This is a genomic window from Stenotrophomonas bentonitica (genome assembly GCF_013185915.1).
In the GTDB taxonomy this organism is placed as follows: domain Bacteria; phylum Pseudomonadota; class Gammaproteobacteria; order Xanthomonadales; family Xanthomonadaceae; genus Stenotrophomonas; species Stenotrophomonas bentonitica.
The window spans coordinates 1-54,589 of the sequence record NZ_JAAZUH010000002.1; the positions used below are offsets into that span (position 1 = coordinate 1).

At 65.9% G+C, this 54,589-nt stretch carries 63 protein-coding genes (1 of these 63 cut by a window edge); 49 read left to right on the forward strand and 14 right to left on the reverse strand.

The features are described 5' to 3' along the window. From HGB51_RS10895 to HGB51_RS11045, 31 genes are all read left to right on the forward strand, one after another. Positions 1-452 (forward strand): EF-Tu C-terminal domain-related protein (locus tag HGB51_RS10895; protein ID WP_246233566.1); only part of this gene is annotated, 452 nt, incomplete at its 5' end. A 335-nt stretch (positions 453-787) separates the two neighbouring features. Then, positions 788-1,099, forward strand: a complete 312-nt coding sequence (gene rpsJ / locus HGB51_RS10900; RefSeq protein WP_010341589.1) for a 30S ribosomal protein S10 — start codon at positions 788-790, stop codon at positions 1,097-1,099. Between the two features lie 11 nt (positions 1,100-1,110). Continuing rightward, positions 1,111-1,761 carry a 50S ribosomal protein L3 gene (gene rplC, locus HGB51_RS10905; protein ID WP_068849456.1) on the forward strand — a complete coding sequence of 217 codons (651 nt, stop codon included), beginning with the start codon at positions 1,111-1,113 and terminating at the stop codon, positions 1,759-1,761. A 12-nt stretch (positions 1,762-1,773) separates the two neighbouring features. After that, the gene (gene rplD, locus HGB51_RS10910) at positions 1,774-2,379 is read left to right on the forward strand and encodes a 50S ribosomal protein L4 (protein WP_070209012.1); all 606 of its coding nucleotides are present in this window, start codon (positions 1,774-1,776) and stop codon (positions 2,377-2,379) included. Next, a complete protein-coding gene (gene rplW / locus HGB51_RS10915; RefSeq protein ID WP_070209011.1) occupies positions 2,376-2,675 on the forward strand; it encodes a 50S ribosomal protein L23 in 300 nt (99 codons plus the stop codon). The genes rplD and rplW overlap by 4 nt, the downstream gene beginning before the upstream one ends. A gap of 10 nt (positions 2,676-2,685) precedes the next feature. After that, on the forward strand, positions 2,686-3,513 hold the full coding sequence (gene rplB, locus HGB51_RS10920) for a 50S ribosomal protein L2 (protein WP_070209010.1): 828 nt from the start codon (positions 2,686-2,688) through the stop codon (positions 3,511-3,513). Between the two features lie 6 nt (positions 3,514-3,519). Beyond that, the gene (gene rpsS / locus HGB51_RS10925) at positions 3,520-3,789 is read left to right on the forward strand and encodes a 30S ribosomal protein S19 (protein ID WP_070209009.1); all 270 of its coding nucleotides are present in this window, start codon (positions 3,520-3,522) and stop codon (positions 3,787-3,789) included. A gap of 12 nt (positions 3,790-3,801) precedes the next feature. Further along, positions 3,802-4,137, forward strand: a complete 336-nt coding sequence (rplV, locus tag HGB51_RS10930) for a 50S ribosomal protein L22 (protein WP_017355410.1) — start codon at positions 3,802-3,804, stop codon at positions 4,135-4,137. Between the two features lie 17 nt (positions 4,138-4,154). After that, positions 4,155-4,889: a 30S ribosomal protein S3 gene (gene rpsC / locus HGB51_RS10935; protein ID WP_068849461.1), complete on the forward strand. Its 735-nt coding sequence runs from the start codon at positions 4,155-4,157 to the stop codon at positions 4,887-4,889. A gap of 5 nt (positions 4,890-4,894) precedes the next feature. Further along, a complete protein-coding gene (rplP, locus tag HGB51_RS10940; protein WP_070209008.1) occupies positions 4,895-5,308 on the forward strand; it encodes a 50S ribosomal protein L16 in 414 nt (137 codons plus the stop codon). Next, positions 5,308-5,493 (forward strand): 50S ribosomal protein L29, encoded by a 186-nt coding sequence (gene rpmC / locus HGB51_RS10945; RefSeq protein WP_070209007.1) that lies wholly within the window; start codon positions 5,308-5,310, stop codon positions 5,491-5,493. Before rplP ends, rpmC begins: the two co-directional genes overlap by 1 nt. An 11-nt stretch (positions 5,494-5,504) precedes the next feature. Beyond that, on the forward strand, positions 5,505-5,774 hold the full coding sequence (rpsQ, locus tag HGB51_RS10950) for a 30S ribosomal protein S17 (protein ID WP_070209014.1): 270 nt from the start codon (positions 5,505-5,507) through the stop codon (positions 5,772-5,774). A gap of 13 nt (positions 5,775-5,787) precedes the next feature. Next, the gene (rplN, locus tag HGB51_RS10955) at positions 5,788-6,156 is read left to right on the forward strand and encodes a 50S ribosomal protein L14 (protein WP_010483978.1); all 369 of its coding nucleotides are present in this window, start codon (positions 5,788-5,790) and stop codon (positions 6,154-6,156) included. Positions 6,157-6,172: 16 nt separating this feature from the next. Beyond that, on the forward strand, positions 6,173-6,490 hold the full coding sequence (gene rplX, locus HGB51_RS10960) for a 50S ribosomal protein L24 (RefSeq protein WP_017355416.1): 318 nt from the start codon (positions 6,173-6,175) through the stop codon (positions 6,488-6,490). A gap of 11 nt (positions 6,491-6,501) precedes the next feature. Then, a complete protein-coding gene (gene rplE / locus HGB51_RS10965; RefSeq protein ID WP_070209013.1) occupies positions 6,502-7,044 on the forward strand; it encodes a 50S ribosomal protein L5 in 543 nt (180 codons plus the stop codon). Between the two features lie 18 nt (positions 7,045-7,062). Further along, a complete protein-coding gene (gene rpsN / locus HGB51_RS10970) occupies positions 7,063-7,368 on the forward strand; it encodes a 30S ribosomal protein S14 (protein ID WP_070209006.1) in 306 nt (101 codons plus the stop codon). Between the two features lie 237 nt (positions 7,369-7,605). After that, entirely contained in the window at positions 7,606-8,004 is a 399-nt protein-coding gene (rpsH, locus tag HGB51_RS10975; RefSeq protein ID WP_017355419.1) for a 30S ribosomal protein S8, read from the forward strand. Between the two features lie 18 nt (positions 8,005-8,022). Next, complete coding sequence (rplF, locus tag HGB51_RS10980; protein ID WP_070209005.1) at positions 8,023-8,550, forward strand: 50S ribosomal protein L6; 528 nt, start codon at positions 8,023-8,025, stop codon at positions 8,548-8,550. Positions 8,551-8,603: 53 nt separating this feature from the next. Continuing rightward, complete coding sequence (rplR, locus tag HGB51_RS10985) at positions 8,604-8,963, forward strand: 50S ribosomal protein L18 (protein ID WP_171966879.1); 360 nt, start codon at positions 8,604-8,606, stop codon at positions 8,961-8,963. Between the two features lie 159 nt (positions 8,964-9,122). Next, positions 9,123-9,665, forward strand: a complete 543-nt coding sequence (gene rpsE, locus HGB51_RS10990; protein ID WP_070209003.1) for a 30S ribosomal protein S5 — start codon at positions 9,123-9,125, stop codon at positions 9,663-9,665. Beyond that, positions 9,658-9,849 carry a 50S ribosomal protein L30 gene (rpmD, locus tag HGB51_RS10995; RefSeq protein WP_070209002.1) on the forward strand — a complete coding sequence of 64 codons (192 nt, stop codon included), beginning with the start codon at positions 9,658-9,660 and terminating at the stop codon, positions 9,847-9,849. Before rpsE ends, rpmD begins: the two co-directional genes overlap by 8 nt. A gap of 4 nt (positions 9,850-9,853) precedes the next feature. Further along, positions 9,854-10,297: a 50S ribosomal protein L15 gene (rplO, locus tag HGB51_RS11000; RefSeq protein WP_070209001.1), complete on the forward strand. Its 444-nt coding sequence runs from the start codon at positions 9,854-9,856 to the stop codon at positions 10,295-10,297. 3 nt (positions 10,298-10,300) lie between these two features. Continuing rightward, on the forward strand, positions 10,301-11,656 hold the full coding sequence (gene secY / locus HGB51_RS11005) for a preprotein translocase subunit SecY (protein WP_070209000.1): 1,356 nt from the start codon (positions 10,301-10,303) through the stop codon (positions 11,654-11,656). Between the two features lie 366 nt (positions 11,657-12,022). Then, positions 12,023-12,379, forward strand: coding sequence for a 30S ribosomal protein S13 (gene rpsM, locus HGB51_RS11010; RefSeq protein WP_017355426.1), 357 nt, complete (start codon positions 12,023-12,025; stop codon positions 12,377-12,379). A gap of 12 nt (positions 12,380-12,391) precedes the next feature. After that, on the forward strand, positions 12,392-12,781 hold the full coding sequence (gene rpsK, locus HGB51_RS11015; protein ID WP_017355427.1) for a 30S ribosomal protein S11: 390 nt from the start codon (positions 12,392-12,394) through the stop codon (positions 12,779-12,781). A 14-nt stretch (positions 12,782-12,795) separates the two neighbouring features. Then, positions 12,796-13,425, forward strand: coding sequence for a 30S ribosomal protein S4 (gene rpsD, locus HGB51_RS11020; RefSeq protein WP_070208999.1), 630 nt, complete (start codon positions 12,796-12,798; stop codon positions 13,423-13,425). A gap of 55 nt (positions 13,426-13,480) precedes the next feature. Next, positions 13,481-14,479 carry a DNA-directed RNA polymerase subunit alpha gene (locus HGB51_RS11025; protein ID WP_068849481.1) on the forward strand — a complete coding sequence of 333 codons (999 nt, stop codon included), beginning with the start codon at positions 13,481-13,483 and terminating at the stop codon, positions 14,477-14,479. A 194-nt stretch (positions 14,480-14,673) separates the two neighbouring features. Further along, on the forward strand, positions 14,674-15,057 hold the full coding sequence (gene rplQ, locus HGB51_RS11030; protein WP_070208998.1) for a 50S ribosomal protein L17: 384 nt from the start codon (positions 14,674-14,676) through the stop codon (positions 15,055-15,057). Positions 15,058-15,767: 710 nt separating this feature from the next. Beyond that, complete coding sequence (locus HGB51_RS11035; protein WP_070208997.1) at positions 15,768-16,280, forward strand: disulfide bond formation protein B; 513 nt, start codon at positions 15,768-15,770, stop codon at positions 16,278-16,280. 34 nt (positions 16,281-16,314) lie between these two features. After that, a complete protein-coding gene (locus HGB51_RS11040; RefSeq protein ID WP_070208996.1) occupies positions 16,315-17,697 on the forward strand; it encodes a class II 3-deoxy-7-phosphoheptulonate synthase in 1,383 nt (460 codons plus the stop codon). Positions 17,698-17,788: 91 nt separating this feature from the next. Further along, the gene (locus HGB51_RS11045; protein ID WP_171966833.1) at positions 17,789-18,937 is read left to right on the forward strand and encodes a mechanosensitive ion channel family protein; all 1,149 of its coding nucleotides are present in this window, start codon (positions 17,789-17,791) and stop codon (positions 18,935-18,937) included. Between the two features lie 3 nt (positions 18,938-18,940). On the opposite strand, the gene HGB51_RS11050 is transcribed toward HGB51_RS11045, so the two are convergent. Genes HGB51_RS11050 through typA form a run of 3 tightly spaced genes read right to left on the reverse strand, consistent with a single transcriptional unit; the run spans position 18,941 to position 22,935 of the window. After that, positions 18,941-20,536 (reverse strand): amidase, encoded by a 1,596-nt coding sequence (locus HGB51_RS11050; protein ID WP_070207584.1) that lies wholly within the window; start codon positions 20,534-20,536, stop codon positions 18,941-18,943. 58 nt (positions 20,537-20,594) lie between these two features. Further along, positions 20,595-21,080, reverse strand: a complete 486-nt coding sequence (locus tag HGB51_RS11055; RefSeq protein ID WP_070207583.1) for a DUF2127 domain-containing protein — start codon at positions 21,078-21,080, stop codon at positions 20,595-20,597. Positions 21,081-21,090: 10 nt separating this feature from the next. Further along, entirely contained in the window at positions 21,091-22,935 is a 1,845-nt protein-coding gene (gene typA / locus HGB51_RS11060) for a translational GTPase TypA (RefSeq protein WP_070207582.1), read from the reverse strand. A gap of 213 nt (positions 22,936-23,148) precedes the next feature. Between typA and HGB51_RS11065 the strand changes: the two genes are divergently transcribed. From HGB51_RS11065 to HGB51_RS11085, 5 genes are all read left to right on the forward strand, one after another. Further along, complete coding sequence (locus HGB51_RS11065; RefSeq protein WP_070207581.1) at positions 23,149-23,640, forward strand: peptidylprolyl isomerase; 492 nt, start codon at positions 23,149-23,151, stop codon at positions 23,638-23,640. Between the two features lie 37 nt (positions 23,641-23,677). Further along, a complete protein-coding gene (locus HGB51_RS11070; RefSeq protein WP_070207580.1) occupies positions 23,678-24,664 on the forward strand; it encodes a malate dehydrogenase in 987 nt (328 codons plus the stop codon). A 74-nt stretch (positions 24,665-24,738) separates the two neighbouring features. Further along, complete coding sequence (locus tag HGB51_RS11075; RefSeq protein WP_070207579.1) at positions 24,739-25,353, forward strand: RluA family pseudouridine synthase; 615 nt, start codon at positions 24,739-24,741, stop codon at positions 25,351-25,353. Between the two features lie 81 nt (positions 25,354-25,434). Then, on the forward strand, positions 25,435-27,312 hold the full coding sequence (prpE, locus tag HGB51_RS11080; RefSeq protein WP_070207578.1) for a propionate--CoA ligase: 1,878 nt from the start codon (positions 25,435-25,437) through the stop codon (positions 27,310-27,312). Between the two features lie 211 nt (positions 27,313-27,523). Beyond that, positions 27,524-28,018 (forward strand): hypothetical protein, encoded by a 495-nt coding sequence (locus HGB51_RS11085; RefSeq protein WP_070207577.1) that lies wholly within the window; start codon positions 27,524-27,526, stop codon positions 28,016-28,018. 47 nt (positions 28,019-28,065) lie between these two features. Here HGB51_RS11085 and HGB51_RS11090 read toward each other — a convergent pair whose 3' ends face one another. The 4 genes from HGB51_RS11090 to HGB51_RS11105 form a co-directional block, all read right to left on the reverse strand. After that, the gene (locus HGB51_RS11090) at positions 28,066-28,677 is read right to left on the reverse strand and encodes a glutathione S-transferase family protein (RefSeq protein WP_070207576.1); all 612 of its coding nucleotides are present in this window, start codon (positions 28,675-28,677) and stop codon (positions 28,066-28,068) included. 89 nt (positions 28,678-28,766) lie between these two features. Further along, complete coding sequence (locus HGB51_RS11095; RefSeq protein ID WP_070207575.1) at positions 28,767-29,225, reverse strand: cell wall hydrolase; 459 nt, start codon at positions 29,223-29,225, stop codon at positions 28,767-28,769. Positions 29,226-29,560: 335 nt separating this feature from the next. After that, on the reverse strand, positions 29,561-31,594 hold the full coding sequence (locus HGB51_RS11100; RefSeq protein ID WP_070207574.1) for an NADPH-dependent 2,4-dienoyl-CoA reductase: 2,034 nt from the start codon (positions 31,592-31,594) through the stop codon (positions 29,561-29,563). Positions 31,595-31,682: 88 nt separating this feature from the next. Beyond that, positions 31,683-32,705, reverse strand: coding sequence for a zinc-binding alcohol dehydrogenase family protein (locus HGB51_RS11105; protein WP_070207573.1), 1,023 nt, complete (start codon positions 32,703-32,705; stop codon positions 31,683-31,685). 369 nt (positions 32,706-33,074) lie between these two features. Between HGB51_RS11105 and HGB51_RS11110 the strand changes: the two genes are divergently transcribed. The 4 genes from HGB51_RS11110 to HGB51_RS11125 all read left to right on the forward strand — a co-directional run bounded on the left by HGB51_RS11110 (position 33,075) and on the right by HGB51_RS11125 (position 36,110). Continuing rightward, complete coding sequence (locus tag HGB51_RS11110; RefSeq protein ID WP_070207572.1) at positions 33,075-34,163, forward strand: OmpA family protein; 1,089 nt, start codon at positions 33,075-33,077, stop codon at positions 34,161-34,163. 179 nt (positions 34,164-34,342) lie between these two features. After that, positions 34,343-34,855 carry a hypothetical protein gene (locus HGB51_RS11115; RefSeq protein WP_070207571.1) on the forward strand — a complete coding sequence of 171 codons (513 nt, stop codon included), beginning with the start codon at positions 34,343-34,345 and terminating at the stop codon, positions 34,853-34,855. A gap of 19 nt (positions 34,856-34,874) precedes the next feature. Next, the gene (locus HGB51_RS11120; protein ID WP_070207570.1) at positions 34,875-35,717 is read left to right on the forward strand and encodes a pseudouridine synthase; all 843 of its coding nucleotides are present in this window, start codon (positions 34,875-34,877) and stop codon (positions 35,715-35,717) included. Positions 35,718-35,801: 84 nt separating this feature from the next. Next, the gene (locus HGB51_RS11125) at positions 35,802-36,110 is read left to right on the forward strand and encodes a hypothetical protein (RefSeq protein WP_070207569.1); all 309 of its coding nucleotides are present in this window, start codon (positions 35,802-35,804) and stop codon (positions 36,108-36,110) included. 40 nt (positions 36,111-36,150) lie between these two features. Here HGB51_RS11125 and kbl read toward each other — a convergent pair whose 3' ends face one another. Beyond that, on the reverse strand, positions 36,151-37,362 hold the full coding sequence (kbl, locus tag HGB51_RS11130) for a glycine C-acetyltransferase (RefSeq protein WP_070207568.1): 1,212 nt from the start codon (positions 37,360-37,362) through the stop codon (positions 36,151-36,153). A gap of 193 nt (positions 37,363-37,555) precedes the next feature. Here kbl and HGB51_RS11135 point away from each other — a divergent pair, with 193 nt between their 5' ends. Next, positions 37,556-38,257 carry a TorF family putative porin gene (locus HGB51_RS11135; protein WP_070207567.1) on the forward strand — a complete coding sequence of 234 codons (702 nt, stop codon included), beginning with the start codon at positions 37,556-37,558 and terminating at the stop codon, positions 38,255-38,257. Positions 38,258-38,311: 54 nt separating this feature from the next. Here HGB51_RS11135 and tdh read toward each other — a convergent pair whose 3' ends face one another. Beyond that, the gene (tdh, locus tag HGB51_RS11140) at positions 38,312-39,334 is read right to left on the reverse strand and encodes an L-threonine 3-dehydrogenase (RefSeq protein WP_070207587.1); all 1,023 of its coding nucleotides are present in this window, start codon (positions 39,332-39,334) and stop codon (positions 38,312-38,314) included. Positions 39,335-39,493: 159 nt separating this feature from the next. On the opposite strand from tdh, the gene HGB51_RS11145 reads away from it, so the two are divergent. From HGB51_RS11145 to HGB51_RS11175, 7 genes are all read left to right on the forward strand, one after another. Beyond that, positions 39,494-41,656 carry a S46 family peptidase gene (locus HGB51_RS11145; protein ID WP_070207566.1) on the forward strand — a complete coding sequence of 721 codons (2,163 nt, stop codon included), beginning with the start codon at positions 39,494-39,496 and terminating at the stop codon, positions 41,654-41,656. A 116-nt stretch (positions 41,657-41,772) separates the two neighbouring features. Next, positions 41,773-42,417: a histidine phosphatase family protein gene (locus HGB51_RS11150; RefSeq protein ID WP_070207565.1), complete on the forward strand. Its 645-nt coding sequence runs from the start codon at positions 41,773-41,775 to the stop codon at positions 42,415-42,417. A gap of 24 nt (positions 42,418-42,441) precedes the next feature. Beyond that, positions 42,442-43,716, forward strand: coding sequence for a bifunctional tetrahydrofolate synthase/dihydrofolate synthase (gene folC, locus HGB51_RS11155; RefSeq protein WP_070207564.1), 1,275 nt, complete (start codon positions 42,442-42,444; stop codon positions 43,714-43,716). 100 nt (positions 43,717-43,816) lie between these two features. Continuing rightward, positions 43,817-44,860 (forward strand): SPOR domain-containing protein, encoded by a 1,044-nt coding sequence (locus HGB51_RS11160; RefSeq protein WP_070207563.1) that lies wholly within the window; start codon positions 43,817-43,819, stop codon positions 44,858-44,860. A gap of 33 nt (positions 44,861-44,893) precedes the next feature. After that, positions 44,894-45,691, forward strand: a complete 798-nt coding sequence (locus HGB51_RS11165; protein ID WP_070207562.1) for a CvpA family protein — start codon at positions 44,894-44,896, stop codon at positions 45,689-45,691. Positions 45,692-45,720: 29 nt separating this feature from the next. Further along, complete coding sequence (purF, locus tag HGB51_RS11170) at positions 45,721-47,187, forward strand: amidophosphoribosyltransferase (RefSeq protein ID WP_070207561.1); 1,467 nt, start codon at positions 45,721-45,723, stop codon at positions 47,185-47,187. 72 nt (positions 47,188-47,259) lie between these two features. Beyond that, on the forward strand, positions 47,260-48,033 hold the full coding sequence (locus HGB51_RS11175; protein WP_070207586.1) for a ferritin-like domain-containing protein: 774 nt from the start codon (positions 47,260-47,262) through the stop codon (positions 48,031-48,033). Positions 48,034-48,327: 294 nt separating this feature from the next. On the opposite strand, the gene HGB51_RS11180 is transcribed toward HGB51_RS11175, so the two are convergent. Further along, positions 48,328-49,815 (reverse strand): phospholipase effector Tle1 domain-containing protein, encoded by a 1,488-nt coding sequence (locus HGB51_RS11180; RefSeq protein ID WP_070207560.1) that lies wholly within the window; start codon positions 49,813-49,815, stop codon positions 48,328-48,330. Between the two features lie 216 nt (positions 49,816-50,031). Here HGB51_RS11180 and HGB51_RS11185 point away from each other — a divergent pair, with 216 nt between their 5' ends. Continuing rightward, positions 50,032-51,288, forward strand: a complete 1,257-nt coding sequence (locus tag HGB51_RS11185; protein WP_070207559.1) for a zinc-dependent metalloprotease — start codon at positions 50,032-50,034, stop codon at positions 51,286-51,288. Positions 51,289-51,307: 19 nt separating this feature from the next. Here the strand turns inward: HGB51_RS11185 and lpxH are convergent, their stop codons facing one another. From lpxH to HGB51_RS11205, 4 genes are all read right to left on the reverse strand, one after another. Continuing rightward, entirely contained in the window at positions 51,308-52,048 is a 741-nt protein-coding gene (gene lpxH / locus HGB51_RS11190; protein WP_070207558.1) for a UDP-2,3-diacylglucosamine diphosphatase, read from the reverse strand. Between the two features lie 62 nt (positions 52,049-52,110). Then, positions 52,111-52,650: a phosphatase PAP2 family protein gene (locus HGB51_RS11195; protein ID WP_070207557.1), complete on the reverse strand. Its 540-nt coding sequence runs from the start codon at positions 52,648-52,650 to the stop codon at positions 52,111-52,113. Beyond that, positions 52,631-53,767 (reverse strand): glycosyltransferase family 4 protein, encoded by a 1,137-nt coding sequence (locus HGB51_RS11200; protein WP_070207556.1) that lies wholly within the window; start codon positions 53,765-53,767, stop codon positions 52,631-52,633. The genes HGB51_RS11195 and HGB51_RS11200 overlap by 20 nt, the downstream gene beginning before the upstream one ends. Before the next feature lie 147 nt (positions 53,768-53,914). After that, positions 53,915-54,589: the final stretch of a TonB-dependent receptor domain-containing protein gene (locus tag HGB51_RS11205; protein ID WP_070207555.1), read on the reverse strand. Its footprint extends 2,247 nt past the window's final position; the window shows 675 of its 2,922 coding nt (coding positions 2,248-2,922); its start codon lies beyond the right edge, outside the window — the gene reads right to left on this strand; it ends in the stop codon at positions 53,915-53,917.

Genomic DNA, 54,589 nt, shown 5'->3' on the forward strand with positions numbered 1-54,589 from the left:
TCGTCGGTATCCGTCCGGTCCAGAAGACCACCGTGACCGGCGTGGAAATGTTCCGCAAGCTGCTGGACCAGGGCCAGGCAGGCGACAACGCCGGTCTGCTGCTGCGCGGCACCAAGCGTGACGACGTCGAGCGTGGCCAGGTCCTGGCCAAGCCGGGTTCGATCAAGCCGCACACCACCTTCGAAGGCGAAGTGTACGTGCTGTCGAAGGACGAAGGCGGCCGTCACACCCCGTTCTTCAACGGCTACCGCCCGCAGTTCTACTTCCGTACCACCGACATCACCGGTAAGGCCAACCTGCCGGAAGGCACCGAAATGGTGATGCCGGGCGACAACGTGAAGATGGTCATCGAGCTGATCAACCCGGTCGCCATGGACGAAGGCCTGCGCTTCGCGATTCGTGAAGGTGGCCGTACCGTCGGCGCCGGCGTGGTCTCCAAGATCGTCGCGTAATCTGCTAGACTCTGCGCCCCCGATGTTGCCTGGGTAGGGCATCGGGGTCGCAACAAAACGGGAAAAGAGGCGCAGGACGCACCTCGTGTTCCCCAGACCAGGAAGGGTCGCGCCATTCAGGCAGTGTCAACAGGCCCCCTGTTGACCGCCGCCTTGCATGCGCGCTATACTTTTTGTCTGGGCAGATCGGGAGACCGGTCTGCCTCGATTTTTGAGGTCTATGGAAAGATCTTGTCGCCGTGCAGGAATGCGCGGCGTCCGCATTCAGGATATTCATGGGACAAGGCAACCCAGAGGCCTTGTCCGTCGCTCTTTTAACGAAGGAACCCACCGTCATGGCGGACCAAAAGATCCGGATTCGGCTGAAGGCGTTTGATCATCGTTTGATCGACCGTTCGGCCAGCGAGATCGTAGAAACGGCAAAGCGGACCGGCGCGCAAGTGCGTGGCCCGATCCCGCTGCCGACCAAGATCGAGCGTTACACCATTCTCGTTTCCCCGCACGTCGACAAGGACGCGCGTGACCAGTACGAGACCCGCACGCACAAGCGCGTGCTCGATATCGTTGACCCGAACGACAAGACCGTGGACGCGCTGATGAAGCTCGAACTGGCTGCCGGCGTCGACGTTCAGATCAAGCTGACCTGAGGACTACGACCATGACGAAGAAATATTCGTTGGGCTTCGTGGGCCGCAAGGCTGGCATGAGCCGCGTGTTCACCGAAGATGGCCAGGCCATCCCGGTGACCCTGATTGAAGCTACCCCGAACCGCATCGCGCAGATCAAGACCGTCGAAGCCGACGGCTACAGCGCCGTGCAGGTGACCGTCGGCGCGCGTCGCGCTGCCCTGGTCAACAAGCCGGAAGCCGGTCACTTCGCCAAGGCGAAGGTCGAAGCCGGTCGTGGCCTGTGGGAATTCCGCGTTGAAGACGCGCAGCTCGGCGATTTCGCCGTCGGCGGCGAAGTCAAGGCGGACATCTTCGAAGTTGGCCAGAAGGTCGACGTCCAGGGTGTCACCAAGGGTAAGGGCTTCCAGGGCACCATCAAGCGCTACAACTTCCGTATGGGCGATGCTACCCACGGTAACTCGCTGTCGCATCGCGCGCCGGGTTCGCTGGGTCAGCGCCAGACCCCGGGTCGTGTGTTCCCGGGCAAGAAGATGTCGGGCCACATGGGTGCCGTGCAGCAGAGCACGCAGAACCTGGAAGTTGTCAAGGTCGACGTCGAGCGCGGTCTGATCGCGATTCGTGGCGCCGTGCCTGGCGCTGCGGGTGGTGACGTGATCGTGCGTCCGGCTAGCAAGGCATAAGGAGAGATGACGATGGAACTCGTTATCACGGGTAGCAACAACAAGGTCTCGGTCTCCGATGCCGTGTTCGGTCGCGATTTCAGCGAAGATCTGGTCCACCAGGTCGTCGTTGCCTATCGCAACGCCGGTCGCGCCGGCACCAAGGCACAGAAGACGCGCTCTGAAGTGGCTGGTACCACCAAGAAGTCGAAGAAGCAGAAGGGCGGCGGTGCGCGTCATGGCGCGCTGACGGCTCCGATCTTCATCGGCGGCGGTGTCACCTTCGCGGCCAAGCCGCGCAGCTTCGAGCAGAAGGTCAACCGCAAGCAGTACCGTGCCGCCATGTGCGCGATCCTGTCCGAGCTGAACCGCCAGGGCCGTCTGACCATCGTGGAGGCCTTCGACGTCGAAGCGACCAGCACGAAGGCTCTGATCGCCAAGCTGGCCGGCCTGGAAGTGGGCAAGCGCCCGCTGATCGTCACTGAAGACGCCACCGAACACCTGTACCTGTCGGCCCGCAACATTCCCTACGTGGAAGTGCGTGACGTCCAGGGCCTGGACCCGGTGTCGCTGGTCGGTGCCGACACGGTCGTCATCACCGCTGATGCGGTCAAGAAGGTCGAGGAGTGGCTGGCATGAACAGCAACGAAAAAATCTTCAGCGTGCTGCGTGCCCCGCGTGTCTCCGAAAAGACCGCGCGCCTGCAGGAACATTCCAACCAGTATGTCTTCGAAATCTCGAACGAAGCCACCAAGGCCGATGTAAAGGCCGCGGTTGAGCAGCTGTTCGACGTCAAGGTCGAAGCGGTCAACGTGCTGAACGTGAAGGGCAAGAACAAGTCCTTCCGTAACCGCAACGGCCGTCGCGGCGATTGGCGCAAGGCATACGTGCGTCTCGCCGATGGCCAGTCCATCGATGTAACGGCCAAGGCCTGAGGTACATCCCATGCCATTGATGAAATTCAAGCCCACTTCCCCCGGCCGCCGTTCGGCCGTGCGCGTGGTTACGCCCGATCTGCACAAGGGCGCACCGCACGCAGCGTTGCTGGAGCCGAAGAGCAATTCCGGTGGTCGTAACCACCACGGTCGCATCACCGTTCGCCATGTGGGCGGTGGTCACAAGCAGCATTACCGTCTGATTGACTTCAAGCGCAACAAGGAAGGCATTCCGGCGCGCGTGGAACGCATCGAATACGATCCGAACCGCACCGCCCATATCGCCCTGCTGTGCTACGTCGACGGCGAACGCCGCTACATCATCGCACCGAAGGGCCTGAAGGCCGGTGACCAGGTGATCGCGGGTTCGGATGCGCCGATCAAGACCGGCAACACCCTGCCGCTGCGCAACATTCCGGTCGGTACCACCATCCACGGCATCGAACTGAAGCCGGGCAAGGGTGCCCAGATCGCGCGTGCCGCCGGCGCTGCCGTGCAGCTCGTCGCTCGTGAAGGCCTGTTCGCCACCCTGCGCCTGCGCTCGGGTGAAATGCGCAAGGTTCCGGTCGAGTGCCGCGCCACCATCGGTGAAGTCGGTAACGACGAGCACAACCTGGAAAAGCTGGGCAAGGCTGGCGCGAAGCGCTGGCGCGGTGTCCGCCCGACCGTTCGTGGTGCTGCCATGAACCCGGTTGACCACCCGCACGGTGGTGGTGAGGCGAAGGCCGGCCAGGGTAATCCGCATCCGGTCACCCCGTGGGGTGTCCCGACCAAGGGTTACAAGACGCGCAAGAACAAGCGCACCCAGCAGTTCATCGTCCGCGATCGTAGGGGCTAATCGACCATGGCACGTTCACTCAAGAAGGGCCCGTTCGTCGATCACCACCTCGTCAAGAAGGTGGAGTCCGCTGCGGGTAGCAAGAAGCCGATCAAAACCTGGTCGCGCCGTTCGATGATCCTGCCGGAAATGGTAGGCGTCACCATCGCCGTTCATAACGGCAAGAACCACGTTCCGGTGCTCGTCAACGAGAACATGGTCGGCCACAAGCTCGGCGAATTTGCCATCACCCGGACCTTCAAGGGTCACGGTGGTGACAAGAAGTCGGGCAAGTAAGGAGAGATGACAATGGAAGCGAAAGCAATCCTGCGCTCCGCGCGCATCTCTGCGCAGAAAGCCCGCCTGGTCGCTGACCAGGTGCGCGGCCTGCCGGCCGAGCGTGCGGTCAACCTGCTGAAGTTCTCGGACAAGAAGGCTGCCCACCTGATCAAGAAGGTGGTGGAGTCGGCTATTGCCAATGCCGAGAACAACCAGGGCGCCGACGTAGACGAGCTGAAGGTTCAGACCATCATGGTTGATGAAGGTCCGACCCTGAAGCGTTTCATGGCGCGGGCGAAAGGCCGCGGCACCCGCATCCTCAAGCGCACCAGCCACATCACTGTGGTTGTGGGCGCCGGCAAGTAAGCGGAAAGGAAAACACCATGGGTCATAAAGTTCATCCGATTGGTATCCGCCTCGGCATTTCCAAGGACTGGAACTCCAAGTGGTACGCCAACAAGGCCGAGTTCGCTGGTTATCTGGCGGCCGATCTGAAGGTGCGGGACATGCTGCGCAAGAAGCTCGCGCAGGCCGGCATCAGCAAGATCCTCATCGAGCGTCCGGCCAAGACCGCCCGCGTGACGATCCACACCGCCCGTCCGGGCGTGGTGATCGGCAAGCGTGGCGAGGACATCGAAAAGCTGCGTAAGGAAGTGAGCGAAATGATGGGCGTCCCGGCGCACATCAACGTCACCGAAGTGCGCAAGCCCGAGCTGGACGCACAGCTGGTTGCCGAGTCGATCGCGCAGCAGCTGGAGCGTCGCATCATGTTCCGCCGCGCCATGAAGCGCTCGGTCGGCAACGCGATGCGCCTCGGTGCCCTGGGCATCAAGGTCAACGTCGGTGGCCGCTTGAACGGTGCTGAAATCGCCCGTTCGGAGTGGTACCGCGAAGGCCGCGTGCCGCTGCACACGCTGCGTGCCGACATCGACTATGGCTTCGCTGAAGCCAAGACGACCTACGGCATCATCGGCATCAAGGTCTGGATCTACAAGGGCGAAGTTTTCGATTTCTCCCAGGTTGGCCAGGAAAAGCAGGACGACACCCCGTCGCGCAACGATCGTAACGATCGCGGCGACCGCGGTGACCGTCAGCGCCCGGCCCGTGAAGCGAGGTAACGACAATGTTGCAACCCAAGCGAACCAAGTACCGCAAGGTACACAAGGGCCGTAACGATGGCCTGAGCTGGAGCGCCAACGCTGTCAGCTTCGGCGAGTACGGCCTGAAGGCAACCGCCCACGGTCAGCTGACCGCGCGCCAGATCGAAGCGGCCCGCCGCTCGATCAGCCGCTACGTCAAGCGCGGTGGCAAGATGTGGATCCGAGTGTTCCCGGACAAGCCGATCACCAAGAAGCCCATCGAAGTCCGAATGGGTTCTGGTAAGGGCAACGTGGAATACTGGGTCGCCCAGATCCAGCCCGGCCGCATGATCTATGAAATTGAAGGTGTTGCAGAAGACGTGGCACGCGAGGCGTTCCGCCTGGCCGCTGCCAAGCTCTCCGTGACCACCACCTTCGTGACCCGGACGGTGATGTAATGGATATCAAACAACTTCGCGAAAAGTCGGCTGACGACCTGAAGTCCCATTTGGTTGACCTGCGTAAGGAGCAGTTCGCACTGCGCATGCAGCAGGTCACCGGGCAGCTGCCGAAGACTCACGAAACCCGCCGGGTCCGCCGCGAGATTGCTCGCGTCAAGACCCTGCTCGGCAGCACTAAGTAAGGATGGCCGCGATGAGCGACAATACTGAAAACAAGGCGCTGCGCACGGTCGAAGGCCGTGTCGTCAGCAACAAGATGGACAAGACGGTCACCGTGCTGGTGGAACGCCTGGTCAAGCACGCTCTGTACGGCAAGTACCTGAAGCGTTCGACCAAGCTGCACGCCCACGATGCCGATAACGCCTGCAACGAAGGCGATATCGTGCGCGTGACCGAGATTGCTCCGATGTCCAAGACCAAGAACTGGCGGGTGGTGGAAGTCGTCACCCGTGCAGCTCAATAAGGAGATCTGAATCATGATCCAGATGCAGAGCTACCTTGACGTCGCGGACAACTCGGGTGCCAAGCAGGTGATGTGCTTCAAGGTGCTGGGTGGTTCCAAGCGCCGTTACGCCGGCATCGGCGACATCATCAAGGTCACCGTGAAGGATGCGATCCCGCGCGGCAAGGTCAAGAAGGGTGAAGTGTATGACGCCGTCGTGGTGCGTACCCGCAAGGGTGTGCGTCGCGCCGATGGCTCGCTGATCCGTTTCGACGGCAACGCCGCGGTCCTGCTCAACAACAAGCAAGAGCCGATCGGCACCCGCATCTTCGGGCCGGTGACCCGTGAACTTCGTTCCGAGAAGTTCATGAAGATCGTCTCGCTCGCTCCCGAAGTGCTGTGAGCGACAGGAGATAATCATGGCTAACCGTATCAAGAAGGGCGACCAGGTCGTCGTCAACACCGGCAAGGACAAGGGCAAGCAGGGCGAAGTCGTCCGCGTCGACGGCGATCGTGTGATCGTCGCCAACGTGAACATCGTCAAGCGCCACACCAAGCCGAACCCGCAGGCAGGCGTTGCCGGCGGCGTGGTCGAGCGTGAAGCGTCGATCCATATCTCCAACGTGAATGTGCTCAACCCGGCTTCGGGCAAGGGCGAACGCGTTGGCTTCAAGGTGCTGGAGGATGGACGCAAACTGCGTGTGTTCCGCTCCAGCGGTGAGGCGCTCGACGCCTGAGGAATGTGAAGATGAGTTCCCGTCTCGAAAAGTTCTACCAGGAAGAAGTGGTGCCGGCGCTGATGAAGCAGTTCGGCTACACCAATCCGATGCAGGTCCCGAAGCTGGTCAAGGTCACCCTGAACATGGGTGTCGGCGAAGCGGCGACCAACAAGAAGATCCTGGAAAATGCCGTTGCCGACATGTCCAAGATCTCCGGCCAGAAGCCGATCGTGACCAAGTCCCGCGTGTCGGTGGCTTCGTTCAAGATCCGCGATGGCTGGCCGATCGGCTGCAAGACCACGCTGCGTCGTGCCAAGATGTATGAGTTCCTGGACCGCCTGATCAACATCTCGCTGCCGCGCGTGCGCGACTTCCGTGGTGTCTCCGGTCGTTCCTTCGACGGTCGCGGCAACTTCAACATGGGTGTGAAGGAGCAGATCATCTTCCCGGAAATCGACTTCGACGCTGTCGACGCGATCCGCGGCATGGATATCGCCATCACCACCACCGCCAAGACCGACGCGGAAGCGAAGGCGCTGCTCGCAGCGTTCAAGTTCCCGTTCCGTAACTGATACGTCGAGGATACCGAAATGGCAAAGACCTCCATGGTCAACCGCGACCTGAAGCGTGCGAAGCTGGCAGTGAAGTACGCCGGCAAGCGTGAAGAGCTGAAGAAGATCATCTCCAGCACGACCGCGACGTACGAAGAGAAGGAACAGGCCGTGATCAAGTTGCAGAAGCTGCCGCGCGATTCGTCGCCGAGCCGCCACCGCAACCGTTGCGAACTGTCGGGCCGTCCGCGTGGCGTGTACAGCAAGTTCGGCCTCGGCCGCAACAAGCTGCGCGAAGCCACCATGCGCGGCGACGTTCCGGGCCTGCGCAAGGCAAGCTGGTAAGGGGTCACTCCCTGGAAGAAGGTGAACTTGTTCAGGTTCACCTTCTCTCGAAAGAGCCCGACGCAAGTCGGGCTCTTTTTGTCGTATACTCCCGGTCTTGCCTCGTCAGGGGCAGGCGGTAGAGCGGGCCCCTGGTCCGCTGCTTCAGGTTCCAAAGGGTACTGGCCCATCCCAGACATTTAAAAAACAGCAAGATTTTCGCGAAAGCGGATATCGGTGCACTCAAAGGTATCGACTATGAGCATGACTGATCCCATCGCCGACCTGCTGGTACGCATCAAGAATGCGGCCGCGGTGGGCAAGCAGACGGTGAAGGCACCGTCCTCCAAGATCAAGGTTGCAATCGCAGAAGTGTTGAAGGCCGAAGGCTACATCACCGACCTGCGCGTGACCAAGACCGAGAACAACAAGGCCGAGCTTGAAATCGTCCTGAAGTATTTCGAGGGCAAGCCGGTCATCGAGACCCTGAAGCGCTTCTCGCGTTCGGGTCTGCGCCAGTACCGTGGCAAGTCCGAGCTGCCGAAGGTCCTGAACGGCCTGGGCATTTCCATCATTTCGACCTCCAAGGGCATCATGACTGATGCGCAGGCGCGCCAGTTGGGCGTCGGCGGCGAAGTCCTGTGCTTCGTGGCCTAAGGCGAGAAGGAGAAAGTTATGTCCCGCGTAGCCAAGAAGCCGGTCAACCTGCCCAAGGGCGTTGAACTGAACATCCAGCCGGAATCCATCAGCGTCAAGGGCCCGAAGGGCACCCTGGTGCTGCCGAAGGTTGCTGGCGTTGAAGTCACCATCGAAGACGGCGTTGCCACCCTGGCCGCCAACGACGCGAACCTGGTCCCGCTGACCGGTACCGTGCGCGCCATCCTGGCCAACATGGTCAAGGGCGTCACCGAAGGTTTCGAGCGCAAGCTCGAGCTGGTCGGCGTGGGTTACCGTGCTGCCATGCAGGGCAAGGACCTGAGCCTGTCGCTCGGTTTCTCGCACCCGGTCGTGTACGTGGCGCCGGAAGGCATCACCATCACCACCCCGACCCAGACCGAGATCCTGGTCCAGGGCGCGGACAAGCAGCTGGTGGGCGAAGTTGCCGCCAAGATCCGTGCGTACCGCAAGCCGGAGCCGTACAAGGGCAAGGGCGTGAAGTACTCCGACGAAGTCATCATCCGTAAGGAAGCCAAGAAGGCGTAAGGGCGAGTCCCTCTTTTTCGAGGGAAGAATCCTGTCTTCAGCTTTCAAGGAACATACACATGAACAAGAACATCGCTCGCCTGCGTCGCGCCAAGTCCACCCGCGCGCACATCCGCATCCTCGGCGTGCCGCGCCTGTCGGTGCTGCGCACCGGTCAGCACCTGTACGCACAGGTCTTCACCGCCGACGGCTCCAAGGTGCTGGCTGCTGCCAACACCACCCAGGCCGACGTCAAGGAAGGCCTGAAGAACGGCAAGAACAGCGACGCCGCCGCCAAGGTTGGCAAGCTGGTCGCCGAGCGCGCCAAGGCTGCGGGCATCGAGAAGGTCGCGTTCGACCGCTCGGGCTACCGCTACCACGGCCGCATCAAGGCACTGGCCGATGCAGCCCGCGAAGGCGGCCTGCAGTTCTAAGGGATAAGGAGGCGGGGCTGGTCCCCGCTTCCGCCTGCCTGCCGGCACGGGCTGTGCCGGGCGACGTCCTTCTTCTGCAGGGGCGCTCGATCCACCGCTCCACTTCACAGCTATAAGCGGCCCAGAGCCGTACATAATCCAATCAATCAAGGAATCAACATGGCAGAAGAACGTCAGCAGCGGGGTCGCGATCGCGACCGCAACCGCGAAGAGAAAGTCGACGACGGCATGATCGAAAAGCTGGTCGCGGTCAACCGCGTCAGCAAGACCGTCAAGGGTGGCCGCCAGTTCACCTTCACCGCACTGACCGTGGTCGGTGACGGCGCAGGCAAGGTCGGCTTCGGTTATGGCAAGGCGCGCGAAGTGCCGGTCGCCATCCAGAAGTCGATGGAGCAGGCTCGCAAGAACCTGGCCGACGTCGATCTGAACAACGGCACCCTGTGGCACCCGGTGAAGTCCGGCCACGGCGCAGCCCGCGTGTTCATGATGCCGGCCTCGGAAGGTACCGGTGTGATCGCCGGTGGTGCCATGCGCGCCGTCCTGGAAGCCGTTGGCGTCAAGAACGTGCTGGCCAAGGCCGTCGGTTCGCGCAACCCGATCAACCTGGTTCGCGCCACGTTGAAGGGTCTGTCGGAAATGCAGTCGCCGGTCCGCATCGCGGCCAAGCGCGGCAAGAAGGTGGAGGATCTCAACCATGGCTGATGACACCGCCAAGACCGTCAAGGTCCGCCTCGTCGGCGGCCTGCGTGGCACCCAGTCGCGTCACCGCCTGTCGGTGCGTGCCCTGGGCCTGAACAAGCTCAACGATGTGCGTGTACTGAAGGACAGCCCGCAGGTTCGCGGCCTGATCAACAAGGTCCACTACCTCGTCAAGGTTGAGGAATAATCCAATGACCATGCATCTCAATGAACTGAGCCCGGCACCGGGCGCGCGCAAAGAGCGCACCCGCGTGGGCCGTGGTATCGGCTCGGGCCTGGGCAAGACCTGTGGCCGCGGCCACAAGGGCTCGTTCGCCCGTAAGGGTGGCGGCAAGATCAAGGCAGGCTTCGAAGGCGGCCAGACCCCGATGCAGCGTCGTCTGCCGAAGGTCGGTTTCCGTTCGAAGATGGCCAAGGACACTGCCGAAGTGCTCTCGTACCATCTGGACCGCCTGGAAGCCGGCGAGATCGATTTTGCCGCGCTGCGCGCTGCGAAGCTGGTCCCGAGCACGGCCAAGCAGGCCAAGATCGTCATGAAGGGTGGCCTGACCAAGGCCTTCACCCTGAAGGGCATCGCTGCAACGGCCGGTGCCAAGGCCGCGATCGAAGCTGCCGGCGGCAGCGTACAGGAGTAAGACATGGCGCAAGCTGGCATTGGTAACCTGGGCGGCGGGCTCGGCAAGTTCACGGAACTTCGCCAGCGTCTGCTGTTCGTCGTCGGGGCTTTGATCGTCTACCGCATCGGCTGTTATGTGCCGGTGCCGGGCGTCAATCCCGATGCCATGCTTGCGCTCATGGAGGCGCAGGGCGGCGGTATCGTGGACATGTTCAACATGTTCTCGGGCGGCGCCCTGCACCGTTTCAGCATTTTCGCGCTGAACGTGATGCCGTACATTTCGGCGTCCATCGTGATGCAGCTGGCGGTCCACATCTTCCCGGCGCTCAAGGCGCTGCAGAAGGAAGGTGAATCCGGCCGTCGCAAGATCACCCAATATTCCCGCATCGGCGCCGTGTTGCTGGCGGTGGTGCAGGGCGGCAGCATCGCGCTGGCGCTGCAGAACCAGCTGTCCCCGACCGGTGCGCCGGTGGTGTACGCGCCGGGCATGGGCTTCGTGCTCACCGCCGTGGTCGCGCTGACCGCAGGCACCATCTTCCTGATGTGGGTCGGCGAGCAGGTCACCGAGCGCGGCATCGGCAACGGTGTGTCGCTGATCATCTTCGCCGGCATCGTGGCCGGCCTGCCGGGCGCGGTCATCCACACCTTCGACGCGTTCCGCGAGGGCAACCTGCAGTTCATCCAGCTGCTGCTGATCGCGCTGGTGGTGCTGGCCTTCACCTTCTTCGTGGTGTTCGTCGAACGCGGCCAGCGCCGCATCACGGTGAACTACGCACGTCGCCAGGGCGGCCGCAACGCGTACATGAACCAGACCTCGTTCCTGCCGCTGAAGCTGAACATGGCGGGCGTGATCCCGGCCATCTTCGCCTCCAGCATCCTGGCGTTCCCGACCACCCTGGCCATGTGGTCCGGCCAGGCCAGCTCGGCTACCTGGCTGCAGAAGGTAGCCAACGCCCTGGGTCCGGGCGAACCGCTGCACATGATCGTGTTCGCGGCGCTGATCACCGGTTTCGCGTTCTTCTATACCGCGCTGGTGTTCAACTCGCAGGAAACCGCCGACAACCTGAAGAAGTCGGGCGCGCTGATTCCGGGCATCCGTCCGGGCAAGGCCACCGCCGACTATGTCGACGCCGTGCTGACCCGCCTGACCGCGGCCGGTTCTGCGTACCTGGTGATCGTCTGCCTGCTGCCGGAAATCATGCGCACGCAGCTGAACGCCTCGTTCTACTTCGGCGGCACCTCGCTGCTGATCGTGGTGGTGGTGGTGATGGACTTCATTGCGCAGATCCAGGCGCACCTGATGTCGCACCAGTACGAGAGCCTTCTGAAGAAGGCCAACCTGAGGGGCGGCAACCGCGGCGGTTTTGCCCGCGGCTGATAAGCCTGTTACACTTTCGTCTTCCTGACGTGATGGTCCTCCGCTTCGCGGACCTGGCCACACAAACGAAGGGCGGCCCCCGCAGCGGTTCCGGGTGGGGGTGAGATCGGGTGGTTCCGCGCTGGAGTAGCGCGGGCGGCACCGGGGGGAGGGCTCGCAAGGGTCCATCCATCGAGGTCAACCTGGTCCGGCGCCGGAGCCTGGGCACACTCCCTGGGCCGGGTCCATGAAACCTTTCAGGTTTCACGGGCTTCCAAGCACACCGGAACCTTGTTAGTATTGCTGGTTCAATTTTTGATCCATCCTGCCGGATTCGCGCGCCTTCAAGGTGCGCTGTCGGCCATCACTCAGCTGGAGAACCGCGTCATGGCGCGTATTGCAGGCGTCAACCTGCCAGCCCAGAAGCATGTCTGGGTCGGGTTGCAAAGCATTTACGGCATCGGCCGTACCCGTTCGAAGAAGGTCTGCGACGCTGCAGGCGTCACTTCGACCACCAAGATCCGCGATCTGTCGGAGCCGGAAATCGAGCGTCTGCGCTCGGAAGTGGCCAAGTACATCGTGGAAGGCGATCTGCGCCGTGAAATCGGTATCGCGATCAAGCGCCTGATGGACCTGGGCTGCTACCGCGGTCTGCGTCACCGTCGCGGCCTGCCGCTGCGTGGTCAGCGCACCCGTACCAACGCCCGCACCCGCAAGGGCCCGCGCAAGGCGATCAGGAAGTAAGGGACCTAAGAAATGGCTAAGCCCGTCGCTAAGACCAAGAAGAAGATCAAGCGCGTCGTCACTGACGGCGTTGCCCACGTCCACGCTTCGTTCAACAACACCATCGTGACCATCACCGACCGCCAGGGCAACGCTCTGTCGTGGGCGACGTCCGGTGGCGCTGGCTTCCGCGGTTCGCGTAAGTCCACCCCGTTCGCTGCCCAGGTGGCTGCCGAGAAGGCCGGCCGTGCCGCGCTCGACTACGGCGTCAAGTCCCTGGAAGTCCGCATCAAGGGCCCGGGTCCGGGTCGTGAGTCGGCCGTGCGCTCGCTGAACAACGTGGGCTACAAGATCACCAACATCATCGACGTGACGCCAATCCCGCACAACGGGTGCCGTCCGCCGAAGAAGCGTCGCGTCTAAAGGAGCGATAAGAAATGGCTCGTTATATCGGTCCTACCTGTAAGCTCGCCCGCCGCGAAGGCGCCGACCTTTCCCTCAAGAGCCCGGCCCGTGCGCTGGACTCCAAGTGCAAGCTGGAGCAGAAGCCCGGCCAGCACGGCGCGACCGCCCGCAAGGGCAAGCTGTCCGACTACGCCACCCAGCTGCGTGAAAAGCAGAAGGTCAAGCGTATCTACGGTCTGCTGGAGCGTCAGTTCCGCAACTACTACAAGAAGGCCTCGACCAAGAAGGGCAACACCGGCGAGAACCTCCTGCAGCTGCTGGAAACCCGCCTGGACAACGTTGTCTACCGCATGGGCTTCGCAGTGACCCGTCCGGCTGCCCGTCAGCTGGTCTCGCACCGCGGTGTCACCGTGAACGGCAAGTCGGTCAACCTGGCTTCGTACCAGGTCAAGGCTGGCGACGCTGTTGCCCTGTCCGAGAAGGCTGCCAAGCAGCTGCGCGTGCAGGAAGCCCTGACTGTGTCCAGCACGCATGACCTGCGTCCGTCGTGGATCGAAGTCGATGCAGGCAAGTTCGCCGGCATCTTCAAGGCCGTGCCGGATCGTTCGGACCTGCCTGCGGATATCAACGAAGCGCTGATCGTCGAGTTGTATTCGAAGTAATTCACATTGGAGAGCCCCCGGCGACGGCCGGGGGTTCACTAGGAGAACCCGCAACATGACGGTTACCGCCAACCAGGTTCTGCGTCCTCGCGGTCCGCAGATCGAACGCCTTACCGACACCCGCGCCAAGGTCGTTATCGAACCCTTGGAGCGTGGTTACGGGCATACGCTGGGCAACGCCCTGCGTCGCGTGCTGCTGTCGTCCATCCCGGGCTTCGCCATCACGGAAGTCGAGATCGACGGCGTCCTGCACGAGTACACCACCCTCGAAGGCCTGCAGGAGGACGTGCTTGAAGTCCTGCTCAACCTGAAGGACGTGGCGATCCGTATGCACACTGGTGACAGCGCCACGCTGTCGCTGTCCAAGCAGGGTCCGGGTGTCGTGACCGCTGCCGATATCAAGGTCGACCACAACGTCGAGATCCTCAACACGGATCATGTCATCTGCCACCTGACCAAGGACACGGCAGTCAACATGCGCCTGAAGATCGAGCGTGGTTTCGGCTACCAGCCGGCCGCCGCGCGTCGTCGTCCGGACGAAGAAACCCGTGCCATCGGTCGTCTGGTCCTGGACGCGTCGTTCTCGCCGGTCCGTCGCGTCGCCTATTCGGTGGAAGCGGCCCGCGTCGAACAGCGTACCGATCTGGACAAGCTGGTGCTGGACATCGAAACCAACGGCACGATCGATGCCGAGGAAGCCGTGCGCACCGCCGCCGACATCCTCAGCGATCAGCTGTCGGTGTTCGGTGACTTCACCCACCGCGACCGCGGTGCGGCCAAGCCGGCCAACAACGGCGTGGATCCGGTGCTGCTGCGCCCGATCGACGACCTGGAACTGACCGTGCGTTCGGCGAACTGCCTGAAGGCCGAGAGCATCTACTACATCGGCGATCTGATCCAGAAGACCGAAGTGGAGCTGCTCAAGACCCCGAACCTCGGCAAGAAGTCGCTGACCGAGATCAAGGAAGTCCTCGCCCAGCGTGGTCTTTCGCTCGGCATGAAGCTGGAGAACTGGCCGCCGGCCGGTGTCGCCCAGCACGGCATGCTCGGCTGATCGAGTGTCACAGTTTTACCCCGCACCTTCGGGTGCGGGGGCTTTACCCGCAGCATCTCGCACCGACAGGCACCAGCCTGCGGTGACGGCCGGCCAGGAGGGCCGGCACCGGACCATCCGCAGTCCAAGCAGCAACGCCGGGAAGGCGACAGCGAAACCCAACCGATCCAACATTCTTTGAAGGAATACCCGTCATGCGTCACATGAAATCCGGCCGCAAGTTCAGCCGTACCAGCGCCCACCGCGAAGCGATGTTCAAGAACATGGCCGCGTCGCTGTTCAAGCACGAGCTGATCAAGACCACCCTGCCGAAGGCCAAGGAACTGCGCCGCGTCGCCGAGCCGCTGATCACCCTGGCCAAGGTCGACTCCGTCGCCAACCGCCGTCTGGCCTTCGCCCGTCTGCGTGACAACGAAGCCGTTGGCAACCTGTTCACCACCCTGGGCCCGCGCTACGCGAACCGTCCGGGCGGCTACCTGCGACTGCTGAAGTGCGGTTTCCGCGCCGGCGACAACGCGCCGATGGCCTACGTGGAACTGGTTGACCGCCCGGCCGTTGCCGAAGCCGTCGAAGAATAATCTTCGACTGGCGGTACCCCAGGAATCATCGAGAAACCCGGCCTTGTGCCGGGTTTTTTGTTGGGTGCCTTCTTTGACGTCTAACGTCAACGTCAAAGGCACTGGTGATTTGCTGGTCACTGTGGGGCCCCGACCAGTACGGGTTTGCGGGGGACGCCGTAAACCCATCCATGGGGGCTAAGTCGCGGCATCCATGCCGCTCATTCCCCCGCAAACCCGCACCGGCCGGGGCCCAGAAAGTTGGTCGGTGAGCAGGTGGCCCATCGGCCGGGCGTGGGAGGTCGCAATCGTTTGGATGCCGGGCTGCGCCCGTCGCCTCTCCGTTGTGGAGCCGGGCTCTGCCCGGCTGCTCTTCCCCAACGAAGTAGTGCCGGGCGTGCCCGGCGTGCCTCAGATCGCGACCTCCCACGCCCAGCCATTGGGCCCCATGCGCACCGACGCAACTTCGGGGCCACGTCGGGGATGGGTTTGCGGGGGAATGAGCCGCATGGATGCGGCGACTTAGCCCCCATGGATGGGTTTACGGCGTCCCCCGCAAACCCATCCCCGGCGTGGCCGGGCAGTGGAGCCTTCAGCCCTGCAGCTGTTCGCCCAGATACAAACAGAACAGTGCAGTCGGCAACTGAAGCCGACATACGGCAATACGCCACAGGCCAAGCCATTCACCACCCTGTTAATCTTGGCACCTGGACATTTCACGAGTATCTGCAATGAATCCATTGCGCTGGAATTACCGCGCCCAGTTCCTGCTGGGGTTCCTGGTCTGCGCCGCCCTGCTGGGCTATGCCATCTGGTTGCAGTTGAAGATGGGCCTGGAACCGTGCCCGCTCTGCATCTTCCAGCGCATCGCGTTTGCCGCGCTCGGCCTGCTGTTCCTGATCGGGGCCCTGCATGGCCCGCGTGACCGGCCTGGGCGGATCACCTATGGCGTGCTGGCCTTCATTGCCGCTGCCGTGGGCATCGGCATTGCCGGACGCCATGTGTACGTGCAGATGCTGCCCCAGGACATGGGCTCCAGCTGTGGGCCGCCGCTGTCGTTCCTGAGCGAAACGATGGGCCCGTTCGAAGTGTTCCGCACCGTGCTGACCGGTACCGGTAACTGCGGCAACATCGACTGGACCTTCCTCGGCCTGACCATGCCCATGTGGAGCCTGGTCTGGTTCACCCTGCTGGGTTTGTGGGCGCTGGTGGTCAGCTTCCGCCGCGTTGCCCGCCGCCACTGATTGTTTTTACCCCCTCGATTGACTGGATACTGCGATGACTGCCTCCGACCGCGCCACCCCGAACGCTTCCGTGCCGACCGACTGGTCGCCCGAGAGCTGGCGCGGCCGGCCCGCGCTGCAGATGCCGACCTATCCTGATCCGGTCGCGCTCGAGGCCTCCCTGCATGAGCTCAAGCGCCTGCCGCCGCTGGTGACCTCGTGGGAGATCCTCTCGCTCAAGCAGCAGCTCGCCGAAGCCCAGGAAGGCAAGCGGTTCCTCCTGCAGGGTGGCGACTGCGCCGAGAACTTCAGCGACTGCGAATCCACCACCATCTCCAACCGGCTCAAAGTCCTGCTGCAGATGAGCCTGGTGATGGTGCACGGCATGCGCAAGCCGGTCATCCGCGTCGGTCGTTTCGCCGGCCAGTACGCCAAGCCGCGCTCGGCCGACACCGAGACCCGCGATGGCGTCACCCTGCCGAGCTACCGTGGTGATGTGATCAACGCACCCGAGTTCACCGAAGCCGCGCGCCTGCCCGATCCGCGCCGCATGCTGCAGGCCCACGCGCACTCGGCCATGACCATGAACTTCGTGCGCGCCCTGATCGATGGCGGCTTCGCCGACCTGCACCATCCCGAATACTGGAACCTCGACTGGGTACGGCACTCCCCGCTGGCCACCGACTACCAGAAGATGGTCTCCTCGATCGGCGACGCCGTGCATTTCATGGAGACCCTCTCCGGTGCCCAGGTGTACAACCTCAACCGGATCGACTTCTACACCTCGCACGAAGCCCTGCTGCTGCCCTACGAACAGGCGCTGACCCGCCAGGTGCCGCGCCAGCACGGCTGGCTCAATCTCAGCACCCACTACCCCTGGATCGGCATGCGCACCGCCGCGCTCGATGGCGCCCACGTCGAGTACCTGCGGGGCGTGCGCAACCCGATTGCGATCAAGGTCGGTCCGTCCGTGCAGCCCGACCAGCTGCTGCGCCTGATCGACGTGCTCAACCCCGAGGATGAACCCGGCCGCCTCAGCTTCATCCATCGCATGGGCGCCGCGCAGATCGCCGAGAAGCTGCCGCCGTTGCTGGAGGCCGTCAAGCGCGATGGGCGTCGCGTGCTGTGGGTGTGTGATGCCATGCACGGCAATACCGAAAGCACCAGCAACGGCTTCAAGACCCGTCGCTTCGACAACGTGCGCAGCGAAGTCGAACTGTCCTTCGACCTGCATGCCGCAGCGGGTACCCGCCTCGGTGGCGTGCACCTCGAGCTGACCGGCGAGGATGTCACCGAGTGCACCGGCGGCGCGCGCGAATTGACCGAGCGCGACCTGGAGCGTGCGTACCGTTCTTCGGTGGATCCGCGCCTGAACTACGAACAGTCGCTGGAAATTGCGATGGCGATCGTGCGCAAGCAGGGCGGCGCGACGGCGTAAACCCCACGGACACGCGTGGCGTGTCCCTACATTACGATCATGCTGGTTCTGTCACCGTAGATCCCGTATTTGAATCAATGCGGGAGCACGCATGCGAGTGGATTGGCAGGAAGCGGCCGCCTATCTATGGCCGATCGGGATCGCCCTGGCGATCGGCATCACCGGCTGGTGGCTGCTGATGCTGTTGACCCGTCGGCTCAAGGGCCGTGACTACCGGCGTGCGCGCATCGCGCGGGTGATCAGCAGACCGCTCGCCTTCGCGCTGCCGATGCTGGTGCTGATTCCGGCACTGGAAGCCACCCCGCTGGACGGGCGCTGGCTCGATCAGTCCCTGCGCCTGCTGCACATCGGCCTTACCGCCTGCGTCATCTGGCTGCTGGTGCGCGCCGTGGCCGCGGGCGAACAGGCGATCCTGCGCGACAATCCGATGGAGGTCGCCGACAACCTGGAAGCGCGTCGCATCCAGACCCAGACCCGCGTGCTCAGCCGCGTGCTGATGGGCGCGATCATCCTGGTCGGCGCCTCGATGGTGCTGCTCACCTTCCCGATGGTGCGCCAGATCGGTACCGCACTGCTGGCCTCGGCCGGCATCATCGGCCTGGTCGCTGGCATCGCGGCCAAGCCCGTGTTCGGCAACCTCATCGCCGGCCTGCAGATCGCCCTGACCCAGCCGATCCGGCTGGATGACGTGGTGATCGTCGAAGGCGAGTGGGGCCGGGTCGAAGAGATCGGCAGCAGCTACGTGGTCGTCCGCATCTGGGACGAACGGCGCATGGTGGTGCCGCTGACCTGGTTCATCGAGAACCCCTTCCAGAACTGGACCCGGCGCAGCGCCGACCTGCTCGGCACCGCGTTCCTGTGGCTTGACTACCGCGCACCGATCGTGGCGATCCGCGCCGAGCTGGAGCGCATCTGCAAGGGGGAGCCGCTCTGGGATGGCCGCGTGTGCGTCACCCAGGTCACCGAAACCAGCGAACACACCCTGCAGGTCCGCCTGCTGGTCAGTGCGCGCAACTCCGGCGACGCCTTCGACCTGCGCTGCATCGTGCGCGAACGCATGCTCGATTTCCTCGCCCGCGAGCACCCGCAGGCACTGCCGCGCACCCGCGCCGAGCTGCTTGAACGCCCCGATCCGCCCGCCCGCACCCCGCGCTCGCAACCGGCCGACGACGTACGCTCGCCCGGCGCCGAAGACGGCCCGCCGGCGGTGGTGCCGGTGGACGAGCCAACCGTGGGGTAACGGTTATCGCGGGGTGTCGTTGCCGAAGGTTGGCGGCTTCCGCGCCCGCGTGCGCTGCTCGTAGTCGTACGCCAGCTCGATCAGCTTCGGCTCGCTCCACGCGGTGCCCATGAACAGCAGCCCCAGCGGCAGCCCGTTCACGTGTGCCATCGGCACGCTCAGGCTGGGATAGCCCGCCACGGCGGCGGCGCTGTAGTTGCCGCCGGGAAACGCGTCTGTCTCGCCGGTGCGGATCGGCCATGCCGTGCCCGTGGTCGGCGCCACCAGCGCGTCCAGGCGGTCGGCCTTGAGCGCCGCGTCGATCCCCTCGGGGCCGGCCAGGCGGCGCGCCTGGGTGCGCGCGGCGATGTAGGCGGGGCTGCCCAGTCCGTCGGCCTGCGCGGCGCGCTCCATCAGGTCCTGGCCGAACAGCACCAGTTCCTTGTCGGCGTGTTCGCGGTTGTAGGCAATGATCCCGTCCAGGTCGCGGACCGGCGCCTGGTGGCGGGTCAGGTAGCGCTGCATGCCCGCCTTGAACTCGTGCAGCAGCACCATCTGTTCGGCCTCTTCCCACTGGCCCTGGGTCGGCAGCTGCACCGGCACCACCACCGCGCCGGCGTCGCGCAGGACGCCCACTGCGTGCTGCAGGGCCGGGGCAACCCCGGGCAGCTGGTCCAGCGGGCCGTGCAGCACGCCGATGCGGGCGCCGCGCAGGCCGTCCGGGGTCAATCGCGCGGTGTAGTCGTACACCGCCCGGCCGGGCATGGTCGCGGTCGCCGGGTCGGCGTCGTCGCGGCCGGCCATCGCGGTCAGCAGGGCGGCCGCGTCGGCCACGCTGCGGGTGATCGGGCCGGCGGTGTCCTGGCTGAAGGAGATCGGCACGATCCCGTCGCGGCTGACCAGGCCGACCGTCGGCTTCAGTCCAACCACCCCGTTCATCGCTGCCGGGCAGACGATGCTGCCGTCGGTTTCGGTGCCCACCGCGGCGGCGGCCAGGTTGGCGGAGACCGCCACCGCGCTGCCGCTGCTCGAACCGCAGGGCGTGTAGCCGAGCCGGTAGGGGTTGCGGGTCTGCCCACCGCGCGCGCTCCAGCCGGAGATCGACGCGCTGGACCGGAAGTTGGCCCACTCGCTGAGGTTGGTCTTGCCCAGGATCAGCGCGCCGGCCGCGCGCAGTCGGGTGACCAGGAAGGCGTCGTCCGGGCGGAACCCGGTCAACGCCAGCGAGCCGGCACTGGTCGCCATCGGGCGCGCGCCGATGTTGTCCTTGAGCAGCAGCGGAATGCCGTGCAGCGGCCCGCGCAGCTGTCCGCGGCGGCGTTCGGCATCCAGCGCGGCCGCTTCCTTCAGCGCATCGGGGTTGAGCTCCAGCACTGCATTGAGGCGCGGTCCGGCGCGGTCCAGCTGGGCGATCCGCTCCAGGTAGGCGCGGGTCAGGGTGACGCTGTCCAGCTCGCCGGCGGCCATCGCGGCTTGCAGCTGGGTGATGTCGGTTTCCGCGTAGGCGAACGGCGTGTCCGCCGGCGCGGCCGCATGCGCCTGGTTGAACAGATGCGCAGGCGAGGGCGTACAGCCCGCAGAGGCCAGGGCCAGGATCAAGGCAGTGAGTGGCAGGCGCATCCGTGTATCCCCGGTACCCGTGCTCAGGCTAACCAGCGCATGCCGCGCTTGGCAACTCTCAGGCCGGCGGATGGGCCGGACCATGGCGCTTGCGGATGTCGCGGGCGAGCACGCCGACCACGATGAGGTTGATCACCAGCACCGTCCACGAGGCCCAGCCCGGGTGGCGGATGATCGCGAAAATGTCGAACGGCAGGTAGATGCCGGCGGTGACGCAGCCCAGCCAGGAGGCCCAGGCCTTGGCGCGCCAGAGGCCCCATGCCTCGAAAAGATGCAGGATGCCGTAGGCGACCATGGCGGCAGCGGCCAGGTGCACGGCATCGGGGCTGATCATGTTGAGCAGCGAGGGCAGGGTGCCGTGATCCGGGTCCAGGCTGAAACGCCGGATCAGGGCATTGACCCCATCGCGCAGTGGCTGTGGGCCGAGTACTTCCAGCCCGGTGGCAGCCAGCAGCGCCAGGACCGCCTTGCTGGCTTCCAGCAAGGCGATCAGGTGAAGCCCCGGATGCTTGTGAGGATCCGGGTTGTAGGCGGTGTCGGTCACGAGGGTCCGATCAGCCGCGCGAGGCCTTCTTGCGGTCGCTTTCGGTCAGGAACTTCTTGCGCAGGCGGATCTCCTTCGGGGTGATCTCGACCAGCTCGTCGTCCTCGATGAAGTCCAGGGCCTGTTCCAGCGAGTACTTGATCGCCGGCGACAGCTGGATCGCATCGTCCTTGCCCGAAGCGCGCATGTTGGTCAGCGGCTTGGTCTTGATCGCGTTGACGGTCAGGTCGTTGTCCTTGGAGTGGATACCGACCAGCTGGCCTTCATACACGTTGTCGCCTTCGGCAGCGAAGAGCTTGCCGCGTTCCTGCAGCGGGCCAAGCGAGTACGCCGGGGTGGCGCCCGGGGCATTGGCGATCATCACGCCGTTGATGCGCTTGGCGATCGCGCCCTGTTCCTTCGGACCGTAATGGTCGAACACGTGGAACAGCAGGCCCGAACCCTGGGTCAGGGTCTTGAACTCGTTCTGGAAACCGATCAGGCCACGGGCCGGGATCTGGTATTCCAGGCGCACGCGGCCCTTGCCGTCCGGCTCCATGTTCTTCAGCGCGCCCTTGCGGGTGCCCAGCTTCTCCATGACGCCGCCCTGGTGCTGCTCTTCGATGTCCACCACCAGCTGCTCGATCGGCTCCATGGCCTGGCCGTCGATCTGCTTGATGATCACTTCCGGGCGCGACACGGCCAGTTCATAGCCTTCGCGACGCATGTTCTCGATCAGCACCGACAGGTGCAGTTCGCCACGGCCGGAGACCAGGAACTTGTCGGCGTCTTCCAGCTGTTCCACCTTCAGGGCCACGTTGTGGACCTGTTCGCGGTCCAGGCGGTCCTTGATCTGGCGGCTGGTCAGGAACTTGCCACCGGACAGGTCCTTGTTGCCGGCGAACGGCGAGTTGTTGACCTGGAAGGTCATCGAGATGGTCGGTTCATCCACGGTCAGCGCCGGCAGCGCTTCCGGGGTTTCCGGGTGGCACAGGGTGTCGGAGATGGTCAGCTCCGGAATACCGGAGATGGCGACGATGTCGCCGGCTTCGGCGGTGTCCTGCTCGATGCGCTCCAGGCCCAGGAAGCCCAGCACCTGCGCGACCTTGCCGTTGCGCTTCTTGCCTTCACGGTCGATCACCGCGACCTGCATGTTCTTCTTCAGGGTGCCGCGCTGGATGCGGCCGATGCCGATCACGCCCACGAAGTTGTTGTAGTCCAGCTGGCTGATGCGCATCTGGAACGGACCTTCCGGGTCCACTTCCGGCTTCGGCGCGTGCTGCATGATCGCTTCGTAAAGCGGGGTCATGTCGCCGTCGCGCACGCTGTCTTCCAGGCCGGCGTAGCCGTTCAGGGCCGAGGCGTAGACGATCGGGAAGTCGAGCTGCTCATTGGTGGCGCCGAGCTTGTCGAACAGGTCGAAGACCTGGTCGATCACCCAGTCCGGACGCGAGCCCGGGCGGTCGACCTTGTTGACCACCACGATCGGCTTGAAGCCCATCGCAAAGGCCTTCTGGGTCACGAAGCGGGTCTGCGGCATCGGGCCGTCCATCGCGTCGACCAGGATCAGCACGGTGTCCACCATCGACAGCACGCGCTCCACTTCGCCGCCGAAGTCGGCGTGTCCGGGGGTGTCGACGATGTTGATGCGGTTCTTGATCCCGGTCCGCTTGTCTTCCCAGGTGATGGCCGTGTTCTTGGCCAGGATCGTGATGCCACGTTCCTTTTCCTGGTCATTGCTGTCCATCACGCGCTCGGCGAGCACGGTGCGCTCGGAGAGGGTGCCGGACTGCTTGAGCAGCTGGTCGACGAGGGTGGTCTTACCGTGGTCGACGTGGGCGACGATGGCGATGTTGCGAAGATTTTCGATAGACATGCGAAAGGGGGCCAGTCGGCGCCGGATTTGGAAAAAGAAGTCCATCATTATACGGCTTTCATGACAGAACGCGAAAAGGCCCGTCTGCGCATTCAGGTGGGGCCCCGGGCGGCCCCCCGGCACCGCCCGTTCATCCATCGTCGGGGATGCCCGATCCGCTGCCGGGTGTAGAATCAGGGGGCTCAATACACCCCCGAATTCCCAAGGATCCACATGTCCCTTATCGCTACCTTCGACACCACCCAGGGCCCGATCAAGGTCGAGCTGTTCGCCGACAAGGCGCCGCTGACCGTGGCCAACTTCGTGAACCTGGTCAAGAAGGGCTTCTACGACGGCCTGATCTTCCACCGCGTGATCCCCGACTTCATGATCCAGGGCGGCTGCCCGCAGGGTCGTGGCACCGGCGGCCCGGGCTACAAGTTCGAAGATGAGAAGAACGGCGTGAAGCACCAGGTCGGTTCGCTGTCGATGGCCAATGCCGGCCCGAACACCAACGGCAGCCAGTTCTTCATCACCCATATCAAGACCGATTGGCTGGATGGCAAGCACACGGTGTTCGGCCAGGTGCTGGACGGCCAGGCCATCGTCGATTCGGTCAAGCAGGGCGACGTGATCCATTCGATCACCCTGGAAGGCGACACCGACGCCGTGCTGGCCGCCCAGGCCGACCGCGTCGCGGAGTGGAACAAGATCCTCGCCGCCTGATCCACTCCCACACAGCTTTTTAGCAGAGGAAATCCCCATGAAAGCACCTGTTCGTGTTGCCGTGACCGGCGCCGCCGGCCAGATCGGCTACGCCCTGCTGTTCCGCATCGCATCCGGCGAAATGCTCGGCAAGGACCAGCCGGTCATCCTGCAGCTGCTCGAGCTGCCGGTCGACAAGGCCCAGGCCGCCCTGCGCGGCGTGATGATGGAACTGGAAGACTGCGCGTTCCCGCTGCTGGCCGGCATGGTCGGTACCGATGACGCCGAAGTGGCATTCAAGGATGCCGACATCGCCCTGCTGGTCGGCGCGCGTCCGCGCGGCCCGGGCATGGAGCGCAAGGACCTGCTGCTGGAAAACGCCAAGATCTTCACCGCGCAGGGCGCGGCGCTGAACAAGGTGGCCAGCCGCAACGTGAAGGTGCTGGTGGTCGGCAACCCGGCCAACACCAACGCCTACATCGCCATGAAGTCGGCGCCGGACCTGAACCCGCGCAACTTCACCGCCATGCTGCGCCTGGACCACAACCGTGCGCTGAGCCAGCTGTCGTCCAAGCTGGGCAAGCCGGTCGGTGGCATGGAAAAGCTGGTGGTGTGGGGCAACCACAGCCCGACCATGTACCCGGACTACCGCTTCGCCACTGCCGACGGTGCGTCGATCGCCGATGCGATCAACGACCAGGAATGGAACGCCAACACCTTCATTCCGACCGTGGGCAAGCGCGGCGCGGCGATCATCGAAGCGCGCGGTTCGTCCTCGGCTGCCTCGGCCGCCAATGCCGCCATCGACCACGTGCGCGACTGGGTGCTGGGCAGCAACGGCAAGTGGGTCACCATGGGCGTGCCGTCCGACGGTTCCTACGGCATTCCGGAAGGCGTGATCTTCGGCTTTGCGGTCACCACCGAAAACGGTGAGTACACCCTGGTCAAGGACCTGCCGGTCGACGACTTCAGCCAGAAGTACATCGACAAGACCCTGGCCGAGCTGGAAGAAGAGCGCGCCGGCGTCGCCCACCTGCTGGGTTGATCGGTTCGCACTGCGAACGATGAAACGGGGGACGCTTCGGCGTCCCTTTTTCATATCCGGCTTACCATGGCGACATGATCCACCTGCATTACCTTGATGACGCCCTGCTGGTCGCGGAAAAGCCCGCCGGCCTGCTCTCCGTGCCCGGCCGCCTGCCGGAAAACCAGGACTGCGTGATCGCGCGCCTGCAGGTCCTGTATCCCGACGCGTTGACCGTGCACCGGCTCGACCAGGTCACCTCCGGGCTGCTCCTGCACGCACGCGGCAAGGCGATGGAAGCGGCGCTGTCGGTGCAGTTCCAGCAGCGCGAGGTCGGCAAGCGCTACCAGGCGGTGGTGGAAGGCGTGCTGGACCACGATGCCGGCGAGGTCGACCTGCCCCTGATCGTCGACTGGCCGAACCGACCAAAGCAGCGCGTGGATCATGAAACCGGCAAACCCGCACTGACCCGCTGGCAGGTGCTGGCCCGCGACCTCGAAGCCGGGCGCACCCGCGTCGAGCTGGAGCCGGTGACCGGGCGCAGCCACCAGTTGCGGCTGCACATGGCGAGCCTGGGCCACCCCATCGTCGGCGACGTGCTGTACGGCGCCATGCCGGCCTCGCGCGTGTACCTGCATGCCTGCAGACTGCAGTTCACCCACCCGTTGACCGGGCAGGCCCTCGCGTTCGAATCATCCGTTCCCTGGTAACGCCGTACGACCAAGGTCGGACGGTCTGCCGGCTGCCATCGGACTATGCTCGATCCCATGGCTTTGTCTGGGAGGGCTGTCATGCGTTACGAAGATGTCTACCGCCGATCGGTCGAGGAACCTGAAGCCTTCTGGGCCGAGGAAGCGCACCGCATCTACTGGCACGTGCCGCCGCAACAGGTGCTGGACTACAGCAACCCGCCGTTCCGTCGCTGGTACGTCGGGGGCCAGACCAACCTCTGCTACAACGCGGTCGACCGTCACCTGGCCGAGCGCCCGGACCAGCTTGCGCTGGTGGCCATTTCCACCGAAACCAACGTCACCCGCGAGATCACCTATCGCGAGCTGTACCGCGAAGTGAACGCGTTTGCCGCGGTGCTGCAGCGCCTGGACGTGCAGCGAGGCGACCGCGTGGTCATCTACATGCCGAACATGGCCGAGGCGGTGTTCGCCATGCTCGCCTGCGCGCGCATCGGCGCGATCCACTCGGTGGTATTCGGTGGTTTCGCCGCGCACAACCTGGCGCTGCGCATCGATGATGCCGCGCCCAGGCTGCTGATCGCCGCCGACGCCGGCAAGCGTGGTGGCAAGGTCATTCCGTACAAGGCGATGGTCGACGCGGCCTGCGCCGAAGCGCAGTCGCCGCCGCCGCATGTATTGATCGTGTCGCGTGGGCTGGACCCGGCCGAGCCCAAGGTGCCGGGCCGTGACGTGGACTACGCCACGCTGCGCGAGGAAGTGGGCGACCAGGATGTACCGGTGGTGTGGTTGGAATCAAACGAACCGAGCTACCTGCTGTACACCTCCGGCACCACTGGCAAGCCCAAGGGCGTGCAGCGCGACGTCGGCGGTTACGCGGTGGCGATGGCGCAGTCGATGGAAACCGTGTTCGATTGCAAGCCGGGCCAGGTGATGTTCTCCACCTCGGACGTCGGCTGGGCCGTCGGCCATTCCTACAACGTGTACGGCCCGCTGATCGGCGGCTGCACCTCGCTGCTGTACGAAGGGTTGCCGACGAATCCGGATCCGGGCATCTGGTGGGCGCTGTGCGAACAGTACGGCGTGCGCACGCTGTTCTCCTCACCCACCGCGATCCGCGTGCTGAAGAAGCACGACGCCGATTTCATCAAGCGCCACGACCTGGCCGCACTCAAATATGTGTTCCTCGCCGGCGAGCCGCTCGACGAACCCACCGCGCACTGGATCAACGATGCGCTGGGCAAGCCGATCATCGACAACTACTGGCAGACCGAAACCGGCTGGCCGGCGCTGACCCTGCTGCCGGGCGTGGACCTCAAGCCGGTGCGTTTCGGCTCGCCGGGCTTCCCCAATCTCGGCTACCGGATGAAGGTGATCGACGAGAACACCGGCCTCGAAGTGCAGCCGGGGCAGAAGGGCGTGCTGGTGATGGTGCCGCCGCTGCCGCCGGGCTGCATGAGCACGGTCTGGAACGACGACGCGCGCTTCCTGCAGAGCTACTTCAGCCACTTCAAGGAACTGCTGTACAGCTCGCTGGACTGGGCGATCCGCGACGAAGACGGCTACACCTTCATCCTCGGCCGCACCGACGATGTGATCAACGTGGCCGGGCACCGGCTCGGCACCCGCGAGATCGAGGAGTGCATTTCCGGGCACCCGCTGGTGGCCGAAGCAGCGGTGATCGGGGTCAAGGACGAACTGAAGGGCCAGGTGCCGCTGGTGTTCGTCACCCTCAAGCAGGCCGTGGGCGAGGAGGGCGCTGCAGTGGTCGCCGAAATGATGCAGCGGGTCACCCAGAGCCTGGGCGCGGTGGCGCGCCCGGCGCACATCCACCTGGTCAACGCCCTGCCCAAAACCCGCTCCGGCAAGCTGCTGCGTCGCTCCCTGCAGGCCCTGGCCGAACACCGCGACCCGGGCGACCTGTCGACCCTGGACGACCCGGGCGCGCTGGACGAGATCCGGCGCGCGCTGGGGCGCTGACCTCAGGTGGCCCGGGCATGCATCGCCCGGGTCATCCGCCCTTGGTGCGCTGCACCAATCCAATTTATGAACGTCGGTTAAGCTTCAGGGGCAATGTGCCGAATCTACCCATGGCAGCTGCTCGGGGGAGTAGGCAATCGCAAGGGGGCGTACCGCCGGGCTCAGATGTCCGGGAAGGGCGTGGCAGTAGAAGTGGTACAGGGGGACACCAATGGCGTACATCCATGCCAAGACGGCCGCTGGCCGTCAGGAAATCGAAGATCGTGCGCGCCGGCTGCTGCCGGGGCTGCGCTCCATTCTGCTGATGGTCGATGGTCAGCGTGATGACAATGAACTGACGGCCATGTTGCCGGGGCTGCGCGCGCCCGACGACGCGCTGGCGCAGTTGGCAGAGATGGGACTGATCGAAGTGGTCGGCGGCGCGCTGGCGCCGAGCGCGCCGCGCGCGCTCACCACCGGTCGCGAGCAGGACCCGGTGCTGTACAAGCAGTTGTATGACTGGATGAGCGAATCGGTACGCAGGCACTTGGGCCTGAAGGGCTACTTCATGCAGCTCAAGATCGAACGCTGTACCGACGCGGCCGGCCTGGAAAAACTGTGGCCGGACATGGCCGCTGCGGTGTCCAAGGCAAAGAGCCCGGCGCTGGCCAACCGCTGGATGGAGGAGACCCGGGCGTTGCTGCAGAGCGACGCGCAACCGGCCTGAAACGAACGAAGCCTCGGCTCACCGGGCTTCGTTCGCGGTGATGCGCGTTATTGCAGGCCTTCGGCTTGCAGTACCGACTTCACGCCCGCGTCGGCTTCCATGCGGGTCTTGAACGCGGCCAGGTTGCCCAGGCCGCTGAGATCGATCTTGGCCGCAGCCGCCCAGCGCAGGGTGATGTAGAAGTACGGGTCGGCGTAGCTGCGGAATCCGGCCAGCCACGGCTTGTCGGCGAGCTGGCGGTTGGCGGTTTCGAACAGGCCGCGCAGGCGCTTGCGGGCGGCGTCGCGGACCGCGTCGTACTGCGCTTCGTCGCCGATGAACTTGCCCGGCCCGAACAGCGGCGAGAACGCCGGGTGCACGTCCGAATTGACGAAGGCCAGCCAGCGGTTGGCTTCGGCGCGCTGCTGCGGGCTGCCGTCGCCGGCCAGGCCGGCCTGCGGATAGCTGTCGGCGATGTAGCCCATGATGGCCGAGTTCTGGGTCAGCACGAAGCTGCCATCGACGATCGCCGGCACCGCGCCGGCCGGATTGATCGCCAGGAATGCCGGGGCCTTCAGCGTGTCCTTGTCGAGCAGCTCCACCTCATACGGCTGGCCGGTCCACTGCAGGGCGATATGGTCGGCGGTGGAGCAGGCTCCGGGCTTGCTGTACAGCTTCATGGGTAACTCCGTCGGATTGCGGGAAAGATGAACGGCCCACTATTCCAGAGCCGCCTCCGCATCCTCAACGGTATGGCCGTAACAGACCGTTACGACGCGCGTGGCTTGAGTTTCTGCACGCGATAGAAGGTGTGGTCGCCGATGGTGGCCACCTGGTAGGCGTTGCGCCAGCTCGGGTTGGCGATCGACAGCGCCGCGAAGTGGCTGGCCCCGGGCACGATCTCCTTGCGCTCGCCGGCCGGCAGGGCCCAGTTGCGCTCGGCATCGAAGGCCACGGTCATGGCTTCTTCCCAAGCATCGCTGTTGGCCAGCTGGGTGCCGGGCGCGACGATGGTCGGGGCGAACTGCTTGCGCGCAGTCACCACCTTGCACATCGAGTCGCCCCACAGCCCGCTGTCAAGGCGGCGCAGTGCCACTTCCGCAACGGCTTGCTGGCCGCGCAGGGTCTGGTCACGCGCTTCGAGGTAGACGGTCGTGCTCAGGCACAACGAATCGGCGGCCGGCTGCGGCAACAACTGCGACAGCCAGAGTATCCAGGCCAGTTTCATGTATCTCCTTGCTCCGTATGGGCCGCACCTGGCTGTCCATCCGATCAACGGGACGGGGCGGGGGGTACGACTTGGCGTCATGGGGAGGCGGCCATCGGGGCCGCCCGTAAGCAGCTCCCGAAAGACATGGGGGCCGCGCGCTCACTCGAACTGGGTGGTGAGCGGGAAAGTTGGCGCACGATAGGGGGGGATTTCGCAACGCATCCTGAACCGGAAAGCTTGACATTCAGGTTCAGGGGTGGGGCGGATAGTCGTATTCAGGTTTCGCGTGCAGCCGGCCAGAGGCCGGCTCTACCCTGATCAAACGCGGGTCGTGCCGGCTGGCGGCCGGCTCCTCACAACGCGGCGGCCAACCGGCTGCCCTGGTTGATCGCGCGCTTGGCATCCAGTTCGGCGGCCACGTCCGCGCCGCCGATCAGGTGCGCGTCCACGCCCGCCGCCTGCAGCGCGGCGTGCAGGTCGCGGCGCGGTTCCTGGCCGGCGCAGATCACCACATGGCTCACCGGCAGGGTCTGTTCCTGGCCGTCGATGCGGATCCGCAGGCCACCGTCGTCCACGCCCAGGTATTCCACGCCGCCGAGCATCTTCACGCCCTTGGCCTTGAGCGTGGCGCGGTGGATCCAGCCGGTGGTCTTGCCCAGCCGCGCGCCCGGCTTGCCGGGGCTGCGCTGCAGCAGCCAGACCTTGCGCGCCGGCGCTTCCGGTTGCGGCCGGGCCAGTGCGCCGCGGGCCTCGAAGCTCGGGTCCACCCCCCATTCGGCCATCCAGCGGGCCGGGTCCAGCGCCGGCGAAGGCCCTTCGTGGACCAGGAACTCGCCCACGTCGAAGCCGATCCCGCCGGCGCCGATGATCGCGGCCTCCGGCCCGACCTGCACCCGGCCCAGCAGCACGTCCAGGTACGTGACCACCTTGGGGTGGTCGGCGCCGGGGAAGTCGACCTCGCGCGGGCGGATGCCGGTGGCCACCACCACCGTGTCGAAGCCGACCAGGGCGGCTACGTCGGCCTGCGTGTCGAGCTTCACGGTGACGCCGGTCTCGTCCAGCTTGTGGCGGAAGTAGCGCAGCGTTTCGTGGAATTCCTCCTTGCCCGGAATGCGCTTGGCCACGTTGAACTGGCCGCCGATCTCGCTGCCGGCATCGAACAGGGTGACCGCGTGGCCGCGCTCGGCGGCCACGGTGGCGCAGGCCAGCCCGGCCGGGCCGGCACCGACCACGGCGATCTTCTTCGGCGCGCTGGTCGGGCGGTACACCAGCTCGGTTTCATGCACGGCGCGCGGGTTGACCAGGCAGCTGGCGGTCTTGTTCTCGAACACGTGGTCCAGGCAGGCCTGGTTGCACGCGATGCAGGTGTTGATCGCCTGCGCACGGCCAGCGCGGGCCTTGTTGGCCCACTCCGGGTCGGCCAGCAGCGGGCGCGCCAGCGACACCATGTCGGCGCCGCCGCCGGCCAGGATGCGTTCGGCCACGTCGGGCATGTTGATCCGGTTGGTGGCGATCACCGGCAGCTGCACATGCGGCTTGAGCTTGGCGGTGACCCCGGCGAACGCGGCGCGCGGCACCGAGGTGGCGATGGTCGGTACCCGTGCTTCGTGCCAGCCGATGCCGGAGTTGATCAAGGTGGCACCGGCCGCTTCGATCGCCCGCGCCTGCTGCACGATCTCGTCCCAGTTGCTGCCGTCCTCGACCAGGTCGACCAGCGACAACCGGTAGATGATGATGAAATCCGGGCCGCAGGCTTCGCGGATGCGGCGCACGATCTCCACCGCGAACTGCATGCGGCGGCCTGCATCGCCGCCCCAGCGGTCGCTGCGCAGGTTGGTGCGCGGCGCGATGAATTCGTTGATCAGATAGCCTTCCGAACCCATGACTTCAACGCCGTCGTAGCCTGCCTCGCGGGCCAGCCGTGCGCTGCGCGCGTAGTCGGCGATATGCCGTTCCACCCCACGCGCCGACAACGCCCGCGGCGTGAACGGGTTGATCGGCGCCTTCTTCTTCGACGGCGCCACCGACAGGGGGTGGTAGGCATAGCGGCCGGCATGCAGCAGCTGCAGGCAGATCTTGCCGCCGTGGTCGTGCACCGCGCGGGTGAGCTGGCGGTGCGGACCCACTTCCCACGGCCAGGACAGCTTGCCGCCGAACGGCTTGAGCCAGCCGACCACGTTGGGCGCGTAGCCGCCGGTGACAATCAGCCCGACCCCGCCGGCCGCGCGTTCAGCGAAGTACGCCGCCAATCTGGGGAAATCGCGCGCACGGTCTTCCAGCCCGGTGTGCATGGACCCCATCAGCACGCGGTTGCGCAGGGTGGTGAAGCCCAGGTCGAGCGGGGCGAACAGATGGGGGTAGGTGGGGGATTCAGCGGCTGGCGACATGTCGATACGCTTGCGTACGGAAGGCATGAAGCGTGACGCGAAAACCGCCAGACGACAAGTAGTGCCGGCCGCCCGCCGGCTCCACGCATCACCAGCCGGACAATACGATCTTCCCGGTAACCCCACCCCCCTCCAGCAACCGGTGCGCCTCGCGCAGATGCGCTGCGTTGATCGTGCCCAGCGAGGTATGCGCGGTGCTGCGCAGTTCCCCTGCGTCGACCAGGCTCGCCACGCGGCTGAGGATGCGATGCTGCTCGATCATGTCCGCGGTCTGGAACCGCGAGCGCGCGAACATGAATTCCCAGTGGATGCCGATGCACTTGGCCTTGTAGGGATCGCCGATCCGCAAGGGCCCGCGCGGTTCCACCACCAGGCCCACATGCCCCTGCGGGGCCAGCAGCTCGCCGAGTACCTCCCAATAGTGGTCGGTGTCGGCCAGGTTCAACGCCACCTCCACCTGCGCGATACCCAACGCCTGCAGCTGCGCCGGCAGGGGCTGGCGGTGGTCGACCACATGGTCGGCGCCCATCCGCCGGCACCATTCCGCTGAATCCTCGCGCGATGCGGTGGCAACCACGGTAAATCCCGCGTGGCGCGCCAACTGGATCGCGATGGATCCCACGCCACCGGCACCGCCGATCACCAGCAGCGTCTGCCCGACATGGCGTCGATCATCGAAGTGCAGCGGCATGCGTTCGAACAGCAGCTCCCATGCGGTCAGCACGGTCAACGGCAGCGCCGCCGCTTCGGCGAAATTCAGCGTGGTCGGCTTGCGGCCAACGATCCGCTCATCCACCCACTGCAGCTGCGCGTTGCTGCCGGGGCGGGTGACATCACCTGCGTAATACACCTCATCGCCCGGCGCGAACGCGGTGACCTGCGCGCCGACCGCTACAACGGTGCCGGAAGCGTCAAATCCGAGAATGCGGGGTGGCGACACCTCACCCGCACGCGGTGCACGCTGTTTGGTATCCACCGGGTTCACCGAAACCGCGTGAACGCGCACCAGCAGGTCACGTCCCTGCGGCGCCCCCGGTTCAGGAATGACGAGATCGCGTAGCGCGTCAGGGTCGTCGATGGGCAGGTAGCGGCTCAGTCCTACAGCGTTCATATCGGCTCCTGGGAGGTGAAACACGTTCATCATAGGGACGCTTTCAAACCTGTTTTTGAGCTGAATCGCGACACACCGCCGAATTGCATCAAATACTGTAGCGAGTCGTTGAAATCTTTGGGAAAGTGCCCAAAACCCTTGTCATTGTTGGGTCTTGCGGAAGTTCACCAACCTGTATAGGGTGCCTCCAGCTGGACCGGTGGAGGTCTGGCGGTCGATTTCACATGTTATGTGACCGTTAACATCGCCTTCACTCCCCTGAGCATAATGTTCGCGGCGGTGGCGTGCTGAATCGGCAGTCTTAACGACGCAGTAGTGCTGGCCCATGCCTCTACCGGTTTCATACCCCCGAAATAGGAGCTGTATTACATGAACAAGAAGATCCTCACTGCCGCGCTGCTGGGCGGCCTGGCGTTTGCCCAGGCAGCTTCCGCGCAGTCGTCCTTTGATGACCGCTGGTACCTGACCGGTTCGGCTGGCTTCAACTTCCAGGATAGCGACCGTCTGACCAACGATGCTCCGTTCGTGACCCTGGGCCTGGGTAAGTTCCTCAGCCCCAACTGGTCCCTGGACGGTGAGCTGAACTACCAGAACCCGAATTTCGACGACAACCAGGATCTGAACTGGAGCCAGTACGGCGTCTCGCTGGATGCCCGCTACCACTTCATCCAGGAAGGCCGTGGCTGGAACCCGTACCTGCTGATGGGCCTGGGCTACCAGAAGTCGGAAGAAGAGTTCAACAACTTCCCGTCGCCGGACAGCCCGGGTGAGCGCAAGGACGGCAACTTCGCCGCCAAGGTCGGCGTCGGCCTGCAGACCACCTTCGACAAGCGCGTTGCAGTGCGCGCCGAAGTGGCCTACCGCGGTGACTTCGACGACAAGAGCATCGCTGCTCCGGACGAAAGCTGGTTCGGCGACGTGCTGGCCTCGGTCGGCGTCGTGATCCCGCTGGGCCCGCCGCCGGCTGCCCCGGTTGCCGCCCCGGCTCCGGTTGCCCCGAGCTGCGCCGACCTGGATGACGACGGTGACGGCGTCAACAACTGCGACGACAAGTGCCCGGATTCGCAGCCGGGTCAGACCATCGGTCCGGACGGTTGCCCGGTGCCGGTCTCCATCGACCTGAAGGGCGTCAACTTCGACTTCGACAAGTCGAACCTGCGTCCGGACGCCGTGGCGATCCTGAGCGAAGCCACCCAGATCCTGGTGCGTTACCCGGACCTGCGCGTCGAAGTGGCTGGCCACACCGACCTGTGCGGCAAGGAAGACTACAACCAGAAGCTGTCCGAGCGTCGTGCGACCACCGTGTACAACTATCTGACCCAGAACGGCGTTGCTGCCAGCCGTCTGACCGGTCCGATCGGTTATGGCGAGAGCCGTCCGCTGGAGCAGACCCCGCAGACCTTCCCGGCCTGCAAGAGCGAGAAGAACCGTCGTACCGAGCTGAACGTCCAGAACTAATCGTTCGGGAACATCAGTCTCAGGACAGGGCCCGGCAATGCCGGGCCCTGTTTTTTGTGTGCGATCCAACAAATTGGAATTAAATTCAACAAGTTGCCGTATTCATTGAATGTGGGATCTTGAAAGCGGTTGTGGCGCTGTTAAACTTGGTGCGTCACCCTCTTTCCTGGATGCATCCCATGCTGCGTATCGCACTGGCCGCCGCCCTCGGCCTGGCCCTGGTTCCCACCGCTTACGCAGCCGTGGATTGCTCGGCCACGGCAACCGCCGTAGCGCCTTTGCCGCTCCCGGCCACCGCGATCGCGCCGGTCGCCAACGAGCTGTACATCCGCAACGTCCAGCTGGGCATGCCGGCGGGCGTGCTGACCTCCAACTTCGACCAGCAGCAGTCGCTGGACCGCGTGCTGCAGCGCCTGCGCATCGACGGCTGCCAGAACATCGCCAAGGCGATGCCGGGCGCACCGGCGGTGAAGCCGAACGATCCGGCCGCCTACAAGCCGCAGACCGAGTTCGACAACACGCCGTGGCGCTTCGACATGAGCCAGAACGGGAAGCGCATGACCGCCGAAGAGTTCGACGCCTGGATGAAGGCCAAGGGCGTGCGCGTGGTCAAGGCACGCCCGGCGCCGGCCGCTGCGGCCGCGCCTGCCGCCGCTCCGGCGGTTGAAACCAAGCCGGAAGGCAAGAAGTAAGACCCGCGCGCTGCGACCGATGAGCACACGTCGGCCCCCCGCGGCGCCCCCGAACCGACCACGCCGCGACACGCGGCGTGCGTCCGCCCCGACCAGGCCGGGCGCCACGCGCGTCCCCGAAGCGCCACGCCATGGGCTGGCGCGGGTGCTGTCCAAGGCCGGGTTGTGCTCACGCACCGAAGCCGCGCGCTGGATCGCCGACGGCCGGGTCACGGTCGACGGCCGCACCATCAACAACCCCGAATTCCCGATTATCGACGGTCGCCATGTGGTCCGCGTCGACGGCCAGCCGCTGGGCAGCGCCCGGCGGATCCACATCATGCTCAACAAGCCGCGCGGGCTGGTCACCACTGCGCAGGACGAGCGTGGCCGCGACACCGTCTACCGCTGCTTTGACGGTGCCGGCCTGCCATGGCTTGCCCCGGTGGGGCGCCTGGACAAGGCCAGCGAAGGCCTGTTGCTGTTCAGCAACGACCCGGAGTGGGCAGCCCGCCTGACCGACCCGGAAACCGGGCCGGACAAGACCTACCACGTGCAGGTCGACGTCATTCCCGACGAGGCCCGGCTGGCTGCGCTGCGCGCCGGGGTCGAGGACGACGGCGAGTTCCTGCGCGCGCGCGCGGTGCACCTGCTGCGCAGCGGGGAAAAGACCGCCTGGCTCGAGGTGGTGCTGGAAGAGGGCCGCAACCGGCACATCCGCCGGCTGCTGGCGGCCTTCGGGATCGATGTTCTACGTTTGGTAAGGGTAGGGATCGGCGACTTGGCACTGGGGACGCTGGGCAAGGGCGCCTGGCGCGAGCTGCAGCCGGATGAACTGGAATTGCTTTACACCACGGCCGGACGCGCCGTGGTCGCATCGTAGTGCGTGGCCCGCTGGGGAGCGGGCGCACCACCGGGCAAGGGATGGCCTGCCGCTCAATGCCTGACCACTACCGGGAGAAGTGTCATGAAAACGCGCATCCACCGCCGCCCGCTTCTGGGCGGTGCCGGCCTGTTGCTGTCCGCCCTGCTGCTGGCCGCCTGCGGCGGGCATAAGCAGGCGGCCAAGGCCACCCCGCCGGTCACCGACAAGGTAGTCGAAGTGCAGCTGCCCGCATCCGAACGCGATGCCCGCGGCGCCTACCGGTTCCACATGAGCGACGGCGAGAAGCGCATGACCGCCGAAGAGTTCGACGCGTGGATGAAGGCCAACGGGATTCGCGTGGCGAAGGGCAGCCCGACCGCGGCCGCGGCGCCCAAGACCAGGAAAAAATGACATGGAGCGGGGCTCTGCCCCGCTCCGTGGTGCGCTGCCGTTACGCCTTGATCACACCCAGCTCCACGCCGATGCGGGTGAACGCATCGATCGCGCGGTCCAGGTGCGCACGGGTGTGCGCGGCGCTGATCTGGGTGCGGATGCGCGCCTGGCCCTTGGGCACCACCGGGAAGAAGAAGCCGATCGCATAGATGCCTTCTTCAAGCAGGCGCTGCGCGAACTTCTGCGCCAGCGGGGCGTCGTACAGCATCACCGGGCTGATCGGATGCACGCCCGGCTTCACGTCGAACCCGGCTGCGGTCATCTTCTCGCGGAAGTACGCGGTGTTTTCCTGCAGCGTGGTGCGCAGGTCATGGGCGCTGGCCAGCATGTCGAACGCCTTGATGCCGGCGGCGACCACGTGCGGCGGCAGTGAGTTGGAGAACAGGTACGGGCGCGAGCGCTGGCGCAGCAGTTCGATCACCTCGGCGCTGGCGGTGGTGAAGCCGCCCAGTGCACCGCCCATCGCCTTGCCCAGGGTGCCGGTGATGATGTCGATCCGGTCCAGCACGCCTTTGACCTCGGCCGAGCCGCGGCCGGTGGCGCCGAGGAAGCCGGTGGCGTGGCATTCGTCGATATGCACCAGTGCGTTGTACTTCTTCGCCAGCGCGGTGATCTCGTCGAGCGGGGCGATGAAGCCGTCCATCGAAAACACGCCGTCGGTGGTGATCAGCTTGGTGCGGCAGCCGGCGGCATCGGCGGCCTGCAGCTGCGCTTCCAGGTCGGCCATGTCGCAGTTGGCGTAGCGGAAGCGCTTGGCCTTGCACAGGCGCACGCCGTCGATGATCGAGGCATGGTTGAGCGCATCGGAGATGATCGCGTCGTTCTCGCCCAGCAACGGCTCGAACAGGCCGCCGTTGGCGTCGAAGCAGGCCGCGTACAGGATGGTGTCCTGCTTGCCGAAGAAGCCGGCGATCTGCTGTTCGAGCTGCTTGTGCAGGTCCTGGGTGCCGCAGATGAAGCGCACCGAGGCCATGCCGAAGCCGTGGCTGTCCAGCGCGTCCTTGGCCGCCTGGATCAGGTCGGGGTGGTCGGCCAGGCCCAGGTAGTTGTTGGCGCAGAAGTTCAGCACCTGGCGACCGTCGTCCAGGGTGATCTCGGCCGACTGCGGGCTGGTGATGACGCGCTCGGACTTGAACAGGCCCTGGGCGCGGATCGCCTCCAGTTCCTCAACATAGTGCTGGGTGAGCGGGGCGGTCTGGGCGTCGGTCATGGCAGGCAGTCATCGGCACGGGAAAACCGGGATTTTACCTGCCCGGGCCGTTGCCCGGGGCGGTCATTGGCGCGGACGAGGGCAGGGCGGCCCGGCATCGGTTACGCATGGAATTGTTGCATCGCAATATCAATCGGGTTAAAAATCCGTAAACTCCCCACCCCCTTCACCCCCACCGTCTGGAGAGACCCGCATGAACCACGCCACGCGCCGTACTGCCGCCGCTGTGCTCTGCGCCGCCCTGTTTGCCCCGTTCATCGCCAGCGCCCAGGACGAGGCCGAATCGCCGTTCAGCTGGAACGTGACCGGCGTGTCCGACTACGTGTTCCGGGGTGTCTCGCAGACCGATGAAGACCCGACCCTGCAGGCCGGCTTCACCTACACCTCGCCGGTCGGCCTGTACGCCGGCATCTGGGGTTCGGGCGTGGACTTCGGCGACGGCGGCCCGGATGCCGAGGTCGATTATTTCATCGGCTATGGCGTGGATGTCACCGACAACGTCAACTTCGACGTGATGCTCAACCACTACAGCTACCCGGGTTCCAGCGAGCTGGCCTATACCGAGCTGATCACCAAGACCAGCTTCGCCGAGCACTACAACGTGACCGTGGCCTACACCAACGACGTCTGGAACACCGACACCGACGGCTGGTACTTCGCCGCCGGCACTGAGTGGGCGCTGCCGCAGGAATTCACCCTGACCGCGAACGTGGGCCGCAACACCTTCAAGGACGAGATCGCGAAGGATTACACCGATTGGAACATCGGCGTGAACCGCACCTGGGGCCTGTTCACCCTCGGCCTGGGCTACTACGGCACCGACGGCAACGGCCGCTACAACAGCGGCAAGCTCGCCGACAACCGCGTGGTGTTCAGCGTAGCCGTCGGGCAGTAAGCGGCGTCTGCACGCAGAAAAAAGGCACCCGGTGGGTGCCTTTTTTCATGTCGCTCAGTTCCAGCTCAGAACCACCTTACCGGCCTTGCCCTGTTCCATCAGGTCGAAGCCCTTCTGGAACTCGTCGATCGGCAGCTGGTGGGTCATCACCTTGCCGAGCGGGAAGCCGGACAGCACCAGCTGGGTCATCTTGTACCAGGTCTCGTACATCTTGCGGCCGTAGATGCCCTGCACGGTCAGGCCCTTGAAGATGATCTTGTCCCAGTCGCAGCCGGCGCCCTTGGGCATGATGCCAAGCATCGCGATCTTGCCGCCGTGGTACATGCAGTCGAGCATGTCGTTGAAGGCGCGCGGGTTGCCGCTCATTTCCAGGCCCACGTCGAAGCCCTCCATGTGCAGTTCCTTCATCACGTCCTTGAGCGAGGTGTTGGCCACGTTGACCACGCGGGTGGCGCCCATGTCGGCGGCCAGCTTCAGGCGGAAGTCGTTGACGTCGGTCACCACCACGTTGCGCGCACCGATGTGCTTGCAGATGCCCGCGGCAATGATGCCGATCGGGCCGGCGCCGGTGATCAGCACGTCTTCGCCGATCACGTCGAACTCCAGCGCGCAGTGCGCGGCGTTGCCGTACGGGTCGAAGAAGGCGGCCAGTTCCGAGGGGATCTGGTCGGGGATCGGCCACAGGTTGCTGGCCGGCATCACCATGTATTCGGCGAAGGCGCCATTGACGTTCACGCCGATCCCGACCGTGTTCGGGCACAGGTGCGGACGGCCGCCACGGCAGTTGCGGCAGTGGCCGCACACGATGTGGCCTTCGGCCGAGACACGCTGGCCGAGCTCGTAGCCGGTCACGCCCGGACCGATTTCGGCGATGCGGCCGACGAATTCGTGGCCGATGGTCAGGCCCGGCTTGATCGTGCGCTGGCTCCATTCGTCCCACAGGTAGATGTGCAGGTCGGTACCGCAGATGGCGGTCTTTTCCAGCTTGATCAGGACCTCGTTCGGGCCCGGCACCGGCACCGGCACGTCTTCGAGCCAGATGCCCTTGGCGGCTTCGCGCTTGACCAGGGCCTTCATTGTTTGCTGCGCCATCGGGGTGGAGCTCATCTGGGGGAAAGGCGGAATTATAGGGGGTGTGGGGGCGGGGGCATGTTGCGGTGCGTCCATGACGTTCGGCCGACGGGCCGTGTGGCGGACCCGGCTACAATCGGCGGTTCTTTCACCAGGGGCCGCTTCATGCGCTCGAATCTGCTTGCGTTTTCCATCGTTGCCAGCCTTGGGCTGGTCCAGGCCGCCGCTGCCGCCGAGGGCATGTGGGTGCCGCAACAGCTGCCGGAGATTGCCGGGCCGCTGAAGCAGGCCGGCCTGAAGCTGTCGCCGGAACAGATCTCCGACCTGACCGGCGACCCGATGGGCGCCGTGGTGGCACTGGGCGGCTGCACCGCCAGCTTCGTCTCCCCGCAGGGCCTGGTGGTCACCAACCACCACTGCGCCTATGGCGCGATCCAGCTCAACTCGACCGCCGAGAAGAACCTGATCAAGGACGGCTTCAATGCGCCGACCCTGAAGGACGAACTGAGCGCCGGCCCGAACGCGCGCGTTTTCGTGCTCGACCAGATCACCGACGTTACCGACCAGGCCAAGGCCGCCATTGCCGCCGCCGGCAAGGATCCGCTGGCCCGCACCCGCGCGCTGGAAGCGTTCGACAAGGCGCAGACCGCCGCCTGCGAGGCCGACGCCGGTTTCCGCTGTCGCCTGTACAGCTTCTCCGGCGGCAACACGTACCGCCTGTTCCGCAACATGGAAATCAAGGACGTGCGCCTGGTCTACGCGCCGCCCGGCAGCGTCGGCAAGTTCGGCGGCGACGTCGACAACTGGATGTGGCCGCGCCACACCGGCGACTTCTCGTTCTACCGCGCCTATGTCGGCAAGGACGGCAAGCCGGCGGCGTTCTCGGCCGACAACGTGCCGTACCAGCCAAAGCACTTCCTGAAGTTCGCCGACCAGCCGCTGGGCGCCGACGACTTCGTGATGGTGGCCGGTTACCCGGGCCGCACCAACCGCTACGCGCTGGCTGGCGAATTCAATGAAACCGCCGACTGGACCTACCCGACCATCGCCCGCCACTACAACGCGGTGCTGGACCTGATCGACAAGGCCGGCAAGGCCGATCCGGACGTGAAGGTGAAGTACGCCAACACGGCCGCCAGCATGAACAACGTGGCCAAGAACTACAAAGGCCAGCTGGAAGGCTTCAAGCGCATCGACGCGGCGGGCCAGAAGCAGGCCGAGGAAGCGGCCGTGCTGGCCTGGCTGAAGAAGCAGGGCGCGGCGGGCAAGCCGGCACTGGCCGCGCACGCGCAGCTGGTCAAGCACCTGGACACCAGCCGCACCACCCGCGAGCGCGACCTGTTCGTCAGCCAGTTCAACAACACGTCTGCGGTCGGCGCCGCGCTGTCGCTGTATCGCCTGTCGATCGAGCGCGCCAAGCCGGACGCCGAGCGCGAAACCGGGTACCAGGAACGCGACCTGCCGACCCTGGAAGGCAACCTGCGCCAGATGGACCGCCGCTACGTGGCGAAGATGGACCAGCAGCTTCAGCAGTACTGGCTCAACCAGTACGCGGCCCTGCCGGCGGCACAGCGCAGCAACGAGGTGCTGAACCAGTGGCTGGCCGGCAGCGATGCCGCCGCCGTCGACGGCCTGGTCCGCAAGCTGTCCGGCACCAAGCTGGGCAGCCTGGACGAGCGCCTGACCTGGTTCAAGGCCGACCGCGCCGCCTTCGAAGCGAGCACCGACCCGGCCATCCAGTACGCGGTGGCAGCGATGCCGGCGCTGCTGAAGCAGGAAGAGCAGAAGAAGACCCGCGAAGGCGAATCGCTGCTGGCCCGCCCGACCTATCTGCAGGCCGTGGCCGACTACAAGAAGAGCCAGGGCGGCTTCGTCTATCCCGACGCCAACCTGTCGCTGCGCATCACCTTCGGCAATGTCATGGGCTACGGCAAGGACGGCGTGAACTACACCCCGTTCACCACCCTGGAAGGCGTGGCTGCCAAGGAAACCGGCGAAGATCCGTTCGACTCGCCCAAGGCGCTGCTGGACGCGGTCAAGGCCAAGCGTTACGGCGGGCTGGAAGACAAGCGGATCGGTTCGGTGCCGGTCAACTTCCTCTCCAACCTTGATATCACCGGCGGCAATTCCGGTTCGCCGGTGCTCGACGCGCACGGCAAGCTGGTCGGCCTGGCCTTCGACGGCAACTGGGAATCGGTCAGCTCCAACTGGGTGTTCGACCCGGTGATGACCCGCATGATCGCGGTGGACAGCCGCTACATGCAGTGGATCATGCAGGAGGTGGCGCCCGCGCCGCAGCTGCTCAAAGAGCTGAACCTGACCCACTGATTCACCGAAGACCCCGCGGCCAAAACCGCGGGGTTTTTTCTTAGGTATCATGCGGTTCCCCCCACGATCGTTCACGCAATGTGAACGATTGCGACTGCCAAGGATCCCAAGTTCGCATGCGCATCCTGCTTGCCCGTCACGGTGAAACGCCGTGGAATGCCGAAGGCCGTTACCAGGGCCAGATCGATATCCCGCTGTCGCCGATCGGCGAGGCCCAGGCCCAGGCGCTGGGCGAACGCCTGAAGTCGGTGGACATCACCCGTGCCGTCGCCTCGCCGCTGTCGCGCGCGCAGCGCACCGCGCAGCTGGCGCTGGGTGCAGAACGGGCGCCGATGCTGCTGACCGAACCGGACCTGCAGGAGATCGCCCACGGTGAGTGGGAAGGCCTGCTGGCCAGCGAAATCCATGAAAAAGACCCGTCGCGCCTGCAGGCCTGGCGCGAGGAACCGGACACCGTGCTGATGCCCGGCGGCGAGTCGCTGCGGCTGGTGCTGGACCGCAGCTGGCGCGGCCTGGCCCGCGCCGCCGAAGGCCTGGGCGAGCACGACACCCTGCTGGTGGTAGCCCATGACGCGGTCAACCGGGTGATCCTGTGCCGGATCCTGGGCCTGCCGCTGTCGCGCCTGTGGACCTTCCGCCAGGCACCGACCACGCTCAACCTGCTCGAAGGCGCCGACCTGGACAGCCTGGAAGTGGTGCGCCTGAACGACTGCGCCCACCACACCCCGTTCTTCGGTGAAGCCAAGCACCGCGCGCTGTAACCCCGACCGACACGATCCATCGCCATGAATACCGCCCGCCCGCAGACGCTCGCCGACTGGCTTGCCCACATCGAACAGCAGCACCCGGCCACCATCGACATGGGGCTGGAGCGCGTACGCACGGTCGCCACCGCCATGGGCCTGGGCCAGCCGGCCCCGCACACCATCGTGGTCGGCGGTACCAACGGCAAAGGGTCCACCGTGGCCTTCGTCGAGGCCATCGCGCGGGCGGCCGGCTGGAAGGTGGGCGCGTACACCTCGCCGCACCTGCTGCAGTACAACGAACGTATCCGCATCGATGGCGAGGACGCCTCCGACGCGGCCCTGGTCGCGGCCTTCAACGCGATCGAAGACGCCCGCGGCGACACCACGCTGACCTATTTCGAGTACGGCACGCTGGCCGCGCTGCACCTGTTCGCAGGCGCCGGGCTGGACCTGGCGGTGCTGGAAGTGGGGCTGGGCGGACGCCTGGACGCGGTCAACATCGTCGACGCCGACGTCGCCATCATCACCACGGTGGACATCGACCACGCCGACTGGCTGGGCGAGGACCGCGAGGCCATCGGCGTGGAGAAGGCCGGCATCATCCGCGGCTGGAAGCCGGTGATCCTGGGCGAGACCGATCCGCCGTCGAGCGTGCTGGCGCGCGCCTATCTGCTGGGCGCGAATGCGATCCGCGGCGGCAGCGATTTCTTCGCCGACGTGATCGACGCACAGCGCTGGCGCTGGCGCGATGTCGGGTTCCGCATCGAACTGCCGATGCCGGCCCTGCGCGGCCCGATCCAGCTGCGCAACGCGGCGTCGGCGATTGCCGCACTGCGCGCGCTGGGCAAGCCGCTGCCACGCCCGGCGATCATCGACGGCGTGGCGCAGGCGCGCATCCGTGGGCGCCTGCAGGCGTTCGAACGTGACGGGGTGGAGGTACTGGTCGACGTCGGCCACAACCCGCAGGCGGCCCGCGAACTGGCCACCGCGTTGAAGGCGGCGCCGCGCAGCGGACGCACCGTGGCGGTGTTCGCCGCACTGCAGGACAAGGACGCGGTGGGCGTGGTCGAGGCACTGTCCGACCGCGTCGATGCCTGGCACCTGGCCGGGCTCGACGGCGCGCGCGCGCAGAGCGCGACCGCACTGCAGTCGCGCCTGGCCGATACCGCCGCTGCTGGCGCCTCCACGCACGCCAGCGTGGAGGTCGCGCTGCAGCAGGCGCTGGCGACCGCACAGGCGGGCGACCGCGTGCTGGTGTTCGGTTCCTTCCACACCGCCGCCCAGGCCCTGCAGTGGCTGGAACACGCCCGCTGACGCGGGCGGCCGGCCACCTCGTTCAGTTGTCTTCGACGCCGCACCCGCGCGCGCCCGTATAATCGCCGTGGCATTCCGCCGCGCCGCCTGCCTGCCTTCCGTGGATACTCCTCTGAAACAGCGTCTGATTGGTGCCATCGTCCTGGTGGCGCTGGCCGTGATTTTCCTGCCCATGCTGGTCAAGGGCCCTGCGCCCGACAGCGGCGTGGCCAATGTTCCGATCAGTGCTCCGGACGCCCCGGCCGACGGCCAGTTCCAGACCCGCGAGCTGCCGCTGGTAGCGCCCACCGGCGGTGCCACCGGCCTGCAGGGTGCGACCAGCACCACCGCGCCGTTGCAGGACGCTGCCGCGCCGGCCGAAGCGGCCGTTGCCGACACCTCGCCGGCCGTAGCTGCGGGCAACTATGCGGTCAGTTTCGGCGCCTACGGCAGCCAGGCCGACGCCAATGCGGTCATTGCCTTCCTGAAGAAGGCGCAGCTGCCGGGCTTCAGCGAGGCCGCCACGATCAACGGCCGCCCGGCCTGGCGGGTCCGGGTGGGACCGTACGCCGACCGCGCGCAGGCCGAAGCCGCGCGCCTGGAAGCGATCAAGGTGCGCAATGACGTCAAGGCCGAAGTGGTGACCCTGGACGCCGGTGCGAACAGTGCGGTGGCCACCGCACCGACCCCGACCCCGACCACCACCCCGGCCAGCCCGGCGCCTGCCGCGGCCTCCAGTGCCAGCGCCGCCCCGGCCGCCGCTGCGGTCAAGACCGAAGCGCTGCCTCCGGAACCGGCGGCCGCCGCCAAGCCGGCGCCGAAGCCTGAAACGCCGAAGCCTGAAGCGCCCAAGCCGACCCCGGCCAAGCCGGAAGCGCCGGTCGCGGCGGCCAAGCCGGCCGTGGTACCGGCTGCGCCGGCCGCCAGCAGCGTCGGCTTCGCCGTACAGCTGGGCGCGTTCGGCCAGGCCAGCGACGCCAACGCGCTGCGCGACAAGGTCCGCGCCGCCGGTTTCAGCGCATTCGTGGAGCAGGTACGCACCGACAAGGGCACGCTCAACCGCGTGCGTGTCGGGCCGGTCGCCAACCGTGCCGAGGCGGAGAACCTCAAGGCCCAGGTTGCGTCGAAGGTCGGCGTGGCCGGCATGGTCCGGCCGCATCCCTGATGCGGCGTAGCCATGACCTGACGGGAGCGCGGCATGCTTGATGTCGTGTTGCTGGCGGTAATCGGCATTTCCACCCTGCTGGGGCTGATGAAAGGCTTCGTCAGCATCGTCATCGGCACCCTGTCATGGCTGCTCGGCGGCTGGGCCGCGCTGATGTTCGGGCGCAGCGCGGCGGCCTGGTGGTCGGCCCCGGCGGCGCCGGGCAGCGGCCATTACGTGGCCGGCTATCTCACCGTGTTCCTGCTGGTCATGGTCTCGGTCTGGGCGATCGGCCTGGTGGTCCGCCAGGCGGTCCGTTCGACCAGCCTGAACGGCGCCGACCGCATGCTGGGCGGCGGCCTGGGCGTGGCGCGTGGCGGGCTGATCGCCTGCGTGCTGCTGCTGCTGGGCTCCTACACGCCGCTGACCCGTGAGCCGACCTGGCGGAATTCCTACCTGCGCGTTGCGCTGGACCCCGGCGTGGGCTGGATGCAGGCGCACATGCCGCGCATGCCCGACCTGCCGGCGCTGCCCGATCTGGACGCCATGAAGGGCCTGCAGGCCCTGCCTGCCGCGCTGCCGGAGGTGAACATGGCGCAACTGCCCGGCGTGGAGTTGGGCAAGCCGGGCGCGACAGGCGATAATGGCGTACTTGGCCAGTTGCTGGGTGGGCGCGGATGGCCGCGACCACTGGATGAGACCCCGCAGCAGGCGGTGGACCCCGCCGATGTGTGGGCCAACCAGGCACGACCAGGCTCCCCCCAGAACACCGATCCGGCGCTCGTGCGGCCGGACGACACCGGTCCGGCACGGAACGGTTCCCCCGGCCAGGCACGGCCACCTTCACAGTAGATGGGCCCAGCCCAGCGGAGATTCGCACCATGTGTGGCATCGTCGGTATTGTCGGCAACCAGAACGTCGCCGGGCAGTTGTATGACGGCCTGACCGTCCTCCAGCATCGCGGCCAGGACGCGGCGGGCATCGCTACCGCCGACGGCACCCGCCTGCGCGTGCAGAAGGCCAATGGCCTGGTCCGGGACGTGTTCGACGCCAAGACCATGTCGACCCTGGAAGGCCGGGTCGGCATCGCGCATGTGCGGTACCCGACTGCGGGTTCGGAAGGGATGGACGAGGCGCAGCCGTTCTACGTCAATTCGCCGTACGGCATCGCGCTGGCCCACAACGGCAACCTGATCAATACCGAAACGCTGCGCCAGCAGGTGTTCGAACAGGACCGCCGCAACGTCAACACCGATTCGGACAGCGAAGTGCTGCTGAACGTGTTCGCGTTCGAGCTGGACGCGCAGCGCCAGCTGAGCCCGGAGGCGGCCATCCGCGCGGTGGCCGGCGTGCACCGCCGCTGCAAGGGCGGGTATGCGGTGATCAGCGTGGTGCTGGGCCTGGGCCTGGTCGCGTTCCGCGACCCGCACGGGATCCGTCCGCTGGTGCTGGGCAAGCGCGCGCATGCCGAAGGCGATGAGTACATCGTGGCGTCGGAATCGTCGGCGCTGGACGTGCTGGGCTTCCAGCGCGTGCGCGACGTGCGCCCGGGCGAGGCGCTGGTGATCACTGCGCGCGGTGAGCTGTTCTCGGAGGTGTGCGCCGAGCCGGTCGAGCACAGCCCGTGCATCTTCGAGTACGTGTATTTCGCGCGTCCGGATTCGATGATCGACAACGTGTCGGTGCACAAGGCGCGCATGCGCATGGGCATCAAGCTGGGCGAGAAGATCCTGCGCCTGCGCCCGGACCACGACATCGATACCATCATTCCGATCCCGGATACGTCGCGCGACGCTGCGCTGGAAATCTCCAACGTGCTCGGGGTGAAGTACCGCGAAGGCTTCATCAAGAACCGCTATATCGGCCGCACCTTCATCATGCCGGGGCAGGGTGAGCGGGTGAAGTCGGTGCGCCGCAAGCTCAATCCGATCCACCTGGAGTTCCGCAACCGGGTGGTGCTGCTGGTGGACGATTCGATCGTGCGCGGCACGACCAGCCAGCAGATCGTGCAGATGGCGCGCGACGCGGGTGCGCGCAAGGTGTACCTGGCCAGCGCGGCGCCGCCGGTGCGTTACCCGAACATCTACGGCATCGACATGCCGGCGGCGGAGGAGCTGGTGGCGCACAACCGCAGCGTGGAGGAGATCGAGGCGCACCTGGGGTGCGACTGGTTGATCTACCAGGACATCGAGGACATGGAAGCGGCAGTGCGCGAAGGCAACCCGGAGCTGAAGTCGTTCGATTCGTCGTGCTTCAACGGGGTGTACCCGACCGGGATCGAGCCGGGCTATTTCGAGCGCATCCAGCAGCTGCGTTCGGACGACGCCAAGCACAAGCGCCGCGCCTGAGGCCTGGCGGTGAGTGCGAGCGTGCTGCAGGACGCGGCGGCCGGTGACCTGCTGCGCGCGGCGCAGCAGTGCATGGCGGAAGCGGATCCGCTGCGCAAGGTGGCGCTGACGCGGGAGTACGCGGCGCTGTACCGGGCGGGGCAGTTGAAGCTGGCGGCGGACGCACCGATGCCGGAGCCGATCCGGATGCCGGGTCGGCCAGCGCAGCTGCGGCTGGTGCATCCGCGCGAGGTACCGCGGCGTGGGTTGGGCAATGCGGAAGGGCGTGCGGCGTTCATCCACGCGATTGCGCATATCGAGCTCAATGCGATCGATCTGGCCTGGGATGCGGTGTACCGTTTCCGGGGGCTGCCGTCGTCGTTCCATGCGGACTGGGTGGGGGTGGCCGACGATGAGTCGCGCCATTTCCTGCTGCTGCGCGAGCGGTTGCAGGCGTACGGATTCGACTACGGGGATTTCGCGGCGCACAACGGGTTGTGGGAAATGTGCGAGAAAACGGCGCACGATGGCCTGGCGCGGATGGCGCTGGTGCCACGCGTGCTGGAGGCGCGCGGGCTGGACGTGACGCCGGGGATGATTACCAAGCTGCGCTCATCAAACGACCACGCAACGGCGGACGTGCTGGAGATCATCCTGCGCGAAGAGGTGGCGCATGTGGCGGCGGGAACGCGGTGGTACCGCTGGTACTGTGCGCGCGAAGGTGTGGAACCTCGCGCTCGCTTCATTGCGCTGTTGAAGGAACACGCGGGCGGTTATCTCAATGGACCGTTCAATCTTGAAGCGCGTTTGCTGGCGGGGTTCGACCATGATGAGCTTGCTGACCTTCAGGCACAGGCGATTCGCTGACGCCGGGCTTTGCCCGGCTGCTGATGGATTCAGGCGAACAGCCGTTGGGTGATGGGTGCCCTGCGGTTGGCGGGTCGGTGTGGTTTTGCGGGGGACGCCGTGAATCCGTCCATGGAGGCTAAGTCGCCGCATCCATGCGGCTCATTCCCCCGCAAACCCACACCGACCCACCATCGACACATGGCCGGTCGCCAGAGAAGAGCAGCTGGTAGGGTCGCATCCCAATCGACCGCCGATGGCGGTGAAACGTTCTGTAGGGCATGACTGCAAACGCAGGAATCGCGGTCCCACCGCTCAAACGTTCCCCAACACCACGCGCTTTCCATCTTCTGTTGGTCGGTTGATGTAAAACAAACCAGGCCCTGGCCGATACGGCAATTCCCGCGTCGCTTCATCAGCCGCATACAACAACGCGGTGTCGCCCAGTGCATCGAAATTCCAATGCGCGGACTGCATCAGGTAGCGCTGTCGCAACAACGTTTCCTGCGCGGCATCCAGTACCTGCCCAGCCACCAGACGCGTGGCAATCGGCTGCAGTTCCGCCGGCAACGCCAATGCCGGTTCGGCATCCGGCGTGCGCGCCCACAGCACGCCCGCCGCTGCGGCGCGCGCATGCACCAGGCGCAGCGCGATCAACTGGTAACGCCAGTCGATCTCGCGCTTGAGCACGACGGCGGCATGCGCAAACAGCACCCACTGCGGCAGCACGCTGTCGCTGCCGGCCACGCGCATCTGCTGCCAGCGGTGCCATACGTCGACCCAGATGCTGCTGTCATCCAGTCCGAGCGCTGCCTGCCAGCGTCGGCAGTCGGCCTGTGCGCGCGCGTACACCTGGGTGGCCTGGAGTACGGCGAGCGGTGGGGTTGTGGTGTCGGGCACCCCGTGATTGCGCAGGCGTTGTCCCTGTGGACGGGTCAGCAGTTTCGGTCCTTCGATGCGCTGGTCGTAGCCGCCGCCGATGTTGGCGTGGACGCCGGGCAGGGCGATTTCTTCATGCGCCGGTGCGACGGTGGTGAGGGCGAAATAGTGGCGGTGTTCATCGCGGGCGACCACCTGCACGACCTTGTCGGCGCAGTCCGGGGCGAGCGCCACGCGGGGGATTTCGTCGCGCTGCCGGGCATCGATGGCAACCACGGTGTCGAACAGGCCGACGAAGCGCACCGGGCGGGCGGTTGCCGTGGCGGCGGCGGTCCAGCCGGTGCGCCGCAGTTGTTCCTGCAGCCAGCTGCGGCCGTCGGCGGCGTTGAGGCGGTTGACGGCGTCGCGTGCGGAGGCGGCGCCGCGCGAGAAGCCGAACAGGTCCAGGCGTACGCGGCCGAGAAGATGCGCGGGCAGGGTCCGGGCGAGGGCGCGCAGGGCTTCGGGCAGGCGTACGTCGAGCGCCCGGTGGACCTTGGCTTTCACACCGGTGGCGCCGATGCCGAAGGCCAGGCCCATCAGGTCGTCGTCCTTGCCGGTACGGGTGCCGGCGCCTTCGATGTAGATCGCCAGCGACAGCAGGCCGGGCGTGGCAGGGGCGCCGTTGCGATGGTCGGGGTAGAGCGCGTGCAGGCGCGCGATGTTGGTCAGGCCGTTGCTGAAGCTGCTGGTCAGGCGGCTCTGGTAGGGAGAGGCGTCGTCGGCGAGCACGGCCGGTGCCGGTGCGAGCGGGGCGGGTGCGGTGCGGCCGGCGGGGCGCGAGGCGTGCCGCAGGTTGTCGGCGTTGTTGCGGGTGCCGTCGAAGAACAGGCCGATCTGCAGCGTGACCGGCACGGGTGTGGTCGGATCGGGATGCCCAGCCATGCCTCGGTGTCCCCTGTCGATGCAGGCCAAAGGTAGCGCGAAAACGACACGAGCGCGACGTAACTGAACCGCTTTGGGTCGGGGTCACAGTTCCGACATGTGATCGATAGCCTCTATTGAATTCACGCGACCGAGTGGCGCCAGATGGGTACGCCTGCTGACAGGGGTGGCAGCGCGAACACGTTCCTTACTGAAGTTCACTCATAGAGAGGCGACATGATGTCCAGTCCGATGAGAAAGACCGCAGTTGCGATCACGCTGTTCCTGGCCACCGTCGGCACGGCGGCGGCCACGCCCCTGTTCTCGCCGGTCACGGTGCTGAGCCGTGCCAGTGCGGCCAGCCAGCCGGCCGCGCAGGCGGTGCTGGCGGCGCCGTCCACGGCGGCGGTGCAGGAAGTCCGGGTCGATGCAGGTGCGGTGGTGGCCGGCCAGCGCCAGCTGGAATTCGAGCTGCTGGGGACGCCGGTGCAGGCGCAGCAGCAGCGGGTGGAGAGCCTGCCCGATGGCGGCAGCATCTGGTACGGCAGCCTGCAGGATGCGGGATCGAAACTGACCCGCCAGGCGGGCGGCAACGACCCGGGCAATTCGGTGATCCTGGTGCAGTCCGGCGGCACGGTGACCGGATCGATCCGGAAGAACGGCACGCTGTACCGGTTGCGCCCGCTCAGCGATGGCCGCCATGTGCTGGTCCAGGTCGACGAATCGCGGATGCCGGCCGAGCATCCGGCCGACTACAACACGCTGCCGAAGATCGAGATGCCGGCCAGCGACCGCGCCGGCATCGCCGCCGCGTCGTCAGGCAGTCCGGCCACCATCCGCGTGCTGGTGGCCGCCACCAATGCAGCGGTGAGTGCTTACGGCGGCAACATGCAGCAGCTGGTGCAGCTGGCGGTGGCCGAGTCGAACCAGGGCTACACCAACAGCAACGTGGGCATCACCATGCAGCTGGCCGGGTACCAGGCCGTGGCGTACACCGAGACCGGAAATTTCAGCACCGACCTGGCGCGCTTCCGCTCCACCAATGACGGCTACATGGATGCGATCCACACCACCCGCAACAGCACGGCGGCAGACGTGGCGGTGTTGATCCTCAACAACAGCAGCTATTGCGGGCTGGCGTCCGGAATCGGTTCGACCGCGTCCACCGCGTTCGCGGCGGTGTATTGGGATTGCGCCACCGGCTACTACTCGTTCGCGCATGAGATCGGCCACCTGCAGAGCGCGCGGCACGACATCGCCACCGACTCCAGCACCACGCCGTATGCGTATGGCCACGGGTACCGCTACCAGCCGGCCACCGGCGCGCGCTGGCGCACCATCATGGCCTACGACTGCACCTCGGGCTGCCCGCGCCTGAACTTCTGGTCCAACCCCAACATCAGCTACAACGGGGTGCCGATGGGCATCGCTTCGAGCGCGGACAACCAGCGCGTGCTGGTCAACACCAAGGCAGCGGTCGCCGCGTTCCGGTAAGAGGCTCCGGGGCTGCGCGTCAGGCCAATGCGTCCAGGGTCCAGCCCTGTGGCGTGACGCGCAGTACCGAACCCTGTTCGTACCAGTCGCCAAGTACGATGCGCGTGCAGCTGCGGCCACCGGCCTGGAGGGTGTGGATGGCAGGGCGGTGGGTATGGCCGTGGATCATGGTGTCCACGCCATGCCGCACGAAGGTGGCGGTGACCTCGTCCGGGGCGACGTCGGTGACGGTCTCGAAGGTGGCGCGGTCGCCCTGCTTCATTTCCGACTGGCGGGCCTGGCTGGCATCGCGCGCCTTCTGCGCGAAGGCGATGCGCGCGGCCAGCGGCTGCGCCAGGAACTGCGCCTGGAACACCGGGTCCCGGGTCTGCGCGCGGAACTGCTGGTAGGCCACGTCGTCGGTGCACAGCAGGTCGCCGTGCTGGAGCAGCACCGGCTGGCCGTACAGGTCGATCACGCTGGGGTCGGGCAGGATCCGGAACCCGGCGCGGCGCGCGTAGTCGTCGCCGACCAGGAAATCGCGGTTGCCGCGGATGAAGTACACCGGCACCCCGGCCGCAGACACGGCCTTGAGCGCGTCGGCCACCGCGTCGGCGGCGGGCGAGGGCGTGTCATCGCCGATCCAGGCCTCGAACAGATCGCCCAGGATGTACAGGGCGTCGGCCTGCATCGCCTCGCGCTGCAGGAACGCCAGGAACAGCTCGGTGATGGCTGGACGACTGGGGTCCAGGTGCAGATCGGAAATGAACAGCGTGGTCATGCGGCCATTGTAAAACGGCGGGCGCCGGCCGCAACGTCGGTAGAGCCACGCCCTGCGTGGCTCTACACCGGTAAAGGTAACCAGTTGAGGCTGGCGCCAGCCAGCGCCGTGGCAATCGCCGTCGCCGCCAGCACGTCACTGGGGTAATGCAAACCCAGCACCACCCGCGATACCCCGACCGCTGCGGTGAACGGCACCAGGATCGGGGCCAGCCACGGGTAATACGCCAGCGCCACGATGGTGAACGACACCGCGTGCAGGGTATGCCCGGACGGGAAGCTGAACTCGTCCAGCGGCGCCACCCAGGCGCGGATCCGCAGGTCGGCCGCGTACGGCCGCGGACGCCTCGTCCAGCGCTTCAGGCCCTTGTACAGCAGCAGCGCCATCAACCCGGTGCCGGCCATGTGCAGCGACGCGCGCAGGCCGTCGAAACCGTCGACCAGTACCAGCGCGCCCATCAAGGCATACCAGAACACCCCGTCGCCGAGCCGGCTGACCACCGCGAATGCGCGGCGCACCCGGCGGTGCCGGCAGTAGTGGTTGGCGCGGCGGCAGAGACGGGTTTCGCGCCCGCGCAGGGCCTCAAGCGGCGTGGTCCGCATGTGGCCTCCGGGCGTGGGCCAGTTCGGCAAGAAGGGCGTCGAACTCGGCCACCACCTGCTGCGGATGCAGTCGCTGCATCGCCACGGCCGCGTTGCGGCCCATGCGTTCGCGTGCGGCATCATCGCCGGCCAGGCGCACGGCGGCCTCGACGAAGGCGGCATCGTCGTCGACCGCCACCCCGGTTTCATCGGTGCGCAGGTGCTCGCGCGCGGCACCGTAATCGAAGGCGACCGTGGTCACGCCGCTCGCCATTGCTTCCAGGGTGACATTGCCAAAGGTCTCGCTGCGGCTGGGGAACAGGAACAGGTCGCCACTGGCGAAGTGCCGGGCCAGCGCGTCGCCGCGCTGCACCCCGCAGAAAATGAAGTCCGGGTTTTCATGCGCCAGCTTCTCGCGCGCCGGGCCATCGCCGACCCACACGAAGCGCGCCTTGGGGCGCACCTGCTGCAGGCGGCGGAAGGCCTTCACCGCCAACGCCAGGTTCTTCTCCGCGGCGATGCGGCCGACGTAGATCGCGGCAAAGCCGGTGCCGTCGATGCCCCATTCCTCGCGCAGTGCCGGGTCGCGCCGCGTCGGCTCGAACTGGCTGCTGTCCACCGCGCGCGCCAGCAGGCGGACCCGGTCGAAGCCCTGGCCGGCCAGGAACTGCTGCAGCTCCTGGGTGGGGACCAGGGTCGCATCGGCCTGGTTGTGGAAGCGTCGCATCCAGCGCAGTGCGGCGGCCTGCAGCCAGGCCACGCCGTAGTCGGGCAGGTACTCATCGAAGCGGGTGTGGAAGCCGGTGGCCACTGGAATGCCCAGCCGCCGCGCGGTGCGCAGCGCCGACCAGCCCAGCGGGCCCTCGGTGGCGATGTAGATCGCATCCGGCCGCTGCTGCTGCCACTGCCGGGCCAGCCGCTTGGGAGCGGGCAGGCCGAAGCGCAGCCCGGGGTAGCGCGGCAGGCCCGCGCCCTGTACCAGCAGCGCGCCGCTGGTGTCGGTCTCATCGCCCTGGCGCGGGCGGACCAGGTCCACCTCGTGCCCGGCCGCGCGCAGTCCCTGCTCCAGGCCCTGTACGGTCAACGCGACGCCGTTGACCTCGGGGGGATACGTTTCGGTGACGATCGCGTAGCGCATGGGGAACCTCCCGGTTTGGCGCATGCTCGCGGGCGGCCATGTAGCCGACATGACGCGGCCATGACCACCAGATGACGCCGTGACCGGGCACAAAAAAACCACGGCCCCGAAGGGCCGTGGTCATGTTCCATCACCCACGGGGGGCGATCAGAAGCGCTGCTGGTACTTCATGTAGATCACGCGGCCGATGTCGTAGCCGCCGTAGTACGAGAAGGCCGAGTTCGGCTTGCTGTACATGATCGGGCCCAGGCGGTCGAACACGTTGTTGGCGCCGACCGACACGGTGCCGTCCCACGGCAGGTTGTAGCGGAACTGCACGTCGTGGAAGGTGACCGAACCACGTTCGTTGTAGTTGCGCGAACCCTTGTACCACGGAGCGTACTGGCCCGGATCCGAGCACTCGTCCGGGTACAGGGCGATGTTGGCGCACTGTTCCTTCACCCCGGAGTAGTAACGCGCGGTCCAGCTCATGCCGAAGTCTTCGCGATCCCAGCCCAGCACCAGGTTGGAACGGACGCGGAAGCCGCTGCCGATGCCGTTGGTGGGGGTCGGGACGATGCTGGCGTCGTTGGTCGAACGGTAGATGTTGCTGGACACGTAGGTGGTGGCCGAGTTCAGCGAGAACTTGCCGAACGCGGTATCCAGGCGGTAGCTCAGGTCCAGGTCGTAACCTTCGGTTTCCAGGAAACCGGCGTTGCGGTTGCCGAACTTCAGGTTGGTGACGATGCCGGTGACCGGGTCGCGATCGAAGCGGGTGCAGCGTGCGTCGATGCCCTGCTCATAGCAGTCGATCAGGATCTGGGACGGCGTATCGGCAATGAT

Coding starts and splice junctions, on each gene's coding strand:
- rpsD (WP_070208999.1), top strand. CDS start 12,796: ATGGCTCGTTATATCGGTCCTACCTGTAAGCTCGCCCGCCGCGAAGGC.
- HGB51_RS11035 (WP_070208997.1), top strand. CDS start 15,768: ATGAATCCATTGCGCTGGAATTACCGCGCCCAGTTCCTGCTGGGGTTC.
- HGB51_RS11085 (WP_070207577.1), top strand. CDS start 27,524: ATGGCGTACATCCATGCCAAGACGGCCGCTGGCCGTCAGGAAATCGAA.
- prpE (WP_070207578.1), top strand. CDS start 25,435: ATGCGTTACGAAGATGTCTACCGCCGATCGGTCGAGGAACCTGAAGCC.
- HGB51_RS11040 (WP_070208996.1), top strand. CDS start 16,315: ATGACTGCCTCCGACCGCGCCACCCCGAACGCTTCCGTGCCGACCGAC.
- rpsK (WP_017355427.1), top strand. CDS start 12,392: ATGGCTAAGCCCGTCGCTAAGACCAAGAAGAAGATCAAGCGCGTCGTC.
- HGB51_RS11070 (WP_070207580.1), top strand. CDS start 23,678: ATGAAAGCACCTGTTCGTGTTGCCGTGACCGGCGCCGCCGGCCAGATC.
- HGB51_RS11100 (WP_070207574.1), bottom strand. CDS start 31,594: ATGTCGCCAGCCGCTGAATCCCCCACCTACCCCCATCTGTTCGCCCCG.
- rplE (WP_070209013.1), top strand. CDS start 6,502: ATGAGTTCCCGTCTCGAAAAGTTCTACCAGGAAGAAGTGGTGCCGGCG.
- HGB51_RS11110 (WP_070207572.1), top strand. CDS start 33,075: ATGAACAAGAAGATCCTCACTGCCGCGCTGCTGGGCGGCCTGGCGTTT.
- rplF (WP_070209005.1), top strand. CDS start 8,023: ATGTCCCGCGTAGCCAAGAAGCCGGTCAACCTGCCCAAGGGCGTTGAA.
- rplO (WP_070209001.1), top strand. CDS start 9,854: ATGACCATGCATCTCAATGAACTGAGCCCGGCACCGGGCGCGCGCAAA.
- rplW (WP_070209011.1), top strand. CDS start 2,376: ATGAACAGCAACGAAAAAATCTTCAGCGTGCTGCGTGCCCCGCGTGTC.
- rpsS (WP_070209009.1), top strand. CDS start 3,520: ATGGCACGTTCACTCAAGAAGGGCCCGTTCGTCGATCACCACCTCGTC.
- HGB51_RS11025 (WP_068849481.1), top strand. CDS start 13,481: ATGACGGTTACCGCCAACCAGGTTCTGCGTCCTCGCGGTCCGCAGATC.
- rplD (WP_070209012.1), top strand. CDS start 1,774: ATGGAACTCGTTATCACGGGTAGCAACAACAAGGTCTCGGTCTCCGAT.
- secY (WP_070209000.1), top strand. CDS start 10,301: ATGGCGCAAGCTGGCATTGGTAACCTGGGCGGCGGGCTCGGCAAGTTC.
- HGB51_RS11075 (WP_070207579.1), top strand. CDS start 24,739: ATGATCCACCTGCATTACCTTGATGACGCCCTGCTGGTCGCGGAAAAG.
- HGB51_RS11200 (WP_070207556.1), bottom strand. CDS start 53,767: ATGCGCTACGCGATCGTCACCGAAACGTATCCCCCCGAGGTCAACGGC.
- rpsJ (WP_010341589.1), top strand. CDS start 788: ATGGCGGACCAAAAGATCCGGATTCGGCTGAAGGCGTTTGATCATCGT.
- rpmD (WP_070209002.1), top strand. CDS start 9,658: ATGGCTGATGACACCGCCAAGACCGTCAAGGTCCGCCTCGTCGGCGGC.
- rpsQ (WP_070209014.1), top strand. CDS start 5,505: ATGAGCGACAATACTGAAAACAAGGCGCTGCGCACGGTCGAAGGCCGT.
- typA (WP_070207582.1), bottom strand. CDS start 22,935: ATGTCTATCGAAAATCTTCGCAACATCGCCATCGTCGCCCACGTCGAC.
- purF (WP_070207561.1), top strand. CDS start 45,721: ATGTGTGGCATCGTCGGTATTGTCGGCAACCAGAACGTCGCCGGGCAG.
- HGB51_RS11135 (WP_070207567.1), top strand. CDS start 37,556: ATGAACCACGCCACGCGCCGTACTGCCGCCGCTGTGCTCTGCGCCGCC.
- rpsE (WP_070209003.1), top strand. CDS start 9,123: ATGGCAGAAGAACGTCAGCAGCGGGGTCGCGATCGCGACCGCAACCGC.
- rplC (WP_068849456.1), top strand. CDS start 1,111: ATGACGAAGAAATATTCGTTGGGCTTCGTGGGCCGCAAGGCTGGCATG.
- HGB51_RS11115 (WP_070207571.1), top strand. CDS start 34,343: ATGCTGCGTATCGCACTGGCCGCCGCCCTCGGCCTGGCCCTGGTTCCC.
- rplP (WP_070209008.1), top strand. CDS start 4,895: ATGTTGCAACCCAAGCGAACCAAGTACCGCAAGGTACACAAGGGCCGT.
- HGB51_RS11095 (WP_070207575.1), bottom strand. CDS start 29,225: ATGAAACTGGCCTGGATACTCTGGCTGTCGCAGTTGTTGCCGCAGCCG.
- rplB (WP_070209010.1), top strand. CDS start 2,686: ATGCCATTGATGAAATTCAAGCCCACTTCCCCCGGCCGCCGTTCGGCC.
- HGB51_RS11180 (WP_070207560.1), bottom strand. CDS start 49,815: ATGGCTGGGCATCCCGATCCGACCACACCCGTGCCGGTCACGCTGCAG.
- HGB51_RS11145 (WP_070207566.1), top strand. CDS start 39,494: ATGCGCTCGAATCTGCTTGCGTTTTCCATCGTTGCCAGCCTTGGGCTG.
- HGB51_RS11050 (WP_070207584.1), bottom strand. CDS start 20,536: ATGCGCCTGCCACTCACTGCCTTGATCCTGGCCCTGGCCTCTGCGGGC.
- kbl (WP_070207568.1), bottom strand. CDS start 37,362: ATGACCGACGCCCAGACCGCCCCGCTCACCCAGCACTATGTTGAGGAA.
- HGB51_RS11120 (WP_070207570.1), top strand. CDS start 34,875: ATGAGCACACGTCGGCCCCCCGCGGCGCCCCCGAACCGACCACGCCGC.
- HGB51_RS11065 (WP_070207581.1), top strand. CDS start 23,149: ATGTCCCTTATCGCTACCTTCGACACCACCCAGGGCCCGATCAAGGTC.
- rpmC (WP_070209007.1), top strand. CDS start 5,308: ATGGATATCAAACAACTTCGCGAAAAGTCGGCTGACGACCTGAAGTCC.
- lpxH (WP_070207558.1), bottom strand. CDS start 52,048: ATGACCACGCTGTTCATTTCCGATCTGCACCTGGACCCCAGTCGTCCA.
- rplQ (WP_070208998.1), top strand. CDS start 14,674: ATGCGTCACATGAAATCCGGCCGCAAGTTCAGCCGTACCAGCGCCCAC.
- HGB51_RS11090 (WP_070207576.1), bottom strand. CDS start 28,677: ATGAAGCTGTACAGCAAGCCCGGAGCCTGCTCCACCGCCGACCATATC.
- HGB51_RS11105 (WP_070207573.1), bottom strand. CDS start 32,705: ATGAACGCTGTAGGACTGAGCCGCTACCTGCCCATCGACGACCCTGAC.
- rplV (WP_017355410.1), top strand. CDS start 3,802: ATGGAAGCGAAAGCAATCCTGCGCTCCGCGCGCATCTCTGCGCAGAAA.
- rpsN (WP_070209006.1), top strand. CDS start 7,063: ATGGCAAAGACCTCCATGGTCAACCGCGACCTGAAGCGTGCGAAGCTG.
- rpsC (WP_068849461.1), top strand. CDS start 4,155: ATGGGTCATAAAGTTCATCCGATTGGTATCCGCCTCGGCATTTCCAAG.
- rplN (WP_010483978.1), top strand. CDS start 5,788: ATGATCCAGATGCAGAGCTACCTTGACGTCGCGGACAACTCGGGTGCC.
- HGB51_RS11125 (WP_070207569.1), top strand. CDS start 35,802: ATGAAAACGCGCATCCACCGCCGCCCGCTTCTGGGCGGTGCCGGCCTG.
- folC (WP_070207564.1), top strand. CDS start 42,442: ATGAATACCGCCCGCCCGCAGACGCTCGCCGACTGGCTTGCCCACATC.
- HGB51_RS11175 (WP_070207586.1), top strand. CDS start 47,260: ATGGCGGAAGCGGATCCGCTGCGCAAGGTGGCGCTGACGCGGGAGTAC.
- tdh (WP_070207587.1), bottom strand. CDS start 39,334: ATGAAGGCCCTGGTCAAGCGCGAAGCCGCCAAGGGCATCTGGCTCGAA.
- rpsH (WP_017355419.1), top strand. CDS start 7,606: ATGAGCATGACTGATCCCATCGCCGACCTGCTGGTACGCATCAAGAAT.
- HGB51_RS11185 (WP_070207559.1), top strand. CDS start 50,032: ATGATGTCCAGTCCGATGAGAAAGACCGCAGTTGCGATCACGCTGTTC.
- rpsM (WP_017355426.1), top strand. CDS start 12,023: ATGGCGCGTATTGCAGGCGTCAACCTGCCAGCCCAGAAGCATGTCTGG.
- rplX (WP_017355416.1), top strand. CDS start 6,173: ATGGCTAACCGTATCAAGAAGGGCGACCAGGTCGTCGTCAACACCGGC.
- HGB51_RS11195 (WP_070207557.1), bottom strand. CDS start 52,650: ATGCGGACCACGCCGCTTGAGGCCCTGCGCGGGCGCGAAACCCGTCTC.
- HGB51_RS11045 (WP_171966833.1), top strand. CDS start 17,789: ATGCGAGTGGATTGGCAGGAAGCGGCCGCCTATCTATGGCCGATCGGG.
- HGB51_RS11150 (WP_070207565.1), top strand. CDS start 41,773: ATGCGCATCCTGCTTGCCCGTCACGGTGAAACGCCGTGGAATGCCGAA.
- HGB51_RS11165 (WP_070207562.1), top strand. CDS start 44,894: ATGCTTGATGTCGTGTTGCTGGCGGTAATCGGCATTTCCACCCTGCTG.